53 protein-coding genes and 1 riboswitch (1 of these 54 running past the window's edge) are annotated in these 57671 nt (G+C 53.5%); of the genes, 23 read left to right on the top strand and 30 right to left on the bottom strand.

Annotated elements, in window-relative coordinates:
* The 9 genes from EDC52_RS16040 to envC form a co-directional block, all read right to left on the bottom strand.
* Positions 1-704 carry the 5' portion of a glycosyltransferase family 8 protein gene (locus EDC52_RS16040; protein WP_131866685.1) on the bottom strand. Its footprint begins 304 nt before the window's first position, so the window shows 704 of its 1008 coding nt (coding positions 1-704); it begins with the start codon at positions 702-704; its stop codon lies off the left edge, out of view.
* Complete coding sequence (locus EDC52_RS16035) at positions 697-1788, bottom strand: glycosyltransferase family 9 protein (RefSeq protein ID WP_131866683.1); 1092 nt, start codon at positions 1786-1788, stop codon at positions 697-699. Before EDC52_RS16035 ends, EDC52_RS16040 begins: the two co-directional genes overlap by 8 nt.
* Positions 1789-1808: 20 nt before the next feature.
* A complete protein-coding gene (gene rfaC, locus EDC52_RS16030) occupies positions 1809-2780 on the bottom strand; it encodes a lipopolysaccharide heptosyltransferase RfaC (protein WP_131866681.1) in 972 nt (323 codons plus the stop codon).
* Positions 2780-3829 (bottom strand): ADP-heptose--LPS heptosyltransferase RfaF, encoded by a 1050-nt coding sequence (rfaF, locus tag EDC52_RS16025; protein ID WP_131866809.1) that lies wholly within the window; start codon positions 3827-3829, stop codon positions 2780-2782. Before rfaF ends, rfaC begins: the two co-directional genes overlap by 1 nt.
* 27 nt (positions 3830-3856) lie before the next feature.
* Entirely contained in the window at positions 3857-4789 is a 933-nt protein-coding gene (gene rfaD, locus EDC52_RS16020; RefSeq protein WP_131866679.1) for an ADP-glyceromanno-heptose 6-epimerase, read from the bottom strand.
* A gap of 147 nt (positions 4790-4936) precedes the next feature.
* A complete protein-coding gene (locus tag EDC52_RS16015; RefSeq protein ID WP_131866677.1) occupies positions 4937-5854 on the bottom strand; it encodes a hypothetical protein in 918 nt (305 codons plus the stop codon).
* 8 nt (positions 5855-5862) lie between these two features.
* On the bottom strand, positions 5863-7080 hold the full coding sequence (locus EDC52_RS16010) for a glycosyltransferase (RefSeq protein ID WP_131866807.1): 1218 nt from the start codon (positions 7078-7080) through the stop codon (positions 5863-5865).
* A gap of 153 nt (positions 7081-7233) precedes the next feature.
* A complete protein-coding gene (locus tag EDC52_RS16005; RefSeq protein ID WP_131866675.1) occupies positions 7234-8181 on the bottom strand; it encodes a divergent polysaccharide deacetylase family protein in 948 nt (315 codons plus the stop codon).
* Between the two features lies 1 nt (position 8182).
* Positions 8183-9481 carry a murein hydrolase activator EnvC gene (envC, locus tag EDC52_RS16000; RefSeq protein WP_131866673.1) on the bottom strand — a complete coding sequence of 433 codons (1299 nt, stop codon included), beginning with the start codon at positions 9479-9481 and terminating at the stop codon, positions 8183-8185.
* Between the two features lie 351 nt (positions 9482-9832).
* Here envC and EDC52_RS15995 point away from each other — a divergent pair, with 351 nt between their 5' ends.
* The 5 genes from EDC52_RS15995 to cysE are packed head-to-tail and all read left to right on the top strand — an operon-like array spanning position 9833 to position 12948.
* Entirely contained in the window at positions 9833-10264 is a 432-nt protein-coding gene (locus EDC52_RS15995) for a rhodanese-like domain-containing protein (RefSeq protein ID WP_131866671.1), read from the top strand.
* Between the two features lie 26 nt (positions 10265-10290).
* Positions 10291-10542 (top strand): glutaredoxin 3, encoded by a 252-nt coding sequence (gene grxC, locus EDC52_RS15990; protein WP_131866669.1) that lies wholly within the window; start codon positions 10291-10293, stop codon positions 10540-10542.
* Between the two features lie 54 nt (positions 10543-10596).
* A complete protein-coding gene (gene secB / locus EDC52_RS15985; protein ID WP_131866667.1) occupies positions 10597-11067 on the top strand; it encodes a protein-export chaperone SecB in 471 nt (156 codons plus the stop codon).
* Positions 11068-11069: 2 nt separating this feature from the next.
* Entirely contained in the window at positions 11070-12086 is a 1017-nt protein-coding gene (gene gpsA, locus EDC52_RS15980) for an NAD(P)H-dependent glycerol-3-phosphate dehydrogenase (protein ID WP_407924224.1), read from the top strand.
* Between the two features lie 46 nt (positions 12087-12132).
* Entirely contained in the window at positions 12133-12948 is an 816-nt protein-coding gene (cysE, locus tag EDC52_RS15975) for a serine O-acetyltransferase (RefSeq protein ID WP_131866665.1), read from the top strand.
* Positions 12949-13015: 67 nt separating this feature from the next.
* Here the strand turns inward: cysE and trmL are convergent, their stop codons facing one another.
* From trmL to cpxR, 3 genes are all read right to left on the bottom strand, one after another.
* Positions 13016-13483, bottom strand: a complete 468-nt coding sequence (gene trmL / locus EDC52_RS15970) for a tRNA (uridine(34)/cytosine(34)/5-carboxymethylaminomethyluridine(34)-2'-O)-methyltransferase TrmL (RefSeq protein ID WP_131866663.1) — start codon at positions 13481-13483, stop codon at positions 13016-13018.
* A gap of 69 nt (positions 13484-13552) precedes the next feature.
* A complete protein-coding gene (cpxA, locus tag EDC52_RS15965; RefSeq protein WP_131866661.1) occupies positions 13553-14923 on the bottom strand; it encodes an envelope stress sensor histidine kinase CpxA in 1371 nt (456 codons plus the stop codon).
* Positions 14920-15618, bottom strand: a complete 699-nt coding sequence (gene cpxR, locus EDC52_RS15960; RefSeq protein WP_131866659.1) for an envelope stress response regulator transcription factor CpxR — start codon at positions 15616-15618, stop codon at positions 14920-14922. Before cpxR ends, cpxA begins: the two co-directional genes overlap by 4 nt.
* A gap of 151 nt (positions 15619-15769) precedes the next feature.
* Here cpxR and cpxP point away from each other — a divergent pair, with 151 nt between their 5' ends.
* From cpxP to EDC52_RS15940, 4 genes are all read left to right on the top strand, one after another.
* Positions 15770-16258 carry a cell-envelope stress modulator CpxP gene (cpxP, locus tag EDC52_RS15955; RefSeq protein WP_196237773.1) on the top strand — a complete coding sequence of 163 codons (489 nt, stop codon included), beginning with the start codon at positions 15770-15772 and terminating at the stop codon, positions 16256-16258.
* A gap of 148 nt (positions 16259-16406) precedes the next feature.
* Positions 16407-17309, top strand: coding sequence for a CDF family cation-efflux transporter FieF (gene fieF / locus EDC52_RS15950; protein WP_131866657.1), 903 nt, complete (start codon positions 16407-16409; stop codon positions 17307-17309).
* Between the two features lie 193 nt (positions 17310-17502).
* Positions 17503-18465, top strand: a complete 963-nt coding sequence (gene pfkA / locus EDC52_RS15945) for a 6-phosphofructokinase (RefSeq protein WP_131866655.1) — start codon at positions 17503-17505, stop codon at positions 18463-18465.
* Between the two features lie 171 nt (positions 18466-18636).
* Positions 18637-19626, top strand: coding sequence for a sulfate ABC transporter substrate-binding protein (locus EDC52_RS15940; protein WP_131866653.1), 990 nt, complete (start codon positions 18637-18639; stop codon positions 19624-19626).
* Positions 19627-19700: 74 nt separating this feature from the next.
* Here the strand turns inward: EDC52_RS15940 and tpiA are convergent, their stop codons facing one another.
* The 3 genes from tpiA to fpr form a co-directional block, all read right to left on the bottom strand.
* Complete coding sequence (gene tpiA / locus EDC52_RS15935) at positions 19701-20468, bottom strand: triose-phosphate isomerase (RefSeq protein WP_131866651.1); 768 nt, start codon at positions 20466-20468, stop codon at positions 19701-19703.
* A 128-nt stretch (positions 20469-20596) separates the two neighbouring features.
* Complete coding sequence (locus tag EDC52_RS15930; RefSeq protein WP_131866801.1) at positions 20597-21148, bottom strand: DUF1454 family protein; 552 nt, start codon at positions 21146-21148, stop codon at positions 20597-20599.
* Between the two features lie 83 nt (positions 21149-21231).
* A complete protein-coding gene (gene fpr, locus EDC52_RS15925; protein ID WP_131866649.1) occupies positions 21232-21978 on the bottom strand; it encodes a ferredoxin--NADP(+) reductase in 747 nt (248 codons plus the stop codon).
* A 390-nt stretch (positions 21979-22368) separates the two neighbouring features.
* Between fpr and emrD the strand changes: the two genes are divergently transcribed.
* A complete protein-coding gene (gene emrD, locus EDC52_RS15920; protein ID WP_131866647.1) occupies positions 22369-23562 on the top strand; it encodes a multidrug efflux MFS transporter EmrD in 1194 nt (397 codons plus the stop codon).
* A 54-nt stretch (positions 23563-23616) separates the two neighbouring features.
* On the opposite strand, the gene glpK is transcribed toward emrD, so the two are convergent.
* Both glpK and EDC52_RS15910 read right to left on the bottom strand, forming a co-directional pair.
* The gene (gene glpK, locus EDC52_RS15915; RefSeq protein ID WP_131866645.1) at positions 23617-25131 is read right to left on the bottom strand and encodes a glycerol kinase GlpK; all 1515 of its coding nucleotides are present in this window, start codon (positions 25129-25131) and stop codon (positions 23617-23619) included.
* Positions 25132-25170: 39 nt separating this feature from the next.
* Entirely contained in the window at positions 25171-26019 is an 849-nt protein-coding gene (locus tag EDC52_RS15910) for an MIP/aquaporin family protein (protein WP_131866643.1), read from the bottom strand.
* Positions 26020-26524: 505 nt separating this feature from the next.
* Between EDC52_RS15910 and zapB the strand changes: the two genes are divergently transcribed.
* Complete coding sequence (gene zapB / locus EDC52_RS15905; protein WP_131866641.1) at positions 26525-26764, top strand: cell division protein ZapB; 240 nt, start codon at positions 26525-26527, stop codon at positions 26762-26764.
* A 61-nt stretch (positions 26765-26825) separates the two neighbouring features.
* Here the strand turns inward: zapB and rraA are convergent, their stop codons facing one another.
* From rraA to priA, 7 genes are all read right to left on the bottom strand, one after another.
* Positions 26826-27311 carry a ribonuclease E activity regulator RraA gene (gene rraA, locus EDC52_RS15900; RefSeq protein ID WP_131866639.1) on the bottom strand — a complete coding sequence of 162 codons (486 nt, stop codon included), beginning with the start codon at positions 27309-27311 and terminating at the stop codon, positions 26826-26828.
* A 111-nt stretch (positions 27312-27422) separates the two neighbouring features.
* Positions 27423-28340, bottom strand: a complete 918-nt coding sequence (locus tag EDC52_RS15895; RefSeq protein ID WP_131866637.1) for a 1,4-dihydroxy-2-naphthoate polyprenyltransferase — start codon at positions 28338-28340, stop codon at positions 27423-27425.
* A 92-nt stretch (positions 28341-28432) separates the two neighbouring features.
* Entirely contained in the window at positions 28433-29764 is a 1332-nt protein-coding gene (gene hslU / locus EDC52_RS15890) for an HslU--HslV peptidase ATPase subunit (protein WP_131866635.1), read from the bottom strand.
* Between the two features lie 12 nt (positions 29765-29776).
* Entirely contained in the window at positions 29777-30307 is a 531-nt protein-coding gene (hslV, locus tag EDC52_RS15885) for an ATP-dependent protease subunit HslV (protein ID WP_131866633.1), read from the bottom strand.
* 86 nt (positions 30308-30393) lie between these two features.
* Entirely contained in the window at positions 30394-31425 is a 1032-nt protein-coding gene (gene ftsN, locus EDC52_RS15880; protein WP_131866631.1) for a cell division protein FtsN, read from the bottom strand.
* Positions 31426-31504: 79 nt separating this feature from the next.
* Positions 31505-32539 carry a DNA-binding transcriptional regulator CytR gene (gene cytR, locus EDC52_RS15875; RefSeq protein WP_407924223.1) on the bottom strand — a complete coding sequence of 345 codons (1035 nt, stop codon included), beginning with the start codon at positions 32537-32539 and terminating at the stop codon, positions 31505-31507.
* Between the two features lie 234 nt (positions 32540-32773).
* Positions 32774-34969, bottom strand: a complete 2196-nt coding sequence (priA, locus tag EDC52_RS15870; protein ID WP_131866629.1) for a primosomal protein N' — start codon at positions 34967-34969, stop codon at positions 32774-32776.
* Positions 34970-35171: 202 nt separating this feature from the next.
* Between priA and rpmE the strand changes: the two genes are divergently transcribed.
* Entirely contained in the window at positions 35172-35387 is a 216-nt protein-coding gene (gene rpmE, locus EDC52_RS15865; protein WP_131866627.1) for a 50S ribosomal protein L31, read from the top strand.
* A 130-nt stretch (positions 35388-35517) separates the two neighbouring features.
* Here the strand turns inward: rpmE and metJ are convergent, their stop codons facing one another.
* Positions 35518-35835: a met regulon transcriptional regulator MetJ gene (gene metJ, locus EDC52_RS15860; protein ID WP_131866625.1), complete on the bottom strand. Its 318-nt coding sequence runs from the start codon at positions 35833-35835 to the stop codon at positions 35518-35520.
* A gap of 322 nt (positions 35836-36157) precedes the next feature.
* Between metJ and metB the strand changes: the two genes are divergently transcribed.
* The 3 genes from metB to metF all read left to right on the top strand — a co-directional run bounded on the left by metB (position 36158) and on the right by metF (position 40969).
* Positions 36158-37318 (top strand): cystathionine gamma-synthase, encoded by a 1161-nt coding sequence (metB, locus tag EDC52_RS15855; RefSeq protein WP_131866623.1) that lies wholly within the window; start codon positions 36158-36160, stop codon positions 37316-37318.
* Between the two features lie 2 nt (positions 37319-37320).
* Complete coding sequence (locus tag EDC52_RS15850; protein WP_131866621.1) at positions 37321-39756, top strand: bifunctional aspartate kinase/homoserine dehydrogenase II; 2436 nt, start codon at positions 37321-37323, stop codon at positions 39754-39756.
* A gap of 286 nt (positions 39757-40042) precedes the next feature.
* Entirely contained in the window at positions 40043-40969 is a 927-nt protein-coding gene (gene metF / locus EDC52_RS15845) for a methylenetetrahydrofolate reductase (RefSeq protein WP_131866619.1), read from the top strand.
* 75 nt (positions 40970-41044) lie between these two features.
* On the opposite strand, the gene ppc is transcribed toward metF, so the two are convergent.
* On the bottom strand, positions 41045-43693 hold the full coding sequence (gene ppc, locus EDC52_RS15840; protein WP_131866617.1) for a phosphoenolpyruvate carboxylase: 2649 nt from the start codon (positions 43691-43693) through the stop codon (positions 41045-41047).
* A 270-nt stretch (positions 43694-43963) separates the two neighbouring features.
* Entirely contained in the window at positions 43964-45115 is a 1152-nt protein-coding gene (gene argE, locus EDC52_RS15835; protein WP_131866615.1) for an acetylornithine deacetylase, read from the bottom strand.
* 189 nt (positions 45116-45304) lie between these two features.
* On the opposite strand from argE, the gene argC reads away from it, so the two are divergent.
* The 3 genes from argC to argH all read left to right on the top strand — a co-directional run bounded on the left by argC (position 45305) and on the right by argH (position 48656).
* Entirely contained in the window at positions 45305-46309 is a 1005-nt protein-coding gene (gene argC, locus EDC52_RS15830; protein ID WP_131866613.1) for an N-acetyl-gamma-glutamyl-phosphate reductase, read from the top strand.
* Positions 46310-46332: 23 nt separating this feature from the next.
* Positions 46333-47112: an acetylglutamate kinase gene (gene argB / locus EDC52_RS15825; protein ID WP_196237774.1), complete on the top strand. Its 780-nt coding sequence runs from the start codon at positions 46333-46335 to the stop codon at positions 47110-47112.
* Positions 47113-47282: 170 nt separating this feature from the next.
* Positions 47283-48656, top strand: coding sequence for an argininosuccinate lyase (argH, locus tag EDC52_RS15820; RefSeq protein WP_131866609.1), 1374 nt, complete (start codon positions 47283-47285; stop codon positions 48654-48656).
* A gap of 119 nt (positions 48657-48775) precedes the next feature.
* Here the strand turns inward: argH and EDC52_RS15815 are convergent, their stop codons facing one another.
* Entirely contained in the window at positions 48776-49510 is a 735-nt protein-coding gene (locus tag EDC52_RS15815) for a glutathione peroxidase (protein WP_131866607.1), read from the bottom strand.
* 146 nt (positions 49511-49656) lie between these two features.
* Here EDC52_RS15815 and oxyR point away from each other — a divergent pair, with 146 nt between their 5' ends.
* Positions 49657-50574 carry a DNA-binding transcriptional regulator OxyR gene (oxyR, locus tag EDC52_RS15810; protein WP_131866605.1) on the top strand — a complete coding sequence of 306 codons (918 nt, stop codon included), beginning with the start codon at positions 49657-49659 and terminating at the stop codon, positions 50572-50574.
* Here the strand turns inward: oxyR and sthA are convergent.
* Entirely contained in the window at positions 50557-51957 is a 1401-nt protein-coding gene (gene sthA / locus EDC52_RS15805) for a Si-specific NAD(P)(+) transhydrogenase (RefSeq protein ID WP_131866603.1), read from the bottom strand. The genes oxyR and sthA overlap by 18 nt on opposite strands.
* 240 nt (positions 51958-52197) lie before the next feature.
* Between sthA and fabR the strand changes: the two genes are divergently transcribed.
* Positions 52198-52842, top strand: coding sequence for an HTH-type transcriptional repressor FabR (fabR, locus tag EDC52_RS15800; RefSeq protein ID WP_165911741.1), 645 nt, complete (start codon positions 52198-52200; stop codon positions 52840-52842).
* Positions 52843-52850: 8 nt separating this feature from the next.
* On the top strand, positions 52851-53225 hold the full coding sequence (locus EDC52_RS15795; RefSeq protein ID WP_131866601.1) for a YijD family membrane protein: 375 nt from the start codon (positions 52851-52853) through the stop codon (positions 53223-53225).
* Positions 53226-53321: 96 nt separating this feature from the next.
* Here EDC52_RS15795 and trmA read toward each other — a convergent pair whose 3' ends face one another.
* A complete protein-coding gene (trmA, locus tag EDC52_RS15790; protein WP_131866599.1) occupies positions 53322-54434 on the bottom strand; it encodes a tRNA (uridine(54)-C5)-methyltransferase TrmA in 1113 nt (370 codons plus the stop codon).
* 133 nt (positions 54435-54567) lie between these two features.
* Positions 54568-54760: riboswitch (cobalamin riboswitch) on the top strand.
* 70 nt (positions 54761-54830) lie between these two features.
* Here trmA and btuB point away from each other — a divergent pair.
* Both btuB and murI read left to right on the top strand, forming a co-directional pair.
* Complete coding sequence (gene btuB / locus EDC52_RS15785) at positions 54831-56705, top strand: TonB-dependent vitamin B12 receptor BtuB (protein ID WP_131866597.1); 1875 nt, start codon at positions 54831-54833, stop codon at positions 56703-56705.
* Positions 56650-57525, top strand: a complete 876-nt coding sequence (gene murI / locus EDC52_RS15780) for a glutamate racemase (RefSeq protein WP_131866595.1) — start codon at positions 56650-56652, stop codon at positions 57523-57525. Before btuB ends, murI begins: the two co-directional genes overlap by 56 nt.
* Positions 57526-57671 lie beyond the last annotated feature (146 nt).

Raw genomic sequence — 57671 nt, 5'->3', positions numbered from 1 at the left:
ATAAAGTTGTATTTTTTCGGCAGTAGTCTGACTTCATTTTCCAGCACCAGGTTCAGTACATCCTGATCCGGGAAACGGAAGCTGTCCCCTTTGGCTTCGAGGGTTGAGATCAATCGCTCAGTGGTGTTTCTTTCAAGCCATTGCGGGATATTGATATAGAGAAAGCCAGAATTAAAATAATTACCGCTGGCAAGGTTCAGCTCCGAGCAAAGACGATTTCTTGCATGCTTGTTATCGTTTACAGCGCAAATCGTTTTATCGTCAAATGCCAGGGCCAGTAGGGGTTCTATACTGCCGACACACAGAATATCTGCATCCAGATAAATAAACCGCGAAGTCATTTCCCTGAGCAGCAAGGGCATAAACAACCGATAATAGATCGTTTTAGCGTAGCGTCCGGTGCTGGGCATCCGATCAAAATAGCTGCTGTTATAAATGTGAAAACTCAGCGCGATGGAACGACGTGCGGTTAATGTGAGCAATTTTTTACGGTTGCTGTCATTAAGACCGGTGGTGAATAAATGGATATGGAACGAGATGCCGGGGTTATTTTCCAGTAGCGAGAATAGCGTAATACCCATGCCGCGTGCATAGGTGTTATCGATGCCGAATGCGATATGGCAAACATGTTCAGGTGCAACCTGTAACGTATCCACTACCGTTTCATGGCGCTCAATCATGTGGGTCAAATGCTTACTATCCATTGCTCACCGCCCTGTTACTAAGTTTAGTAACAAAATCGGAAATATTTTCGAAATCGTCAGTGGATAACGAAAAGAGTTCTTCAGGGGTGTGTTCGAATCGATACGGGGCTGAAAATACGAATGATGACGGTGCTATGCTTTGGGGGCGAATAATCAGCGCTTCGCCAAGCGGGCGTTGCTCTTCCATGCAGCAGGGGCCGGCAAAGCATACGACAGGGACCTGCTGGGCGTTGGCAATATAAATATTGCCGGAGTCCGATGCCATGTAGCAATCCATCCGCGAAATGGCATAGGGCACTTCTTCAAGTGCTAGCTTACCAATCAGGCTGGTGATTCTGTGGTTGTCTGCCATATGCTGCAACAGAGCGTCCAGGTAGGGTTGTTCGTTCTTGGGACCGAAGACGTAAAAAACGCATGGCAACGAGTCCAGCCGACTGATGATGTGCGCCCATATCGCCGCTGGCACTGTCTTGGCTTTATTACCGGCTGATATGCTGATGCCAATCTTGAGTTTATCCGATGCGGGGATCAATGCGTCTACTCGCTCAGCCTTCCACAACGGTGAAGTGGCGTGCTTAGGTTCACTGTCCCGGGTTAGCCGCCTGTCGGCCAGTTTGAGATAATCTTCAAGCGATAATGTGTCACGGCGATGATCGATGCGGCCTGAGGCGGTAAGATAAAAAATACCCTGGTACCATTTGCGGGTATAAACGCTGAGGAACTGCTTGTTTTCTGCATTACAGATCGCAGCAAAAAACAGGTTGGTGCTGTTTGGATGCAGCAGATAGACATTGCTGTAGCGGTTCAACAGTTTAAACGCCAGCCGAATTTTTTTCAGCAGCCCGGATTTATGCTGTTCAATGTAAAAAATATCATCGATGGTATCATCCCGGGTCGCCAGTGCTTTTAACGAAGCGCTTATCAACACATCCGATGTTTTCAGGTGTCTCAATAGCGGCGTGATATTGATAAAATCGCCGATCTTGGCCGTTTGTATCACCAGATTCCTGCCGGTGGGTTTATGAAAACACTTCATCAACCCTTTTAGCGGCAGTAAAAAAATAAACAAAATCACATAGCTCATCAGAAGGAAAGTCCGATCGCTCAGCGCGACAACAGGGGGCCAAGTTCTTGGTAAACACGTGATGCCGACAGGTTATCCATCTTTTTATTGTCCGCCTGCACAACATGCTGGTTCCGGCCATAACCGCCGATTAAGCCGGGGTCAGTGGGGCCATACAGCGTGACATTGGGTCGGTCCAGTGCAGCCGTCAGATGACTGAGGCCGGTATCCACCGAAACCACTGCTTGTGCCCCGGCCAGCACTGATGCCACTTCACTTAGCTTAAGCCTGGGCAGTACCTCGGCAAAAGGGTAATTTTCTGAAATTCGGCAGGCGCGCTGATACTCATGCGGGGAACCCCAGAGAAGCTTGACCCCTAAGCCGGTAGCAGCCAGTAATCCTAGCAGTTCTTGCCAGTGTGTTTCAGGCCAGTGCTTCTCGTCGCGGGTGGTCGAGTGCAGCAATACCAGATAAGGTGGCTCAGTGTCCACAGCGGCCTGGCCGGTAAAGTGCTGGGCAATCGCATAGTCGCCTTTGGACGGCGGCAGCGAATAGCCAAGGCTTTGCGCAAACAATTGACGGATGCGTTCAACGGCATGCTGCTGCTTGCCGATTTCATGGCGTTGATTATAGAACCAACTGGCAAAAGGTTCCCGGGCGCTTTTACAATCGAGGCCGTGTTTGGTGCCTTTAGCAGCCCGGGTTACCAGCGCGGCACTTTTAATCAGCCCCTGGGCATCGATAACGGCATCATAGCGGCGTAGCTGCAGGTCACGCTTGAAGTCGCAACGTTCTTGACGGACCGTGCTGCCAAACCAGTTTTTACGCCAGCGGCGAATCGCGACCGGTATGACTCTGTCGACCGCGCGGTGCCAGGAAGGTATCTCAGCGAAATTTTCTTCTACCACCCAATCAAAAAGAACACCCGGCAGCGCATGCATAGCATCCGTCAACGCCGGCAGCGTATGCAGGACATCCCCCATCGACGATGTTTTGACGATTAAAACCTGCATCAGTTATCCTTTAATCCGGCTAGCATGCTATCCAGTTCGTTGATGACTTGCGCAGGCTGAATATCTATCAGGCTCTGGTGATATCCTTGGGCCGCATCCCCTTTACGGATCTTGTGATAGCCGGTAATCAATCTGATGACTTTGGCCTGATGGGATAGCGGTGGGGTGAAATCGGGGCTGCTGGGCCCATAAAGCGCCACTAACGGTCGCCCAAGGGCGGCGGCGATATGCATCAGGCCCGAGTCATTGCTGACCACGGCGGCACAGGCGGCTAACAGTACGACAGCCTGTTCGAGCGCGGTCTGGCCTGCGAGGTTATGGCAGAACTGTTTTTCGTCGGACGTTAACTGTGACTGGATCTCCTCACCGGTAGGATGATCCTTGGCCGATCCGAACAATAACACCTGATAACCACGATCAATCAGCATTTTAGCCAGGTCGGCATAGTGATAATGCGGCCAGCGTTTGGCCGGGCCGAATTCCGCGCCCGGACAAAACCCGATAAGCGGCCGCTGGGGCTGCAGATTGAACGCCTGCTGGGTGGCGGGGATTTCATCGGCTGACACTTCAAGCCTTGGCCACGGCAGCGGCTCAGGCAGGTCGGCGGCAGATTTTATCGCCGTGCCGGGATAGGCAAGAGCGGCATAACGCTGCACCATCAGCGGAAAAGCCGCTTTATCCAGAACCCGCAGATCGTTAAGCAGCCCATAACGCATTTCACCACGCCAGCCGGTACGCAGAGGGATACCGGCAAAAAAGGGAATGAGTGCTGATTTGAAGGAATTGGGCAGCACCAGCGCCTGCTGGTAGCCAGTATCCTTAAGCGACTGACCGAGGCTGCGCCGCTGGCCCAGCGCCAGTGCGCCGTGGCCTAACGGCATTGACAGTGGCCGATTGACCTCGGGCATCCGATTCAGCAGTGGTCGGCACCAGGCAGGGGCCATAACATCGATTTGCGCATTGGGGTGCCTTTGCTTGACGGCGCGATACAGGCTTTGCGACATCATCATATCGCCTACCCACGATGGCCCTATCACCAGTATTTTCATGCCGCCGAGTCCTTTCATCACCCAGCCTTAACGCGGGGTGTTAAGCCAGGTCAGGTAGGCAGATACGCCTTCCGCTACCGTTTTAAACGGCTTGTCATAACCGGCGGCGCGCAGTTGAGTCATATCCGCCTGGGTATAAGCCTGGTAGCGACCCTTCAGCTTCTCTGGGAATTCGATATATTCCACCTGGCCTTTTTTGTGGTAATCCAGCACCGCGTCAGCGACAGCCTGGAAAGATTCCGCCCGGCCGGTTCCGCAGTTGAAAATGCCGGAAACGTTGTTTTTCCAGAACCACACGTTTACATCGGCGACATCTTCCACGTACACGAAGTCTCTTTTAAAGCCTTCGCTGCCGGAAAACAGCTTGGGATTCTCACCTTGATTGATCTGGTTATTCAAATGAAAGGCAACGCTCGCCATGCTGCCTTTATGTCCTTCACGGGGACCATAGACATTGAAGTAGCGAAAGCCGCAGATTTGTGACTCGGCCTGGGGCAGCAGGGTACGTACGTAATGATCGAACAGGAATTTCGAATAGCCATATACGTTAAGCGGCTGCTCGTATTGACGGTCTTCGATAAAATTCTCTGTACGTCCGCCATAGGTTGCGGCTGAAGATGCGTACAGGAAAGGAATTGAACGCTCAAGGCAAAAATGCAGCAATTCCTTTGAATACTGATAGTTGTTATCCATCATGTATTTCCCGTCCCACTCGGTGGTAGAGGAGCAGGCACCTTCATGGAATACTGCGTCGATATCGCCGAAGTCATCGCCAGCGACAACGCTGGCGATAAAATCCTCTTTATCCATATAGTCTGCGATATTCAAATCCACCAGATTGGCATATTTGGTGCCATCCTTCAGATTGTCTACCACCAAAATATCACGGTACCCTATATTATTCAGAGATTTGACGATATTACTGCCGATAAAACCGGCGCCACCGGTGACCACTATCATGGGCTGCCCTTAAGATCGTGATGAAGCTGGCACTGCGCCGGCCCCTCTATGGCTCTATCATAGCATTTACTCTGTAGCCTTAGTATCCATGGGATGAATATCCGCAGCAGGGAAATGAGAAAAAAAACAGTGACCGAGTATAAAATGTCACTGTGAAAGCTTTTCTTTATCAGTTAGATACCGTACCTTGCGCGTATAGTCCTGCGCTTTGAATAGCAGGGGCGCGCGGGGCGACGCGAGATATTTTTGCCATTCTGATAACGGGAAGCCGCCATGAGCGCCGACTACCTGTGAGGGAATGACCGCCGGATGACCGCCGATTTTTTTTGAAACCGGCCAGTTCATCCAGTCACCCAGATTAACGGTCCTGATATCCAGGGTATCAAGCATGGCACCGAGCGGTAATTGATCCGTGGGCGGCTGATCGTCGGCCATCTGCGACCAGGTATCGATAAAAAATGCAATCCATACCGGACACATGAGTTGCCAAGTCTTGCGGGTCGCCGCCAGGAATGCGCCATTGACGTGATCAACCAACTGAGGCCTGACAGCGTCCCGATAATAGGCTGGGATACGACTTTTTGGCACGCCATCCAGTTTATTGATCATTTTACCCTGCCTGAAACTGGCGTAAATGTGATTATCCCGCAGACATATTTCCGGCATCTGCAGCAAATTCAAATCTGAATCTATCATCAGTATACCGTCGGTAAGCGCCTGAAGCGGGGCCTGCATCTTGATAAGCCGGCTGCGGTATATCTGTTTGTATTGATAAGGTTCTTCCCGCGTATCTACCCGTAGTGTCACCACGCGGGTTTTCGGCGGCAGGGAGGGGAATTTATTCGGCCCTTGATCGGTAACGATGACGATTTCCTGGATCGCGGGCGCAAACCGTGCGGCAAAAGTTGCACTGAGCAGTGCTTCTTCACAGTAGTCCTCGCCGGTACAGGGTATAACTACCGATGTCACTGCATTACCGCCGTCCGTAATGGCGTGCTGATGGTGATAAGGAATATTATGTCGGGAAGTAATATAACGATATTTGGAACTCAGGAATTCAAACATGGGAGCCTCTATGCGCGCTTTATGCTGCCGAGCACGGCTTCGACACCTGCGACATATTTATCAATGGTGAAATGCGTCCTGACCATCTCATTGGCGTTGCGTGCCAAGACCAGGCGATAGTTTTTGTCGAGGTAAAGCCGCTCAAAATGTCTGAACAGCAGTTGCGTATCGCCATAGGGAAACAACAAGCCGGTCTCTTCGTGATGGATAAGCTCAGCAGTGCCAATGACATTGGAACCTATTACCGGCGTGTTGAGCAGCATGGCCTCAAGTACCACTCGCGGCAAGCCTTCACTGCTGGAAGCCAGAATGAATGCATCAAAGGCGGCAAGGTATTCCATGGCATTGCTTTTAAATCCGGTAAATATGACGTTATCCAGAATTCGATAATTTGCCGCCATTTTTACCAGCGCCTGATGTTCCGGTCCGGCACCGACCATCACCATCTTCCAGCGGGCCGCAGGATACGCATAATTAAACAAATGCAGCGCCTGCAGAATGTGATGATGGGATTTACGAAGAATAAGCGAACCGATGCTGCCAAATACAAAGGTGTCTTCATCCGCGGTGAATGACTGCCGCAACTGGCGGCCATCGGGCAACGGTTGATGGACATCTATTCCATTGAATACCGTATGGCAAATCCTTGGATTAACCCCATGCTGAACCAGCTTTTTCTGCACGCCGTCAGACACTGAGATTATCGCGTGGCATAAATCATTAACCATAGAAACGATCTGGTCATTCATCAATGGTTCGATGCGGCAATGCTGAATTACGGTAGTTGGCAGGCCTACGGTAGAATAATAACCCTCAAAATTGGAGCTGGGTTGATTATTCATGTACAGGATGTCATATTGCCCCATTTCTAGCAGGGAATTAATTTTCTGAATATTAGGATTGATGCGCCAGATCTTATCGATGGCAAAGATGCATTTTAAGCGGATTTTTTTGTTGAAGAATAATAGGGTACGCAGGGCTTCTTTGGCTAACTTTGCCCACGCTGGCTGACGAGCCTGAGGAATAAAGAATATAGGGATATCAAGTGCAGCTAATGCCTCACTGATAGACTCATTCTTATCTCTTACATAATTATTGTAGAAACAGCAGCTGATATCAAACGTATTGCGATCTATCCGCTTGAGGAGTTCCAACATACTGTTGGTACCGCCGCCCCATTCCTTGCCACTGTCTAACAGAAGTATTTTCAACCGGCTTTGTGGCATCGTCATCCGTTCCAGACTTTGTATTGTCGATATCATTTTAATTTATATTAGCATGAATGAATTACCTACACTATTTAGTTGATATGTGAACAAACCGCCCCCGCCTGAAGGCCGGGAACGGGCTGATTAGAATTGCATCCGAGCTCTCTCACCCTATTTTGGCGTAGCCGGTTCCTGTTGCGGCAGTGTGCGGCGGCTTGAAAGGATATCTGACATTGATGCCACTATGCTGGTCGAAAGCACTTTGAACATGGCGTCTGCATAGACTGGCGATGGACGGTGTCGGAAAGCGCACAGGCCGATGCCATGGAACGGATTACGTGGTTTGACCGGGGCAGGTGCGGGCACCGATGGCCGTGGATGGGATCCTGAGGAAACCGGTTCATCAAGCAGCATGCTTGGGCGCACCAGCTCAATATCGGCTGGCAAGGCCGGCAACATCTGTTGCAGAACCCGGACGGTCGCCGGGTGTGGGTGGCCTATGGCGATAGCGTGGCCTTTCCGGCGTGCCAATTCAACCGCGCGGGTAAACTGTTTGCGTATCTCCGCTTCATTCTGGCTATCATCCAGGAAGACGTTACGTTTGATAACCTTGACGCCGGTGCCGGCTGCTGCCGCCTGAGACTGGCTGCCGGCAATGGTCATGCTATCAAGGAAATAGAACTGATAATGACTGAGGACCTGCATGACGTTCTGCATACCGCTCAAGCTTGATGTCATCGCGCTGCCCATGTGATTGTTGAGGCCTGACGCATAAGGCACCTTGCCAACCGCTTCAGCGACGATGCGCGAGACTTCCTCTCGGCTCATGGCGGGGTGGAGAGTGTTACGCTCAAGAGGTTGTTTGCTCAGGGGGGCCATCGGCAGATGTATCAGCACTTCCCGCCCCTGCTGATGGGCGGCGACCGCCATTTCCCGGGCATGGGGCGCATCAGGCAGCACGGCAATCGAAATATTCTTCGGCATCGCCAGGATCTTTTTCTCGTTAGCCGGGCGATAGCCAAAATCGTCGATGACGATGGACAATTTGCCGGCCTGGGCAGCGCCACAGGCCAAGGTCAGCGCTGAAAAAACGATGATCAACCGTTTGAATCTTGACAAACTATCTTCCTAACCATGGTAATGGATTTACCGCCTGACCCTGGCGCCGGATTTCAAAATAGAGCGAAGGGGTGCCCTGGCCGCCGCTGGTGCCTATCAGCGCCACCGGTTGGCCGGCCTTAACTTGCGCTCCCACGCTTACCAGTGCGCTCTGGTTATAGCCATAAAGGCTCATATCGCCTTTACCGTGCTCTATGACTACCACCAGCCCATATCCCTGCAGCCAATCGGCCATTAACACCCGACCATCTGCGATGGCCCGGACTTCACTGCCTTCTGACGCGCCGATGACCACGCCTTTCCAACGTAGCTCGCCCTGCAGCGTCTCACCGAAGCGGTGCAGGGTACGGCCCCTGGCGGGCCAGGTATATTGCCCTGCCGGCCTGCCAAGGCCGCCGGTGCGTGAGATAAGCGCTCGTTCGCTTTCTGTGGGCTTGTAGCTGCTGCCTTTGCGCTTGGCCTGCTGCTCGCGTTCACGGACCCGCCTGGCTTCGCGCTCCTCACGTTCCGCCCGGGCTTTGGCCTCGCGCTCCGCCCGGGCGATATTATCGCGCAAACGGCTTTCGTTGGCGCGTAACTCGCTGAGGCTTTGCTGATTTTGCTCGATAGAGGATTCCAGGCTGGTCAGTGTTTTCTGGCGGGCGATGCGCGCATTTTCCAATTCTTTCTGCTGGGTGCGCTGCTGAGCAAGCAATGTCGTTTGCTGCTGTTGCTTGCTTTGCTGCTGCTGTTTTTGCGTTTCGAGCGTCTGACGGGTTTGGCGCAGTGCCTCAATGGATTTTTCCCGGGCTGCATTCAGATAGCTGTAATAAGACAGAATGCGCTCGCTCCGCTGGCTCTCTTCACCGCTGAGGATCAACTGTACGCCTGAATGGCGCCCCTGGCGGAAGGCGCTGTCTAGCTGGCCCGCCAGCAGTTTCTGCTGGGCAGCCGATTGCTGTTCAAGCCGTTTTATTGACCCTGTGAGCCGTTCTATATCTTGGGCTAACGTCTGAAGAGTGCCCTGGGTTTCATGCAGGCTGCGGCTGGCCTGGGATATCGACTGCTCTTGCTGTTTAAGCTGTGCAAGCAACGATCCACGTTGCTTCTTTTGTTGCTGCACGTTTTTTTCTTTATCGGCAATGCTTTGCTGCAGCGTTTTCAACTGTTCCTTGTTGTCCGCCGCGTAGCTGCAACCAGGCGCCAGCATGACGCCAGCACAAAGAACGCTGATCACAATGGCGTGCTTCAGCGCGACGGGCCACATCGGGTTGCCGTCTCGGCGCTGGTTCGCTATGCGTAATGCTGCTTTTTCCCTCATGAGCAGGATTATTTCACGTTGAACAGCGGCTTACCAGTCATCTCTTGCAAGACGTCCTCAGCCGGTCCCCGATGCTGATACTGCAGAATAATACGCTATGAGGCGATGGAGCTCGGTAAAAGGGGTTTTTGCCGGCCGAAGTGATGCGGCCGACGCCCTCGGAGCTGAAAACCCATGCAGCTTTGCCGATCAAACTCCTGTTTTTTTTAGCGACATGGCCCTCATTGCCGTGAGTTTCTTATTGCCGGGTATGTATATTGGCTGAATTTGCTGTAATGCAAGGGTATACTTAAATGCTTCAATGCATGGCTTATAACTGCGGCATATCACTAACGGGAGTCTTTTTACCCAATGCAAGACATTATGAAATTCGTCAGCGATCACCCCATGCTGAGCCTGGCGTGGGTGGCTTTACTGATCGCCGTCATCTTTATGACATTCAAGAGCCGTTTTTCAAAGGTAGGGGAAGTGACCCGCGGGGAAGCTATCCGACTGATTAACAAGGAAGACGCAGTAATCGTTGATCTGCGTGGCCGGGATGATTACCGTAAAGGCCATATCGCCAATTCCCATAATATGCTGTCTGCGGATATCAAAAACGGGAATATTGGCGAGCTCGACAAATCCAAGACGAAGCCGGTCATTGTCGCCTGTTCGACGGGGACCACTTCACGCGACGCCGCCGAAAACCTTTTCAAAGCAGGTTTCGAGCGTGTTTATGTCCTGAAAGACGGCATAAGCGGCTGGAGCGGCGAGAATCTTCCGCTGGTACGCGGCAAATAATCGATTACCTTCTTCGAGGGGGAACCATGGCAAATATAGAAGTCTACACCAAAGCAACCTGCCCATATTGCCACCGAGCCAAAGCGCTGCTCGCCCGCAAGAACGTCCGTTACCAGGAATTACCTATTGACGGGGATGCGGATAAACGGGAAGAAATGATCATTCGCAGCGGCCGGAATACGGTTCCACAAATTTTTATCGACGGGCAGCACGTTGGCGGCTGCGATGACCTACACGCCCTTGATGCACGCGGTGGACTTGACCCCCTGCTCAAGTAGGCCGGGTCCTCCATTGCCAGATCATGGGCAGTACATTAACCAAAGGGTTTTTCAATGTCAGAACAAAACAGTACCGAGATGGCTTTCCAAATTCAGCGTATTTATACCAAAGACGTTTCCTTTGAAGCACCTAACGCTCCTAAAGTGTTTCAGCAGGAATGGCAGCCTGAAATCAAGCTGGATCTGGACACCGCTTCCAGCCAGCTGGCGGAAGACATTTATGAAGTCGTGCTTCGCGTAACCGTAACGGCGACTCTGGGCGAAGAAACGGCTTTCCTGTGTGAAGTGCAGCAGGCAGGTATCTTCACCATCTCCGGTATCGACGGCACACAAATGGCGCATTGCCTTGGCGCATACTGCCCTAATATCCTGTTCCCTTACGCTCGTGAATGCATCACCAGTCAGGTCTCTCGCGGTACTTTCCCGCAGTTGAACCTGGCGCCGGTCAACTTCGATGCGCTGTTTATGAACTATCTGCAGCAACAGTCCGATGGCGAAGGAAGCCAACCGACCCAGGACGCCTGATAATGAAAACAAATACCTCTATGACAGTCATCGGAGCCGGTTCGTATGGTACGGCTCTGGCCATAACCCTGGCCCGAAACGGTCATGAGGTGTTGTTGTGGGGGCATGAGCCGGGGCATATACGGGCCCTTGAAGCGGCGAGGTGCAATCAGGCATTTTTGCCTGATGTGCCTTTCCCGCCTTCTCTGCGACTGGAAACCGAACTTACGGTAGCGCTGGCCGCCTGCCGCGATGTATTGATTGTGGTGCCGAGCCATGTATTCGGCACGGTGCTCAAACAAATCAAGCCATTGCTGCGTCCGGATGCGCGAATTGTCTGGGCGACCAAGGGACTTGAAGCCGATACCGGCAGACTGCTGCAGGATGTCGCTCGCGAAATTCTGGGCAATCACATCCCTCTGGCGGTGATTTCCGGGCCGACTTTCGCAAAAGAGCTGGCCGCCGGGTTACCTACCGCCATCGCGCTGGCTTCAACGGATACGCTTTTCTCGACCGATTTACAGCACCTGCTGCATTGCGGCAAGAGCTTCCGGGTGTACAGCAATCCTGACTTTATCGGCGTTCAATTAGGCGGCGCGGTAAAAAATGTTATTGCTATCGGCGCGGGTATTTCCGATGGCATCGGTTTCGGCGCCAATGCGCGAACAGCGCTGATTACCCGTGGCCTGGCGGAAATGTCCAGGCTGGGCGCGGCTCTCGGCGCACAAGCCAATACCTTCATGGGCATGGCCGGCCTTGGCGACCTGGTGCTGACCTGTACGGATAACCAATCCCGCAACCGGCGGTTTGGCATGCTTTTAGGGCAGGGGGTTGACGTACAATCAGCGCAGGATACTATCGGACAGGTAGTCGAAGGTTATCGGAATACCCGTGAGGTCCTGGCACTGGCCGGCCGCTATGGGGTTGAGATGCCGATTACCGAGCAAATCTATCAGGTGCTTTACCAGGACAAAAATGCCAGGGAAGCAGCGCTGAGCCTGCTCGGCCGCGCGCAGAAGGAAGAAAATGCCAGCGGCTGAACTTCGGGCTTGGCATGCATTTGTCAATCCGTTAGAGGTAAGCCGTATGTCGACAGAAGAATTGGAACTGGTGTGGGATAACATTAAAGCTGAAGCGCGTGCTTTAGCCGATTGTGAGCCCATGCTGGCCAGTTTTTTCCACGCCACCCTGCTCAAGCATGAAAACCTGGGCAGCGCGTTAAGCTATATGCTGGCGAATAAGCTGGGCAATCCCATCATGCCGGCCATTGCGATCCGTGAAATAGTCGAAGAGGCTTACAGTGCCGATCGGCACATGATTCTTTCTGCTGCCCGCGATATACACGCCGTTCGGCAACGCGATCCGGCGGTCGATAAATACTCGACCCCTTTGCTGTATCTGAAAGGGTTTCATGCCCTGCAGGCTTACAGGATCGGTCACTGGCTGTGGTCCCAGGATCGCCGGGCGCTGGCGGTATATTTCCAGAATCAGATATCGGTTTCGTTTGGCGTCGATATACATCCAGCAGCCACGATTGGCTGCGGTATCATGCTAGACCACGCGACCGGCATCGTGATCGGCGAAACCGCCATTGTCGAAAACGATGTATCAATACTGCAGTCGGTAACACTGGGCGGGACCGGTAAAACCAGCGGTGACCGCCATCCCAAGATCCGAGAAGGCGTAATGATTGGCGCCGGCGCGACGATTCTGGGCAATATTGAAGTCGGACAGGGCGCAAAAATCGGTGCCGGTTCGGTAGTGCTCCACTCGATCCCACCGCATACTACCGCCGCAGGCGTCCCGGCGCGTATTGTCGGCAGGCCCGATACCGATAAGCCCTCCATGGATATGGATCAGTCTTTCAGCAGCCTGGGCTTTGAGTACGGCGACGGCATTTAGCACGGTAGGCTGCCTGTCGGGGTTGAGTCTGATGCTGCCGTTCGGTGCTGTTTTAGCGCGACGAAGGCTATTGCCGTGCGCCGCTGTAGCCCAGCTGCCTCCAGGCTTCATAGACCACCACCGATACGGCATTGGAAAGATTCATGCTGCGGCTGTCGCTTTGCATCGGGATGCGGATTTTATGCTCGGCAGCCAGGCTGTCCAGCACCGTTGAGGGTAAGCCACGGGTTTCGGGACCAAACAGCAGGTAATCCCCTGCCTGGTAGCTGACGGCGCTGTGGGCCGGCGTGCCTTTGGTTGTCAGTGCGAACAGCCGTTCGGGTTTCTCCTCGCTCAGGAATGCACTGTAGTCATGATGATGCTTTATCCGGGCGAATTCGTGATAGTCCAGACCGGCCCGGCGCAGCCGCTTGTCATCCCAGGTAAAACCCAGCGGTTCGATAAGATGCAGGTAAAAGCCGGTATTGGCGCATAAGCGAATGATATTGCCGGTATTGGGTGGGATTTCCGGTTCGAAGAGTACAACGTTAAGCATAAGGCCCCCTGTTCAGGAGGCGAAGAATAGCAAAAATCACCGGTTTAAGCTGCACTTGTGCGGCGGATATCATCGTTGCTGCAGCGGTAGCCAGATGATCAATCTCAGTCCGCCCAGCGGGCTGTCTTCCGCCTTGACCCAGCCGCGATGCTGCTCAACGGCGGTTTCAACAATCGCCAGGCCGAGGCCGGTCCCGCCTGACTCACGATCGCGCGCTTCGTCGGTGCGATAGAATGGCCTGAATATCTGTTCGCGATCTTCAGCGCTGACCCCGGGTCCATCGTCATCAACGGTAATGGTGACACCCTGGTTGTCGGCGGTAAATGCGACCGAAATCTTGTGATGGGAATAGCGGAGCGCATTTCTTACGATATTCTCCAACGCGCTGTCGAGAGCCGAAGGATTGCCCAGCAGCGTCCAGTTGCCGGGGCGGGCGGTTATCTCCAGGGTTTTACCCATTTGCTCCGCTTCAAATGCGGCGTCATCAAGCACATCGGTCCACAGGTCATTGGCTTTAATCAATTCCCGCGCCAGCTCGTTCTTATGCTGATTGCGTGAAAGCACCAACAAATCGTTAATCATGGAGTCCAGCCGCTGCGCCTCGGTTTCAATCCGGGCCAGTTCATTGGCTTCGCCATGCCGGCGCCGCATTAACGCGGTTGCCAGCTGCAGCCGGGTAAGCGGGGTACGCAGCTCATGTGAGATGTCGGAAAGCAGTCGCTGCTGAGCGGTAACCATTCGCTCCAGGGCACTGACCATCTGGTTGAAACTGACGCCGGTTGCCAGGAACTCCTGGGGACCGGCTTCCAGCTCCGGATGCTGGCGTAGATTCCCCCGGGCAACTTCATCCGCGGCATGCTTGAGTTTGCGCGCTGGTTTGGCCAGGCTCCACGCCAGCCACAACAACAGCGGAATGCTGATGAGCATGGTGACTATCAGCAACATGAAAGGTCGGTCAAACATCAGGTTGATAAAATCGGACTGCGAGCTGACGGCCGGCCTAATCTGGTACAGCTGATAGTTATCTTCACCGTCACGAATGGCGAAAGGCCCTACCAGCTCCACGCGGCCATATTTTTTCTTCTGTGGATGATCCGAGTTATCTGATTGGCCGATAAAGTTACGGATAATCTGCATTTCATTGCGCTGCGCGCCAATAACCCGTCCTTCGCTGGTGACCATGATAAGCCGCTGGCCGGGAGGCGCCCATTTGTCGATGGATCGGAACAGCCGACGCCACCACATCAGGTCATTGGCAGGATCCGATGCCAGCTCCGCTTCGACATGCTGCTGCAGCATAATGCCCTGTCGTTGCTCACTGTCCAGCAGTGCGGTCAACTGCCGTGAGTCGAGCTTCGGCACCATCAACACCAGCATCAAAACCAGCGCCAGAGTCAGCCAGAAAATAGCGAAGATCCGCGCAGTCAAGCTATTGATCATGCAGCGGAAACCATTAGATAACCTCTGCCTCGCAACGTTTTGAACCACGGATGTCCATCCCGTCTGTCCGGCAGTTTGCGCCGCAGGTTGGAGATGTGCATATCGATGGCGCGGTCAAACGGCGTCAGGCGCTTACCCAGCACTTCCTGGCTCAGATGCTCCCGGGAAACCACTTGACCAAGATGCTGCGCCAGTAGGTAGAGCAGGGTAAATTCGGTCCCGGTCAGCTCCAGGGCGATGCCATCGAATGTCGCTTCCTGGCGGCCTGGATTGAGGCGCAGGTGGTCGACTTCCAGCGATGGTGTGCCGTTATCGCCCACCTGCTGCTGCTCAGTCCAGTGAGAACGACGCAATATAGCGCGTATACGTGCCACCAGTTCACGATCGTTAAAAGGTTTGGGCAGGTAATCATCTGCCCCCAGTTCCAGCCCCAGGACGCGATCCAGTTCGCTGCCGCGGGCTGTCAGCATAATAACCGGCGTCTGATAGCGCTGACGCAGTTCTTTAAGGGTATCGATACCGTTTTTACGCGGCATCATTACGTCCAGCAATAATAAATCAAAGGAGTTATCCAAAGCGCTGAGGGCCTGCTCACCATCGTAAGCCACCACCACGTTGAAGCCTTCCATTTCCAACAGTTCTTTCAATAATGCAGTAAGTTCACGGTCGTCATCGACTAAAAGGATTTTATTCATTTTTTTACCTCCAGACGCAAAATACGACATCAATAACAGCCAATCCATGACTTTACGAAGCTTTACATGCCCTGACGCATGTTTGCAGCCTCATTAGTAGACTGAATTCATCGTTTAGCGACATATAGTTTCATAAGCCAAGGGGTCTGGGTTGCGCAAACTTCACGTATTGTTCATCACCGCCATAATGGTTTCGGTTAATGCGCTTGCTGACGAAAACAATATCACTAAAAGCTGGCATTACGATGATGTTGCGCTCCGCGCCAGCGATGGGCAATACGGCATGTTTGAAGGCGTTAAGCTGTCTGAGCGCCAGAGACAGCAGATGCGTGACCTGATGAGCCAGGCGCGTCATGAGATGCCTCTTGTTAATGTTAGCGAAATTGAGCAATTACACACGCTGATCACTGCAGAAACTTTTGATGAAGCGGCAGTACGATCGCAAACAGAAAAAATGGCCCAGCAACAGGTAGCACGCCAGGTCGAAATGGCCCGGGTGCGGAACCAAATGTACAACCTGCTGACGCCCGAGCAAAGACAAATTTTGAATCAACGCCATGCGCAGCGTATCGACGAAATGAAGCTGCAATTGTCTGAGATGAGCCCAGCTTCTGCCCAGAAGCCAATAGTAAACGAGTAAAGAGTTCTTTTTTCCTTGCCATAGACACCATCCCTGTCTCCCCCACCGAAAGGTGGGGTTTTTTTTGTCCTCCTCGCAGTAGCGCAGTAGCCGCATTTTTTACCTGCATCACGTATACTCTTAGAAATACTCAGTTTTGGAGCCGGCCATGAACCCCCAGTATGCCCGTCTGGTCAAGTCCGCCGCCCTGGCAGCTACCGTGACGGCCAGCCTGTTATTGCTGATTAAAGCCATTGCCTGGGGTTATACCGGCTCGGTGAGCATCTTGGCGTCATTGGTTGATTCACTGGTCGATCTTGCCGCCTCAGTCACCAATCTTTGGGTCGTGCGCTACGCGGTCCAGCCGGCCGATAACGAACATACTTTCGGCCATGGCAAGGCGGAGTCGCTCGGCGCGCTGGCGCAAAGCATGTTTATCGCCGGATCGGCGCTTTTCCTTATCCTCACCGGCCTGCAGCATCTGCTGTCGACATCGGCTCTTCGCGCGCCCACCATCGGCATCGTGGTGACGGTAATCGCGCTGATGACGACTCTCATTCTGGTCACTTTCCAGCGTTGGGTGGTGCGCAGAACGCAAAGCCAGGTCATTCGGGCCGATATGCTGCACTACCAGTCCGATCTGATGATGAATGGCGCCATACTCATTTCGCTGGGGTTAAGCTGGTACGGCATTCTTTGGGCTGATGCAGTGTTTGCCATCGGCATCGGACTGTATATTTTAAAGAATGCGCTGAGCATGGGATTTGAGGCGGTGCAATCATTGCTCGACCGTGCTCTGCCTGATGAGGAACGACAGGCAATCATTGACATAGTGTCATCCTGGCCTGGTATAAAAGGGGCGCACGAGTTGCGCACCCGTCAGTCCGGGCCGACGCGTTTTATCCAGATACATCTGGAGATGGAAGACGCATTGCCGCTCATGGAGGCACACCGGCTGGCTGAGCAGGTTGAAAGGTCTATCCTTGGCCGGTTTCCTGATGCGGATATCATTATCCACCAGGATCCGTGCTCGGCAGTACCCGCAGAAAAGCAGGGGCAATGGGAAATATAATGTTTTAGTATATTGTTCGATAAAGGATTGACTGATAGCGATCAAGAGTCGGAATTGTCTGACCTGAATCAATTCAGCCCACTGGATTTGTTATACTATTTTTATCATAAGCCGGGGGTTCCGATACAGTGGGACCAAAAATCAATCAGGCATAGTGTATTCTACAGAATGTGTCTTAAGTTCAGAGGTAGTCATGATTAAAAAAATCGGTGTACTGACAAGCGGCGGCGACTCACCAGGCATGAATGCAGCCATTCGGGGTGTCGTTCGCGCCGGCCTTTCCGAAGGCCTCGAAGTCTATGGTATCTATGATGGCTATCTCGGCTTATTCCAGGATCGAATGAGTAAACTCGATCGCTACAGTGTGTCGGATATGATTAACCGTGGCGGCACTTTCCTTGGCTCTGCCCGCTTCCCGGAATTCAGGGAAGAAGGCACGCGCACCATCGCGATTGAAAATATGAAAAAACGCGGTCTGGACGCGCTGGTGGTTATCGGCGGGGATGGCTCCTACATGGGTGCAAAACGACTGACCGAGATGGGGTTTCCCTGTATTGGCCTGCCGGGCACGATAGATAATGATGTCGCCGGCACGGATTACACCATTGGCTATTTCACCGCTCTGGAAACAGTAGTCGAAGCCATTGACCGCTTGCGCGATACTTCTTCATCACATCAGCGCATCTCCATTGTGGAAGTCATGGGGCGCTATTGTGGTGATTTGACCATGTCAGCGGCTATCGCCGGTGGCTGCGAATTTATCGTCTTGCCTGAGGTAGAGTTTAAACCGGAAGACTTGGTCTACGAAATCAAAGCAGGTATCGCCAAGGGTAAAAAGCACGCTATCGTAGCCATTACGGAGCATATCTGCAATGTGGCCGAATTAGCGGAATATATTGAGAAAGAAACCGGTCGCGAAACCCGCGCTACGGTTTTGGGTCATATACAGCGTGGCGGCAGCCCGGTAGCTTATGATCGCATCCTGGCATCACGAATGGGTGCGTTTTCCATTGAATTGTTGCTGCAGGGTTATGGTGGCCGCTGCGTCGGTGTACAGAATGAGAAACTGGTTCATCACGACATCGTCGACGCCATCGAAAATATGAAGCGCCCGTTTAAAATCGATTTGCTGGAAACAGCCAAAAAACTGTATTGATGCCAGAAGCGACATCCATGCCAATACCCTCCGGTGGGAGGGTTTTTTTTACCATGAAATATACCCTTTGGTTATATTAATTAATTTTTTATTCTTTAATGGATAATGTTATTTCTGCCACTCTAGCCTGGAGCGAAAGCGTAAAATAACTGTTATCTGGGAGAATAATTGATGTCTAAATGGCGGGCTGGACTGTTGTTGATGCTTCTTTCCGGAGGCGTGGCGGCAAAAGATATACAACTGCTGAATGTATCCTATGATCCGACTCGAGAGTTATATCAGGAATACAATAAGGCATTCAGCAAATACTGGCAGGGTAAGACCGGCGATACCGTTACCGTGCGCCAGTCTCATGGCGGCTCTGGCAAACAGGCCACCTCGGTTATCAACGGCATTGAGGCGGACGTCGTGACGTTGGCATTAGCCTATGATGTTGATGCGATAGCTGAACGCGGTCGCATCGACAAGAACTGGATTACGCGGCTGCCGGACAATTCCGCTCCTTATACTTCAACCATTGTTTTCCTGGTACGAAAAGGCAACCCTAAGCAAATTCATGACTGGCCCGATCTTATCAAGCCCGGCGTGTCGATAATTACCCCCAACCCTAAAACATCCGGTGGCGCCCGGTGGAACTACCTGGCTGCATGGGGATATGCGCTGCATCAGAATAACAATGACCAGGCCAAGGCGCAGGATTTCGTCAAGGCGCTGTTTAAAAATGTTGAAGTACTGGACTCCGGGGCGCGTGGGGCAACCAACACCTTTGTAGAACGTGGCATCGGCGATGTGTTGATCGCATGGGAAAATGAAGCGCTGCTGGCGATCAATGAACTGGGTAAGGACCAATTTGAGGTGGTCACCCCCAGCGAATCAATTTTGGCGGAGCCTACCGTATCGGTTGTCGATAAAGTGGTCGACAAGCGCGGTACGCGTGAGATCGCCAATGAATATCTGAAGTATCTTTACACGCCGGAAGGGCAGCGTATCGCCGCCGAAAATTACTATCGTCCGCGAGATAAAGCTGTGGCTCAGGAATTTGCGCAAAAATTCCCGCAGCTCAAACTCTTTACCCTGGATGAGACTTTTGGCAACTGGCAAAAAGCACAAAAGGATCATTTCTCGAACGGCGGTTCATTCGATATCATCAATCAGCGCTGATCAGGCCGAAATACCGCGCATAAAAAAAGCCGTAAACTCAGTTTCCGGCTTTTTGCATGTAATAAACGGAGCAATCAGGCTTTCTTGGCTTCGGCGGCAGCCTTGACGATCACGGCAAAAGCATCCGCTTTGAGAGAGGCCCCACCAACCAATGCGCCATCAATGTCCGGCTGGGTGAACAGTTCAGCCGCATTGGCCGCATTCACCGAGCCACCGTACTGAATGATGACCTGCTTGGCGACTTCTGCATCCTGTTTGGCGATATGCTCACGGATAAATTTGTGTACTGCCTGTGCCTGCGCCGGCGTAGCTGACTTACCGGTACCGATAGCCCAGATGGGCTCGTAAGCGATAACGGCATTTTCAAAGGCGGCTGCACCCAGGGTGTTTAACACAGCATCGAGCTGACGAGCGCAGACTGATTTTGTCTCTCCAGCTTCGTTTTCGGCTTCACTTTCACCAATACACAACACCGGGATAAGACCCGCGTCTTTCAGCACTGAGAATTTCTTGGCAATGAATTCGTCGCTTTCACTGTGATAGGTGCGGCGTTCGGAATGACCGATAATGATGTATTTCGCGCCAACGTCTTTCAGCATGTCGGCAGAGGCTTCGCCAGTGAAAGCACCGGACAGGTTGACGTCGACGTTTTGCGCACCCAGATCGATACGGCTGCCGGCCAGGGCATGTTTTGCCTGGTCAAGATAAATAGCCGGGGGAGCAATGGCAACGCCGCAGCCGGTGACGCCGCTCAGCTCTTTACGCAGAGCGAGGATCAGTTCGTTGACCATCAGAGTGCTGCCATTCAATTTCCAGTTTCCCATCACTAACGGATGTCGCATGGTTGTTTCTCCAGTCAAAGTGCGCAAAATACATAAATTATATCTGCCAGCAGGGCAGATTTACCTGTCCCCAGTATAGAGATCAAAAGCCTCAGTGGCTTTGTTTTTCGTCATTAATGCTAACCTCATCATGGCTCAGATAGCGACAGCTTAACCGGTTCAACCGCGAAAGTTAGTCCTTTCTCCCCGTTATCTGCCACTACATAACGCAATGCACCGACGGTCTGCTGGGAGAATCTCGAACCCTGTCCTGCAGCCAACAGTTCAGATACTCGGGCAATGCTTTGTTCGACAGTCAATGTGGGCTCGAATTCCCGCAATAGTGCAGCCATATAGCTGATGGCAGTGGCGCGCGAGGCTTTTTCAGCCGCCCCTTCGACCGGCAGGTAAGTCAACTGCAACGTTTTGATTTTACCACTGCCTTTCTCCAGAGCGGTCGAAGCATAGAGCGTTTCATTGATCTTGCTGGCGGCACGGGTAAGCACCAGAGGTTCGTTACGGCTGCCTATCGAGCGGAACTCGCCGATAGGCTGAGCTGGATTGTGGGCATTATAGCTTTCGCGGAATTGTACTACCGTCATGTCGAAAGTTGGCGCGCCCGCCAGTAGATAGGGGGCGGTGGGAGAGGCTTCGGCATGCGGCTCGGCCAGCGCCGGGCTTGACACGATGCCGAACAGCATCCAGCAAAGGATGAGACAACACAGTATTCCAACAGGCAGCGGCTGGGTCGATGAACGATGCGCCAGAACAATAGTCATGGGTATTACCAGTAATGCTCACTGGTCATATGACCAGGTTTACGGCGTAAATGCTTGCGCATATCGCGGCTGTCTTTAAGCAGCTGCTGCGTATCGCGCACCATCTGCGGGTTGCCGCAAAGCATGACGTGCCCAGTCTCGGCATCAAGCCTGAGCCCCACCGCCGCTTCCAGCGAGCCATCGGCAATAAGGGCCGGCACGCGTCCGGTCAGTGAGCCCGGCACCTCTTCACGGCTTACCACCGTTTGAACCTGCAGTTTGCCGTTATAGTGCTGCTGTAATTCAAGCATTTGCGGCAGATAGCTGAGATCCCGGGCAAAGCGTACCGCATGGACCAGGACGATATGTTTGAACCTCCCCAGTCCCTCTCCTTGCTGAAGAATGGATATATAGGGACCCAATGCGGTACCGGTGGCCAGCATCCACAGCGTCTCGCACTCGGGAATTTCATCGAGGACAAAGAAGCCGGCCGCGTCTTTGGTAATCATCAGATTATCTCCAGCCTGCAGATTATGCAGCGGCGGGCTGAGTTTACCTTCCGGCACGGTAACCAGATAGAACTCCAGATTCTCGTTACGCGGCGCATTAACATAGGAATAGGCACGCTGGATGCGTTCCCCCTCAATTTCCAGGCCCAGCTTGGCATACTGACCGGCAGTAAACGGACTGACAGGCGCATGTACGATTAAACTGAACAGACTCTCAGTCCAGTGTTCCACATGTACCACTTCCCCGGTAACCCATTCAGCCATGACATCTACTCCTTCTTAAATTCTACGATGTTGGTCATTAATGTCGTTGCCTTGCCCGGCAATAAGCGGAGAAGGATACCTTATTTTTGCCATCGTTTATCCCGGATAAATGTGTGGATTTACCGGCTTCCAAACCGCTCAGCTCGGCATTATCGGCTAATTTACGCGTTACATCCAGTTTCGTTCCGGTCAGCCATTGCCAGTGAAGCGCGTAACTTTTTTTTTACGCCGGCGGTAACCCTGGCTTCCACCCCTGGGCATTATTTTTTTCAGTGTTAATAACTATACTAATGCCATAAATGTGGTATTTTTTGCTGTCTTTTTTTCAGATACCTGTACATGAGCCTGTATTGGTTCTGTAGAGCAAATTATTATCTTGGCATTAATATAATGAACAACTCACGTTCCCTCCATCTGCTGCTGCTATTGATGGCGTTGATTTCCGTTGGCCAGATGGCCCAGACTATTTATGTGCCCGGCATGCCTGCCATGGCGCTCGATCTGGGGGTAAAAAAAGGGGCGCTGCAACAACTGATGGCGGCTTACCTGCTGGTCTATGGCGTCTCACAGTTGGTCTATGGGCCGTTATCGGACCGGGTCGGTCGCAGGCCGGTCATCCTGGCAGGCATGGGGATATTTTGGTTCGGTGCCCTGGTGGCCTGTTTCAGTTCCAGCCTGGCGATGTTGACACTCGCCTGTGGTATCCAGGGCGCCGGTACCGGTGTGGGTGGCGTGATGGCACGTACCCTGCCGCGAGATCTGTATGAAGGTATGGCCCTACGTCAGGCTAACAGCTTGCTTAATATGGGGATCCTGATCAGTCCTTTGATTGCGCCGTTGATTGGCGGTGTGCTGGCCGACCTGGTGAGCTGGAAAGCCTGCTTTGCTTTCCTGCTGGTGCTGAGCACGGCGGTGACGCTCATCGTCTGGTTCAAGTTACCCGAGACCCGACCTGCCGGAGTGCGTCCGGCCAGATGGGGCTTGATTGCGCTGCTGCGTGAGCGCCAGTTCAATTGCTACCTGGTGATGCTGGTGGGTGCGCTGGCGGGTATTGCCGCTTTTGAGGCCTGCAGCGGCGTGCTGCTGGGCCAACTGGGCCTCAGCCCGGGCCAGGTGAGCCTGCTGTTTATCATGCCGGTGCCGGCCGCATTTCTCGGGGCATGGTATGCCGGCCGGTCGGACAGCCCGTTCGGTGAATTGATGTGGAAAGGCGTGCTGAGCTGTCTGGCATCGGGGCTGCTGATGTGGTTGCCGGGCTGGTTTGGCATGATGTCTGTCTGGACCTTGCTTATCCCGGCCAGCCTGTTTTTCTTCGGCGCCGGCATGTTGTTCCCACTGGCGACCACAGGCGCAATGTCACCTTATCCTTATTTGGCGGGTACCGCGGGTGCTCTGGTGGGGGGAATACAGAATATCGGCGCGGGGTTAGTGGCGGGCGTCTCTTCGCTGTTGCCGCAAACCGGGCAATTCAGCATCGGTATGCTGCTGACGGCCATGGCCATCCTGATGCTCGGTTGCTGGCTGCTGCTATCGCAGCGGCTGACTGCCGCTGCTGTCACCTCGCCGACCTCTCCCCAATCCTGATGCCAGGCCGGTCAACAGACCGGGAGCGCTTCATGCGCTCGCCGTCGCACATCCTTAGTCCTCGCTGTGCTCTTCCCATGCACGGGCGCGAGCGACCGCTTTCTGCCAGCCGCTGTAGCGATAATTCCGCTCCACGGTTTCAATCCCCGGACGGAATTCCCGTTCGATGGTTGCCTTGCTCTTTACTTCATCCAGGTCGCTCCAGAAACCGACCGCCAGACCTGCGAGAAACGCAGCACCCAGAGCGGTAACTTCACTGATTTCAGGGCGTTCTACCCGCGTTCCCAGAATATCAGACTGAAACTGCATCAGGAAGTTGTTGGATACTGCTCCGCCATCCACGCGAAGCGCCTTGAGACGTTCGCCTGAATCAGCCTGCATGGCATCCAGCAAGTCACGTGTCTGGAAGGCAATGGACTCAAGGGTGGCACGGATGATGTGGTTCGCATTGACCCCACGGGTTAAGCCGAAGATGGCACCGCGGGCATAGGGATCCCAATACGGAGCACCCAAACCGGTAAATGCCGGCACTACGTACACCCCGTTAGTATCTTTGACCTTACTGGCGAAATATTCGGAGTCAGCGGCGTCGCTGATTAATTTCATTTCGTCACGTAGCCACTGTATCGCTGCACCGGCGACGAATACCGCCCCTTCCAGCGCATAGTTGACTTCACCGTGCGGGCCGCAGGCGATGGTGGTCAGCAGCCCATGTTTCGACTGCACCGCTTCAGTACCGGTATTCATTAACAGGAAGCAGCCGGTGCCATACGTATTTTTAGCCATGCCTGGTTGCACACACAGCTGGCCGTAAAGGGCCGCCTGCTGGTCGCCGGCAATCCCGGCGATAGGAATACGGGTGCCGCCTTTGCCGCCGATATTGGTCTGACCGTAGACCTCGGAAGACGGACGGACTTCAGGCATCATTTCACGAGGTATATCGAGGATCTCCAGCAGGCGATCGTCCCATACCAGGTCGTGGATATTGAACAGCATGGTGCGTGACGCATTGGTATAGTCCGTCACATGCACCCGTCCCTGGGTCATTTTCCAGATAAGCCAGGTATCAATGGTGCCGAACAGCAGTTCTCCGCGTTTGGCTCTTTCGCGCGAGCCCTCTACATGATCGAGGATCCATTTCACCTTGGTGCCAGAGAAATAAGGGTCTATGACCAGGCCGGTGGTTTTGCGCACATATTCTTCCAGCCCGTCACGCTTCATGATTTCGCAGATTTCGGCAGTACGGCGGCACTGCCAGACGATAGCGTTGTGAATCGGCTTGCCGGTTTCTTTGTCCCAGACCACAGCGGTTTCGCGCTGATTGGTGATACCGATGGCCGCAATCTGATCGGAACGGATATCCGCCTTGGCCAGCACCTCTACCAGGGTCGAGCTTTGGGAAGCCCATATTTCCATGGGGTCATGTTCTACCCAGCCCGGCTTGGGATAGATTTGGGTAAACTCACGCTGCGAAACGCTGACGATATTGGCATCGTGATCAAGCACGATTGCTCGAGAACTGGTGGTCCCCTGGTCGAGGGCGACAATGTATTTTTTTTCTGAAGGCATACTATATTCCTGTCTGAAAAGATCGCTGAAATCGTAAGGCTAGGCTTTGCGCTCGGCCGCAGCAGAGCTGGCGTTTGGCTCGTCCGTGACCGGCAAGGCGTTCGGGATATGCCGTGCAATCAGCGTCCGATAGCCAAATGCGCCGACGCAGGCCCCTACTACCGGAGCAATAAGCGGTACCAGAAAATAGGGAATATCACGACCACCGGTAAAGGCGATGTTTCCCCAGCCAGCCAGATAGGCGAAAAACTTAGGCCCCAGGTCGCGCGCCGGATTCAGCGCAAAACCGGTAAGGGGGCCCATTGAGGCACCGATGACGGCAATCAGGATGCCAACAAGCAGCGGTGCCAAAGGACCGCGCGGGATTCCATTACCATCGTCGTTTAATGCCATGATAAGGCACAACAGAATGGCAGTAATGACCGCTTCAACCGCAAAGGCCTGCACGACAGTGATGTGCGGGTTAGGGTAGGTAGAAAATATACCGGCCAAATCCAGGCTCTCTACACTGCCGCGAACCATTTGATGGGTTTGTTCAAAATCAAAGAACAGATTGTAGTACAGGCCATAGACCAGCGCTGCGCCGCAGAAAGCGCCACAAAACTGTGCACCGATATAGGGAAGGACCTTACGGCGTTCGACACTGCCGAACAGCCACAGGGCAATCGTGACGGCAGGACTTAAATGGGCCCCTGAAACCGCTGCGGTCAGATATATCGCAAGGGCGACGCCCAGGCCCCAGATGATGCTGATTTCCCATTGGCCAAAGCTGGCCCCGGCGAGTTTAAGCGCCGCCACGCAGCCCACCCCGAAGAATATCAACAATCCCGTTCCGAGAAATTCCGCTATGCATTGGCCTTTTAAAGTATGACGTGTTGTGTGACTCATAAGGATTTCCTGTCAGCGAAATAGCTACATTAACCTCTGTTACCTGCTTTCTTTTCCAAACGAAGCTAAAAAGGTAACGTAAAGTGTGCTCCATGTAAATTTATCGTTAACGAGCATAAACGAGAAATATCGAAATCAAATTATGTGGATTAGTTCAAATAAATGAGCGAATTCGCTTACATTATGGCTCATTAAATCCGCCAGGGAGCATAGCAACGCGTCTTTTTTTTAACAATTCATGTTAATAGGATGAGAATGGCCGCCAAAAAGCTGAAAAGAAGGGTTTGGGGCAGGGTCGCATAGCGTACACTAGGGCTTAAAGCCCGTTGATTCGGATTAATGTGGTGGACATAGGCAATACGGCTACTTAAAATCCTTATCCAAGCTAGCTGCATCACCGGCATTGTGATCTGAGCCAATGACAGCATGGAGAATTAAAAGAGGTTACACACAGGTTGTGTAGCTGCAACTCACGATTACGCCTTGTGTGCATAAGGGGACTGAAATGGCATTTGAAGTTTTTGAAAAATTAGAAGCAAAGGTTCAGCAAGCGATTGATACGATTACGCTTCTGCAAATGGAAATTGAAGAGCTGAAAGAAAAGAACAATAGCCTGTCTCAGGAAATCCAGCAAGCAGCTGGCAGCCGCGAATCACTGGTCAGCGAGAATGAGCAGTTAAAGCAAGAGCAAGGTGTTTGGCAAGAGCGGTTACGCGCATTACTGAGCAAGATGGATGAAGTCTAATCATTTATCCTAACGAAAAGGGCGATATTATATCGCCCTTTCCTGCCCAGAAGGCGAAAGCTTATTCCAGGTCCAGCGGTTCTTCAGACAGGATAATTCCGGTGTTGTCAGCGTAAAGATGGTCGCCGGAGAAAAAAGTGACACCGCCGAAGTTGACCCGGATATCGCTTTGACCGATACCTTCGCTTGCTGCCCCTGCCGGCGTAGCAGCCATTGCCTGAATACCCAAGTCCAGTTCTTCGAGCTCATCAACCTGGCGTACGGCACCGTAAATGACAATGCCTTCCCATTCGTTCTGCACTGCCAGGCTGCCGACTTCCGCATCGACCAGAGCGCGGCGGACTGAACCGCCGCCGTCGACCACAAGAACGCGCCCACGTCCGTTTTCCTCTAACGTATCATACAGCAGGCCATTATCTTCGAAGCATTTCACGGTGACAATCTGACCGCCAAATGATGATCTTCCACCAAAGTTGGTGAAAAGAGGATCAACAACGTTCACTTCTTCGTGATAAATGTCGCATAGCTCGGATGTATCGTATTTCATAGGATTTACGTCGGGTTGCCGCTGGATTGGCAAGTATATCGCTTTATCGTCCCAGTTGCCAAAATCATCAGATGCTAACTTGATACGTATCAGAAAAACAACGGCCGTTGCTTAACTGATCAACAACCCTGCTGCAAACAGCACATTGATAAGCAGGGTGCATTTCACCGTTTTTTCCAGCATAGGGCGCATGCCGGATGGGGTGGTGTCATGCAGGACGTAGCGAGCCTGCATGTATAGCGCTGGTACGGCCAGCATAAACAGCCAGCCGGCCAGAGTATGCGTTTTAAGCAGGCTGAACAGCGCCAGACATGCCACTGCCCCTGACAGCAATGCCACATGATAATAGCGAGCACGTTTGGGCCCAAGCCTAACGGCCAGGGTATTTTTACCGTTGAGGCGATCGGTATCGATATCACGCAAGTTGTTGATGTTCAATACGGCTGCAGCCAATAGTCCGCAGGCGGTGGCGGGCAGCATGACAATGGTATGGAAGGCGTTGGTCTGCAGATAGTAGCTTCCGGCAACGCTCAGCCAGCCGAAGAATATCAGCACCGACAAATCACCCAAGCCCATGTAACCATAGGGGCGGGTGCCGACGGTATAGGTAATGGCGGCGATGATGGACAGGACACCCAGCAGCAGAAAACCCAATATATCCGCCGGTTGTTTGCAGGCCACGGCGATCAATATCCCGCCAAACAGCAGTGAAAGCGTGATGGCGATGATCAATGCAACCTTCATCTGCTCGCGGGAAATTATCCCTAGCTGCATGCCGCGCATTGGACCGATACGCCCCTTTTCATCACTGCCTTTGACCGCATCGCCATAATCATTGGCCAGATTAGACAGTATCTGCAGCATGGCGGCGGTAACCAACGCCAGCAAAGCCACTACTGGCCTGAAATGGCCCTGCCAGCCAGCGATGGCCGAACCAGTAACGATAGAGGCTAGCGCCAGTGGTAATGTGCGCAGACGCAGGCTGACCATCCAGGCTCTCGCCGGACTGATAGTAATAGTATCGCTCATAATTGACGCATCTTCTGATTATCAACCCGTAAGGCAGAAAAACGGGAGGCATGAGCCTCCCGTGCCGGATGTCGCCTATCGCCGTAAAAGGGCTACAGGATAAAGCGGCTCAAATCTTCATCAGATATTAACTCATCCAGATGGCCGCGAACATAATCTGCGTCAATAGATATAATTTTACCGTCCCATTCACTGGCGTCATAGGAAATATCTTCCATCAGCCGTTCCAATACGGTATGTAGCCGACGGGCACCGATATTCTCGGTACGCTCATTCACCTGCCAGGCCGCTTCAGCGATACGACGAATGCCGTCGGCGGTAAACTCGATTTCCACGCCTTCGGTCGCCAGCAGTGCTTTATACTGAGTCGTCAGTGAAGCGCTCGGTTCAGTCAGAATGCGCTCAAAATCATCAGTCGTCAGGGCTTCGAGTTCAACGCGAATCGGTAAACGGCCCTGGAGTTCCGGAATCAGGTCTGCCGGGCTGGCTACCTGGAAGGCGCCGGAAGCGATAAACAAAATATGGTCGGTTTTCACCATGCCGTGTTTAGTCGAAACGGTGCAGCCTTCTACCAGCGGCAGCAAATCGCGCTGCACGCCTTCGCGGGAGACGTCAGGACCCGACATTTCGCCACGCTTACAGATCTTGTCGATTTCATCGATAAACACGATACCGTGCTGTTCGACGGCTTCGATGGCCTGTTCCTTCAGTTCTTCAGGGTTGACCAGTTTGGCGGCTTCCTCTTCGATCAACAGCTTCATGGCTTCTTTGATCTTTATTTTCCGCGCCTTTTGTTTTTGTCCCGCCAGGTTTTTGAACATCGACTGGAGCTGATTGGTCATTTCTTCCATGCCGGGAGGAGCCATGATTTCAACCCCCATCGGCGATGCCGCCAGGTTTATTTCGATTTCTTTTTCATCCAGCTGGCCTTCACGCAATTTTTTGCGGAAATTCTGACGGGCGGATGAGGGTTCTGCATTATCTTCTGGCTGGCCCCAGTTGTCTTTTGCCGGCGGGATCAGCACATCGAGGATACGTTCTTCGGCCAGCTCTTCCGCCCGGAAACGGTTTTTATCGATCGACTGAAGCCGCACCATTTTTACCGCCGCATCGGTGAGATCGCGAATAATGGAATCCACTTCCTTGCCAACATAGCCGACTTCGGTAAATTTGGTGGCTTCTACTTTAATAAAGGGCGCGTTGGCAAGCTTTGCCAGGCGGCGGGCAATTTCCGTTTTACCTACGCCAGTAGGACCGATCATCAGGATATTTTTAGGGGTCACTTCATGGCGCAATGCTTCATCCAGTTGCATGCGACGCCAGCGATTACGCAGGGCGATGGCAACGGCACGTTTTGCGTTATGCTGGCCGATGATAAAGCCATCAAGCTCGCTGACTATTTCGCGTGGGGTCATTTCAGACATGTTTGAGGATCCTTACGCTTTGGACGTTAATTCTTCGATGGTGTGGAAATGATTGGTGTAGATGCAGATATCACCTGCAATACCCAATGATTTCTCAACGATATCTCTCGCTTCAAGCTCGGTATTTTCAAGCAAAGCCCGTGCGGCAGATTGCGCATAGGGGCCGCCTGAACCGATGGCGATCAGATCATTTTCAGGCTGAATGACATCGCCGTTTCCGGTAATAATCAGGGAGGCGTTTTCATCGGCAACCGCCAGCAAGGCTTCCAGCCGACGCAGCATGCGGTCGGTCCGCCAGTCTTTAGCCAGTTCAACCGCTGCCTTGACCAGGTGGCCCTGGTGCATCTCGAGCTTGCGCTCAAACAGCTCAAACAGTGTAAAGGCATCGGCTGTGCCGCCGGCAAAACCTGCGATAACCTGATCATGATAAAGACGCCGTACCTTGCGTACATTGCCTTTCATCACGGTGTTACCCAGTGTTGCCTGGCCATCGCCGCCAATCACAACGTGGCCATTGCGGCGTACGCTTACGATAGTTGTCACGTGCAACCCCTCGCTATAGATGAATAAAGAGCCCCACAATTATGTGGGGCATATTAAAACTATAGATGGGGCAGGATAGTTTTTTTTCAACCCCCGGTGGCGATAGGGATGCAATTCGCCGCGCCGGCGCTACGCAGATTCTGCAGCGATTTATCCGCGCCGGCGCGGTTACTGTAAGGCCCGAGCATGATGCGGTTCCAGCCGCCATTGCTGGTTATCCGACTTTCAATCCCTGCGAACGCCAACTGGGCACGCACAGATTCCGCCTGATCCATGGTCTTGAATGAGCCGCACTGGATGAGCCAACGCTGAGCGGTTTCTTTCTTCTCGGTTTCGGATTTGGCGACCGGTTTAGGCTCATTCCTGGTCGGGGCCGTCTGAGGCTGTGCCTGGGTCATCGAGGCCGGCTGCCGAGGCTGCTGCGCTGCAGGCTGTTGAATCTGCTGGCGAGGTTGCTGCACCTGATTTACCGGCTGCTGCGCCGGCTGACGTGGCTGCGTCGCCTGGTTTAACGGCTGCTGCGCCGGCTGACGTGGCTGCGTCGCCTGATTTAACGGCTGCTGCGCCGGATTCAGCGATTGTTGACGCGGCTGGGGAACCGGTTGCTGAGCTGGCTGGCGAGATTCTGGCACTTGAGTGACCTGTGAGCGCTGCGTTGTCCCAATAGGCGCTTTGATTTTGTCATTATAGGGCACTTCGTTCAGGTGGGTCGGCTGCTGGCGCATATCCGCCTGCATCTGTTCCAGCAGTTGACGCTGCTCGTCGGTCAGTTGCGAGGGTGACTGGACCTCCCCTCCGGCCGAAGGCTCAGTCGGCGTCTGGACGCCAATCTGGCGATTCTCCAGTTCCTTGATATAGCGCCAGCGCTCCTCGGGCTTTGGCGGCAAGCCATTGCCGGTGTGCTTGCCATGGTTAGGCAAGATCACCGCTTCTTCCGTTTTATTATGTGCAATAAAATAGAGACCGCCGACAAAGGTAATCAATACGGCAGCCGCCAAGGCTATCATCAGTTTCGATGTACCCGAAGCGCTACTTTTTTTTCTACTTTTGGTTTTTTTACGCCGCGTACCTGTATTACCCGAACGTCCACCACGGCCTACATAGTCTCTTTGTGCCACTATCGTTTCGCTAATATTGAGGAGATAACCAGCCCGTCATGTTACTGAAGGCAATAATATTTGACCAGCGTCAGCAATCCTAAAACCTGCTGTGCCTGACGCCCGGCATAGCGGTACTCCTGCGGATGATTAATTTACTTTCCAACAACAATGATGAATTAATTAATGCATGTTGCCTGACTTGTCGTAAAAGTAACAGCATCGCGTCACAGCCGATCTGATAACGCGGCTGCGCAACGGTGGTCAGCGGCGGATCGCAGAACTGCGCCAGGGTGATATCGTCAAAACCAATCAGCGACAAGTCGCCCGGCACATTAAGCCCATTGCTCTTTGCCTGCGACAGCGCGCCGAAGGCGATAATGTCGCTATGGCAAAATATCGCAGTGGGCGGATTGGGTCTTGATATCAAGGTATTAAGGCCATTTGCCCCGGTGCGAAAGTTGATATCGCCGCGAAAAATGCCCTGTTCGGCGGGGGGAATGCTGTGGCGACGCATGGCCTGAATAAAGCCCTGGACGCGATATTCGAACAGCGGCGTGCCTTCCGGTCCGGAAATGCAGGCGATTCTCTGATGGCCGAGTTTAAAAAGATACTCCACCGCTTCATAGGCGGCCGTCAGGTTATCTATATGCACCGTGGGCAGTTCGAGCTCAGGGACGAATTCATTAACCATAACCATCGGCGGCAGGTTTTGCTGCTCGGCTTTACCGATGCTGAACGGCAGATTGGCCCCGAGCAGCAGCATACCGTCTACCTGCCGGGTGATAAGCAGGTCTGTAAAGTTTTTTTTATGCTGGTGGGCACAATCGACAACCAGGACCAGGTATCCCTCATCCGAGGCGGTTTCTTCAATCCCGCGCAGGATTTCGGAGAAAAAACCATCGCAAATGTCAGGCACTACCGCCAGGATGGTGCGGGTTTCGCTGCGTTTTGCCTGGCGGGTCAGCGGTTGCGGTTCGTACCCCACCGCGGTTACCGCAAGCTGTACTTTACGCCGGGTCTGCGTCGAGACTTTTTCAGGATTCATCAGCGCTCTGGATACGGTAGCCGTCGAAACCCCGGCTTTGATCGCCACATCCTTCATGGTTATCATACCCGTTTTATTTTGTTCCACTTATTTTTCCAGCCTCCGTTCAGCATGTGATATCCCGCAGCGAGTTAACGAGCCCGCCGGCAGTGTTGTTCTTTTTTGGCTTCCGGGCCCGGGATGTGAGAACGGTCGGTTTAAAGCCGCTATGTCCGTTTTATCAGATCACCTGCGCCAAGGCTTATCTAAATTACGCTCTCCGCCTACTCTTTAATTTTTTTTGGAAGGCCGTCGCAATCTCAAAGAGGTCGTCCACCATAGCTATACATCCATTGGGTCAACATCCAGTGACCATTTAACCTTCCTGGCCAGAGTCAGCGAGTTAACCAAAGGCAGGCTGGCGGCAACCAGTCGCTGGAGTTGCACCCTCGAAGGATGCTGCAACAGCAGTTGCCAGCGGAAACGGCCGCTGCGCTTGGGCAGTAATGCCGGTACCGGCCCCATTTGCCACAGGGCATCGTCCCGTAGCGGGCTGGCATCGAATAAATGACGCAGTTGCTCCAGAAATAACGCCGCTTGGCGATTGTCATGATCTTCCGCCCTGAACAGAATATGGCTGGTAAAGGGCGGCAAGGCTACCATGCGCCGCTCTTCCAGCGTCTTGCCAGCGAACGCCATGTAGCCTTCATTCATAATGGTCTGCAGCAGCGGGTGATCCGGGTGATGTGTCTGCAGAAACACTTCACCTGCTTTACCGGCGCGCCCGGCCCGGCCGGCGACCTGGGTATAAAGCTGGGCAAAGCGTTCCGCTGAGCGGAAATCGGCTGAAAACAGTGCCCCATCCACATCCAGCAGCGATACCAGGGTCACATCGGGGAAATGATGGCCCTTGGCCAGCATCTGGGTCCCTATCAATATCCTGGATCCCCCTTTATGCACTAAAGACAGATGTTGCTCAAGTGCACCTTTCCTGGCGGTGGTATCCCGGTCAATGCGGGTAATCGGTACATCAGGAAACAAGGAGGTCAGCGCCTCTTCGAGTTGCTCGGTCCCCTGTCCGACCGGCACCAGTTGGGTCGATCCGCATTGAGGGCACTGATGGGGCAGGGGACGCTGGCTGTCGCAATGATGGCAGCGCATCAGTCGCTGCTGCTGGTGCAGCGTGTAGTAATGGTCACAGCGCTGGCATTCGGCAATCCAGCCGCATTCATGGCAAAGCAGAGCCGGCGCAAAGCCACGGCGATTCAGGAAAAGCATCACCTGGTTACCGGCATCCAGATGCGTGTGCATCTTTTTCAGCAGCGGCTGGGAAAGGCCATGAGTCAGCGCCAGGCCTTTGATATCCTGTAATGACTGCGCTGCGGTACGGGCATTGCCGGCGCGCTTGCCCAGCGTCAACTGGCGGTATTTGTTCTGCTGCACGTTGTAAAGCGTTTCCAGTGCCGGGGTGGCCGAGCCGAGAACAATCGGGATATCCTCTTGGCGGGCGCGGAAAACCGCCAAATCGCGGGCATGGTATCGCCAGCCTTCGTGTTGTTTGTAGGAGCTGTCATGTTCTTCGTCGATGACGATGATGCCCAAGCGGGCAAACGGGGTGAACAAGGCCGAACGGGTGCCGATAACGATAGCTGTTTCACCGCGTCGGGCCTTCAGCCAGACCGCCAGGCGTTCACTGTCATTAAGGCCGGAATGCAGAATGTCGATCGGCGCATGGAAACGCGCCTTGAAACGGGCGATGGTCTGAGGCGTGAGGCCTATCTCCGGCACCAGAATCAGCGCCTGTTTACCCTGAGCCAGGATATTCTCCAGTACCGTCAGGTAAACTTCAGTTTTGCCTGATCCGGTAATCCCCGCCAGCAACCATGCACTGTAATGCTGGTCTTCGCTGTGAATGGCCCCGACGGCGGTAGCCTGTTCGGTATTCAGGCGTAATCGTTCGCCGGTGACCCGAAAATCATGGCGCCAGTCGCCCTTTACCGGCTGGTGGCTGCGCAGATCGGTCAATCCTTTGGTTCTCAGGGCCTGCAGGGCCCCTTCTGTCAGACCCTGGCCGGCAATGTCGTGCCGATATACCGGCCCCTGTAACAGCGCCGCCAGCGCCTGCTGCTGTTTTGGCGCACGCTTGAGACTGTCCAGAGCAACACTTCTACCCTGCTCGGTGGCGAACCACTGCCATAACGGCGCGGTTTCAGCGTTTTTGCCTTGCCGAAGCAAGACCGGTAGGGCATGAAACAGCACTTCTCCAAGGGGATAATGGTAGTAACCCGCTCCCCAGTTGAGTATGTGCCAGAGGCTTTCAGGGTACAGCGAACCGCTATCAATGATTTCACTGACGTGTTTAAGCTTGTCCGCAGCCAGTTCACTCTGTTCGCTGACACCAATGACAATGCCGATAGCCCGGCGATTGCCGAAAGGAACACGAACCCGGCCGCCGACAACCGGGTGCGCCCCCTGAGGCAGCAAATAATCAAATGTACGTGCCAGCGGCACCTGGAGCGCTACGTGAACAACGGCCATCAAACCATCCCGGGTGAAAAAAAAGCGAAGGTAGTGTACACTGTGTATCTATCAATGTACGGATGTGTTTGCAAAGGCTCTCGGCATTCTGTATGATTCGCCGCCTTTGGTGTCATCCGGCATTGAAGAAACTATACTCAATTCGCGTGGTGTCCGGCAAAAGTGGATCGGATAGCGACGCGGCCTTACGAAGAGGTTTTCCATGCAAAAAGATATCCATCCTAAATACTCCGAAATTACTGCAACCTGCTCATGCGGTAACGTCATCAAGACCCATTCTACTCTGGGCCACGACCTGAACCTGGACGTGTGCGGCGCTTGCCACCCGTTCTATACCGGTAAGCAGCGTGTTGCTGACACCGGCGGCCGTGTTGATCGCTTCAACAAGCGTTTCAGCATCCCGGTTGGCAAAAAATAAGACCGTTATACTGAAGAAAGAAAAAGGCGCCTCAGGCGCCTTTTTTTTGTCCCGGGATAAATCACCAGCCCGTGGTTAACCGCGCCGAGGTCCCAGCCCAGCAGGGGAGGGACCATTGGCTGCACTGGCGTTAATAGTCCCAGGTATCGGGGTCGATGCCCATCTCGCGCATCATTTCCTTAGCGACCTCAGGTATTTCATCGCTGCGCTCTTTACGCAGATCATTATCGTCCGGCAGCGGCTGGCCGGTAAACGCATGCAGAAATGCTTCACACAGCAACTCACTGTTGGTTGCATGACGCAAATTATTGATCTGCCTCCTGGTTCTTTCATCGGTAAGGATTTTCAGAACCTTGAGCGGAATGGATACCGTGATCTTTTTCACCTGCTCGCTTTTTTTGCCATGCTCAGCATAAGGGCTGACATACTCGCCTTTCCATTCCGCCATGGGGTACCTTGATTTCTCTTCATTAGTATTAATTTGCCAAAACCGGCTGATTATGCCGGATTCATTTGATGCTCACTACTTAATGCTAGCTTATTTTGCGCTTAATTAACTTTATCTATTACAACAACCTCGACCATACTGACCGCCGCAGGTAAAACTGTGTTGGGTGTCAAATTGATAATTCCCGCATAATTTTAACTGTTATTGATTCGTTGCTCAATCTATACGCAAAGAAGTTTAGATGTCCAGATGTATTGACGTCTATCCATTCGCGGTTTACTCTTTCACCCTCAGTTACCCCTATTCTGCCAGGATGCCCCCAATGACCCACAAGCAGGCTACCATCGCGGTTCGCAGCGGATTAAATAACGACGAGCAATTCGGCTGCGTCGTTCCTCCTATCACCCTGTCGAGCACCTATAATTTCACCGATTTCAATCAGCCCCGCGCCCATGACTACTCGCGACGCGGCAATCCGACTCGGGATATGGTGCAGCGTGCGCTGGCTGAGCTTGAGGGCGGCGCGGGCGCGGTGATGACCAGTAGCGGCATGTCGGCAATCCATTTGGTGTGTACGGTATTCCTGCAGCCCGGTGATCTGCTGCTGGCTCCTCATGATTGTTATGGCGGCAGTTATCGCTTGTTCGACAGTCTGAGCAAACGCGGAGCTTATCGGGTCAAATTCATTGATCAGGGCGATGAACAGGCGTTGCAGGCGGCGCTGGCCGAGAAACCGAAGCTTGTGTTGATTGAAACCCCGAGTAATCCATTGCTCAGGGTAGTGGACATCGCCGCCATCTGCCAGGCTGCGCATCAGGCCGGCGCTCTTTGCGTGGTCGATAACACCTTTATGAGCCCGGCCCTGCAGCAGCCGCTGTTGCTTGGCGCAGATCTGGTGGTGCATTCATGTACAAAATACCTGAATGGTCATTCAGATGTTGTCGCCGGTACCGTTATTTCCAAAGACGCCGAGACGGCGACAGAACTGGCATGGTGGGCCAACAATATTGGCGTCACCGGCGCGGCATTCGACAGTTACCTGCTGCTGCGCGGCATCAGGACCCTCAACCCGCGTATCCGGCAGCAGCAGAGCAATGCTGAGGCCATCGTGGCGTATTTACAGCAACAACCGCTGGTGAAAAAGTTGTATTATCCTGGTCTACCCGAAAACCAGGGCCACGAGATAGCCTGTCGCCAGCAAAAAGGGTTTGGCGCCATGCTGAGTTTTGAACTGGATGGCGACGAAGCCACATTGCGGCGTTTTCTGTCCAATCTGGACCTCTTCACCCTGGCCGAGTCCCTGGGCGGGGTTGAGAGCCTGATATCCCATGCCGCCACCATGACCCACGCGGGTATGGCTGCTGAGGCGCGCGCGGCGGCAGGTATTTCCGAAACCTTGTTACGGATTTCGGTCGGCATCGAAGACAGTGAAGATTTAATCGCATCCCTGGAACACGCGTTCCAGTCCGCGGCAAAGAGGTAAGCATGAGTTTAGTTGGGAGATCCGAGCACCTGGCCGGCCGGCAGTTGCATAAATTTGGCGGCAGCAGTCTGGCCGATGTGAAGTGCTATCAGCGGGTGGCGGGTATCATGGCTGAGTACAGCCATGCCGGCGACCTTATGGTGGTTTCGGCGGCAGGCAGTACCACCAATCAGCTCATCAGCTGGTTGAGGCTGAGCCAAAGCGATCGCATTTCCGCACACCAGGTCCAGCAGAATCTCCGGCGATACCAGTGCGAGCTTATCAGTGGACTGCTGCCGCCTGAAACGGCAGACGCAATGATCGCCGCCTTTATACATGACCTGGAGTCGCTGGCGGTACTGCTCGATGGCACCATCACCGAGGCCGTTTATGCTGAGGTGGTGGGACACGGCGAGATCTGGTCCGCCCGTTTGATGTCCGCCCTGTTGAATAAACAGCAAATCGAGGCTCAATGGCTCGATGCGCGTGATTTTCTGCGTGCCGAATACGCTGCCCAGCCCCAGGTGGATGAAGGCAAATCCTGGCCGCTGTTGCAGCAGTTACTGGCTCAATACCCGAACCAGCGCCTGGTGGTGACCGGCTTTATCTGCCGTAATCAGGCCGGCGAGACGGTACTGCTGGGCCGTAACGGCAGTGACTACTCTGCTACGCAAATCGGTGCGCTGGCTGGCGTGTCCCGTGTCACCATCTGGAGCGACGTGGCGGGCGTCTACAGCGCTGACCCGCGAAAAGTCAAGGATGCCTGCCTGCTGCCGCTGCTGCGTCTGGATGAAGCCAGCGAGCTGGCTCGGCTGGCTGCTCCGGTCCTGCATACTCGGACTTTGCAGCCGGTATCGGGCAGCGACATCGATTTACTGCTGCGTTGCAGCTATCAGCCCGAACAGGGGTCGACCCGTATCGAACGCGTGCTGGCATCGGGCACCGGCGCCAAGATTGTCACCAGTCACGATGATGTCTGTCTTATTGAACTTACCGTGCCGGCGAAGCACGATTTTGCGCTGGCACGCCAGGAAGTGGATCTGGTGCTCAAACGCGCGCAGATAAAACCGCTGGCGGTCGGAGTGCATCGCGATCGACGACTGCTGCAACTCTGCTATACCTCTGAAATAGTTAACAGTGTCTTCCAAATTCTCGCACAGGCTGAGCTGCCGGGATCCCTGCAGCTGCGTCATGGTGTAGCGCTGGTGGCACTGGTCGGCGCCGGGGTGGCCAAAAACCCGCTGCATTGCCATCGGTTTTATCAACAGCTCAAATATCAGCCGATTGAATTTTTCTGGCAGGCTGATGACGGTATCAGTCTGGTGGCAGTGCTGCGCGTCGGCCCTACCGAAAATATCGTCCAGGGTCTGCACACCTCTTTGTTCCGGGCAGAGAAGCGCATCGGCCTGGTGCTGTTCGGCAAAGGCAATATCGGCTCACGCTGGCTTGAATTGTTTGCCCGCGAACAGGAGTCTTTATCGGCGCGAACCGGTTTCGAGTTTGTGCTGAGCGGGGTAGTGGACAGCCAGCGCAGCCTGCTCGAATATGGAGGTCTGGATGCCAGTCGGGCGCTGGCGTTCTTTGGCGACGAGGCGGTCCAGCAGGATGCAGAGGATTTGTTCTTGTGGATGCGCGCCCACCCCTATGATGATCTGGTGGTGCTGGATGTGACCGCCAGTGAAACCCTGGCTGATCACTATCTGGACTTTGCCAGCTATGGTTTTCACGTTATCAGCGCCAATAAGATGGCCGGCGCATCCAATGGCGACAACTATCGACAAATCCGCGATGCTTTCGCCAAAACCGGCCGTCACTGGCTTTATAACGCTACCGTCGGTGCCGGCCTGCCGGTGAACCATACCGTCAGGGATCTGCGCGACAGCGGCGACAGCATATTGTCGATCAGCGGTATTTTCTCCGGCACGTTATCTTGGCTGTTTTTACAATTCGACGGCACCGTCCCCTTTACCGAACTGGTCGAGCAAGCCTGGCAGCAGGGACTGACCGAGCCTGATCCGCGGGTGGATTTATCCGGACAGGACGTCATGCGCAAGCTGGTGATTCTGGCCCGAGAGGCGGGTTATGAAATTGAACCGAGCCAGGTACGGGTAGAGTCCCTGGTATCGGCGGCCAGCGGAAGCGGAACAGTGGATCAGTTTTTCGAAGAGGGTGATGCGCTCAACGAACAAATGGTTCAGCGTTTTGAAGCAGCCAGTGAAATGGGGCTGGTGCTGCGTTACATTGCCCGCTTCGATGCTCATGGCAAGGCTCGGGTGGGTGTAGAAGCCGTCAGGCCGGAGCATCCGATGGCATCGTTATTGCCTTGCGACAATGTATTCGCCATTGAGAGCCGCTGGTATCGGGATAATCCGCTGGTGATCCGCGGACCGGGGGCGGGCCGCGATGTTACCGCCGGTGCTATCCAGTCCGATTTGAATCGACTGGCACAATTGCTCTGAGGCCCACAGGCAGGGCTACCGGTCAGTAGCCCTGTGCCCAGGCCATATTCCTCCCTTGCGGGCCGGTGTAATATCGGCCCGTTGATTATCTGGCTACCCCCTTTTGCTGTCCTTCCAACGCGATGGTGAAACATTCTCACGTTGCTTGAATAATAGTCGCCATGATTAAGCATCATTTGATTGACGGGGACAGAGATTTCCGTCATTTTCTATTTAGACGTCTAAACGTATAGACGCATAAAACTTATCATGGCGATCACAGTCTAGCGTTACGAGGTAAAAGGGCATGAGCTTTTTTCACGTGCATCAGCGGGAAGCATTAAATCAGAATCTGGCCGAGCTGCAGGCACGGATTAATGTTTCATTTGAATTTTTTCCGCCTCGCACCAGCGAAATGGAACAGACGCTATGGCAATCGATCGACCGCCTAAGCGAGCTCAAGCCGACCTTTGTTTCCGTAACCTACGGCGCCAACTCGGGTGAGCGCGAACGTACTCATAGCATTATCAAGGATATCAAAGAGCGTACCGGACTGGACTCGGCGCCGCATCTGACCTGTGTGGATGCCACTCCCCAGGAACTCGAAGCGATTGCCCGGGATTACTGGCAGAGCGGTATACGTCATATCGTGGCGCTGCGCGGTGATTTACCGCCAGGCAGCGGCAAACCCAGCATGTTCGCCAGTGATCTGGTGGCGCTGTTGAAGAAAGTGGGAGATTTTGATATCTCGGTCGCGGCTTATCCAGAAGTCCATCCGGAAGCGAAAAGCGCTCAGTCGGATTTGATCAACTTGAAAAAGAAAGTCGATGCCGGAGCCAATCGAGCGATTACTCAATTTTTCTTTGATGTCGAAAGCTACCTGCGTTTTCGCGACCGCTGCGTTGCAACCGGCATTGATACCGAAATCGTGCCGGGTATTTTACCGGTATCCAATTTCAAGCAACTGCAGCGCTTTGCCACCATGACCAATGTCAAAGTGCCTAACTGGATGACGCAGATGTTTGACGGGCTGGATAACGATGCAGAAACCCGCAAGATGGTGGGAGCCTCTATTGCCATGGATATGGTGAAAATACTGAGCAGGGAAGGGGTCAAGGATTTTCATTTCTATACGCTGAACCGGGCTGAACTCAGCTATGCGATCTGCCATACCCTGGGCGTCAGGCCGGAAGCAGCACTTCCAGGACAGTCGCTGGTAAGAGCATCAGCCTGAATCGCGCACCAAATGACGTGAGAAAAAACCGGGCCAGTCGGCCCGGTTTTCGCTTATCCGGCGATAAGGTGTCCACTAACCCGTATTGCGCATGCCTGCCGCTACGCCGGCTATCGTTACCATCAGTGCCTGCTCGACCCGGGCATCGGGCTCTTCATCCTGTTCCTGCTGGCGGGAGCGATGCAGAAGCTCAGCCTGCAACACGTTCAACGGGTCGGTATAAACGTTGCGCAATGCAATGGACTCTGCAATCCAGGGCAAATCAGCCATTAAATGATCATCATTGGCGATAGTCAGCACCACATTGATGTCGGCGGCCAGTTGCTGGCGCAACTGGTTACCCAGCGGCCAGAGCGATTTATCCACTAGACGCTGGTCATAGTATTCCGCCAGCCAAAGGTCGGCTTTGGCAAAAACCATCTCCAGCATGCCGATCCGGGTCGAAAAGAAGGGCCAGTCGTGGCACATCGATTCCAGTTGTCCCTGCTTGCCCTCATCAATGACTTTTTGCAGCGCTGCACCAGCCCCCAGCCAGGCCGGCAGCATCAGCCGGTTCTGGGTCCAGGCAAATATCCATGGAATGGCGCGCAGGCTTTCCACGCCGCCGCTGGGCCGGCGTTTCGACGGACGCGATCCCAGCGGCAGCTTGCCCAGTTCCTGCTCAGGGGTGGCCGAACGGAAATAAGGCACGAAGTCAGGATTTTCACGCACATAACCTCGATACATTTCACAGGAAATGGTGGAAAGATCATCCATCAGTTCCCGCCACTCCTGTTTTGGCTCCGGCGGCGGCAGCAAGTTTGCTTCAAGGATGGCGCCAGTGTAGAGCGCCAGGCTGCTGATGGCCACTTCCGGCAGACCAAATTTGAACCGGATCATTTCACCCTGTTCGGTGACCCGCAAACCGCTTTTCAGGCTTCCCGGCGGCTGTGATAACAGCGCAGCATGGGCTGGAGCGCCGCCGCGGCCGATTGAACCGCCGCGTCCATGAAACAGGGTCAGTGCGATACCGGCTTTTTCACAGGTCTTTATCAGTGCATCCTGGGCTCGATACTGCGCCCAGGATGCGGCCATCACGCCGGCATCTTTGGCAGAGTCGGAATAGCCGATCATCACCATCTGTTTGCCCTGGATTATTCCTCGATACCAGTCGATATTCAGCAGTTGGCCCATCACCTCATCGGCGTTGTTCAGATCGTCCAGGGTTTCAAACAGCGGTGCTACCGGCAGGTTATGTCCACAGCCTGCTTCTTTCAGTAATAAGTGTACCGCCAGCACGTCGGAGGGCATCTTCGCCATGGATATGACATAAGCCGCAATGGAACCGGCGGGGGCGTCGGCAATCACTCGGCAGGTTTCCAGCACTTCGCTTGTTTCTTCGCTCAATTCATAAAGGCGCGGCAGCAATGGCCGGCGAGAATTAAGTTCCCGGACCAGAAAGGCTTGTTTATCCGCTTCTGACCAGCTTTCATAATCGCCTAGTCCCAAATAGCGGGTGATTTCACTCAACGCTTCAGTATGGCGGGTGCTTTCCTGACGGACGTCGATGCGCACCAGCTGAATGCCGAAGCATTTGATGCGGCGTAAGGTATCAAGCAACTGGCCGCTGGCGATAATGCCCATACCGCAGGCTTTGAGCGACTCATAACAGGCGTATAACGGCTGCCACAGCTGATCGTTACTGTCGATAAGGTCATTGGTTGGCATGGGATGCTCGCCTCGCAGCTTCGCTCCCAGCCAGTTCTGGGTGGTGATAAGCTGAACGCGCAGGCGCTTCATCAATAAGCGGTATGGCTCCTGTTCGCTGTCATTGCCGACCCGTTCACGCAGCGCCGGTGTGCACTCGGTCATCGACAGTTCGGATACCAGCACTTGAATATCGCGTAAAAACAGGTCAATGGCTTTCCAGCGGCTGAGCAGCAATACCCGGCGGGTGACATCCGCCGTGACGTTGGGATTACCGTCCCGATCGCCGCCCATCCACGAGGTAAACCTGACCGGCACATTCTCGACCGGCAGTTTATAGCCGAAAACGTCTTCCAACTGTTCGTTGAGTTCGCGCAGGTACTGAGGCACCCCTTCCCATAGGCTGTTCTCAACGACGGCGAAGCCCCATTTGGCTTCATCCACCGGTGAAGGGCGATTTTTCCTGATTTCATCGGTATGCCAGTACTGGGCAATAAGCTGGCGCAGGCGACGCATGATTTGACGGTGTTCGTATTCGGCCAGATCGCCATGATCGAGCTGCTTGAGGCAGCTATTGACTTCAACCAGCTTGTGAATAAGCGTACGGCGGGCGATTTCGGTTGGGTGTGCGGTCAGCACCAACTCTATTGATAGCGACTCAACGGCCGCCCGGATATCTTTTTCATCCAGGTCAGGGTGTTCTTTCAGGCGGGTAAAGACTTTCCCGATGCCTTCGGGGTTATTGGCCGCTTCCCCATGGGGTGAAACGGAATGGAATTGTTCTGCGGTATTGGCCAGATTGAGAAATTGACTGAATGCCCGAGCGACCGGCAGCAGTTCATCATTGGAAAGAGTCTGTAATGTGGACAAGAGCTCCTGGCGATGTGCCTCGTTTCCCGCTCTGGAAGATTTGGACAACTTGCGGATGGTTTCTACTCTGTCGAGTATGTTTTCGCCCATCGCTTCTTTGATCGTATCGCCCAGAATTTTCCCGAGCATACTAACGTTGCTTCGCATTGCCGAATATTGTTCGTTCATAAGGACCCTGATCCAACTTGCCTGAAAGTGTGTTTCACCCGAATGGCTTTAATCACCTACCATTATCTAGCCACGGTTCTTTACATTCGTCAATTAACATCATTTCACCGCATAAATCCTTCATTTCGTGGAAATTCGCGAAACTTTATTACGTCTAGAAATTATAAGAGTTACTTATCACTGACAGCGTGCCATGCATTACTGTCGCACGCTATCGCACCCGGTGACACGAGGTTATTTACCGAGGGCATGGCTCGGCTGAAAACAGCATTAATGATGGCAGAAATGATGTATCACTTCCGAAATCAGCGCTCTGGTCGGCTTGATGAATGCTGTGTCGATATATTCGTCAGGCTGGTGGGCTTGATTGATTGATCCGGGACCGAGCACCAATGTAGGACATAACTGCTGGATAAACGGCGCTTCTGTGCAGTAATTAACCACCTCGGTGCGGGTTTTAAGCAATTTCTCTACGACTTCCACTAACCGATGATCGGCCGGACATTCATAGCCGGGAATCGGCGGATGTAGCGTCGACAGCGTCAAGCGGCCAGGCCAGCGTTCGCTTACCGGTGCCAGCGCCTCGGCCAAAAGGCTGTCCAGATCACTTAGGGTCAGGCCCGGCAGGGGACGGATATCCATGTGCAGATCACAGCAGCCGCAGATGCGGTTGGCCGCATCACCGCCGTGAATATGGCCGAAATTCATCGTCGGGTAAGGAATATTAAACGCCGGATGGTGATAGCGTTCGGAAAGCGTGTTGCGCAGCACCATTAAATGGGAAATTGCCTCATGCATGACTTCAATGGCATTCACCCCTCTGGCCGGATCGCTGGAGTGGCCAGACTGTCCCATCACTCGAATGGCATTGGATATATGCCCTTTATGCGCCCGTACCGGCTGCAGTGAGGTTGGCTCGCCGATAATGGCGCAGTCGGGTCGTATTTCGCTTGATTGTGCGAAATAGCTGGCACCGGCCATGGTGGTTTCCTCATCTGCGGTGGCGAGAATATACAGCGGCTTCGCCAGTTTGCTGACGTCCACATCCCGCAGGCAATCAAGGATAAAGGCAAAGAAACCTTTCATGTCCGCAGTACCCAGACCATATAATTTGTTGTCGTGTTCAGTCAGGGTAAACGGATCCCGGGTCCAGCGTCCTTCGTCAAAAGGGACGGTATCGGTATGGCCCGAAAGCAATAATCCCCCGGCGCCGCTGCCGGTGCGCGCCAGCATATTGAATTTATTACGGGTTCCAGGTACCGGCTGGACTTCCACTTCGAAGCCGATATCACTGAACCAGCCTGCCAGTAGCGCAATCAGTGCCTGGTTGCTCTGATCCAGCGCGGCATCGGTGGCGCTAATGGAAGGTGTGGCGATCAGGGCTCGATAGATTTCGATAAACGGGGGTAAATTGTTTCTCACTGTTGACAGCCTTAAGTTTGGATAGTATCAATATTCATGCAATAATAGTGAATAAAAATACACTAGCGTTGGGCGTTAAGTAAACGAATTAATACCAGACTACTACGCTTGGCCTCGCGGGTGAACAGTGAATAAAGGCTGGATGCCCATAACACAATGATGATGAAAAACAGAAGGCGAACAAACTCCATGCTGAATACGCTGATTGTAGGTGCCAGCGGCTATGCCGGAGCTGAGCTCACGGCGTACGTCAACCGCCACCCCCAGATGAATCTCACCGCTTTAGGGGTCTCGGCCCAGAGCAATGATGCCGGAAAATTACTCTCCGATCTTCATCCTCAATATAAAGGGGTGCTGGATATCCCGCTGCAGCCGCTGAACGACATCAGTGAGCTGGCGAAAACGGTGGATCTGGTGTTCCTGGCGACGGCACATGAAGTCAGTCATGATATGGCACCGGTATTCCTCGATGCTGGCTGCGTGGTATGTGATCTTTCCGGCGCCTTCCGGGTTAACCAGGCAGAGTTTTACACGCGCTATTATGGCTTTGAGCATCAGCATCAGGATTGGCTGGATCGTGCCGTCTATGGCCTGGCCGAGTGGCAGCATGAGGCGATAAAACAGGCGCAGCTGGTGGCGGTGCCGGGTTGTTATCCGACAGCGGCGCAGCTGGCGCTCAAGCCTCTGGTCGATGGCGGACTGCTTAACCTGGACCAGTGGCCGGTAATCAACGCCGTCAGCGGCGTCAGCGGCGCGGGCCGTAAAGCGTCTCTCGGCAACAGTTTTTGCGAGGTCAGCTTCCAGCCCTATGGCATATTCAATCACCGCCATCAGCCGGAAATTTCCGCCCATCTGGGGGTGCCGGTGATATTTACCCCGCATCTGGGGAATTTTGCCCGCGGCATCGTAGAAACGATTACCTGCCGCCTGCAGCCAGGCGTCAGCGCCGCAGACATTGCCAGTACTTACCAGCAGGCCTACCACGATAAACCGCTGGTTCGTCTTTATGATAAGGGGGTACCGGCGCTAAAAGCCGTGGTCGGTCTTCCTTATTGCGACATTGGTTTTTCAGTTCAGGATGAACATTTGATCGTGGTTGCCGCAGAAGATAACTTATTGAAAGGGGCGGCTGCACAGGCAGTGCAGTGCGCAAATATCCGTTTTGGTTTTGAACCGACGCAGGCTCTGATTTAACCGCTGTCATGAGGCACAATAACATTATGAATCCGTTGATCATTAAATTGGGTGGTGTGTTACTTGATAGTGAAGAGGCGCTGGAGCGCCTGTTTGAAGCTCTTGACAGCTACCGCGCACAGCATCAGCGCCCATTAATCATCGTTCATGGCGGCGGTTGTCTGGTCGATGAGCTAATGAAAAAGCTGGCCTTGCCGGTAGTAAAGAAAAACGGGTTGCGGGTCACACCAGCGGATCAGATTGATATCATCACCGGTGCCCTGGCCGGCACCGCCAATAAAACACTGCTGTCCTGGGCCAGGAAACATGCCATCCAGGCGGTTGGTCTGTGTCTGGGCGATGGCGACAGCGTCAAAGTGACGCCACTGGCGGCTGAATTAGGCCATGTCGGCAAAGCCGAACCCGGTTCACCGCTGCTTATATCAACGCTTCTGGCGGCCAATTACCTGCCGATTATCAGCTCCATCGGCATTACCGCCGAGGGTCAACTGATGAACGTCAATGCCGATCAGGCGGCGACCGCATTGGCGGCTACCTTGGGGGCTGATTTGATTCTGCTCTCCGACGTCAGCGGTATTCTGGACGGTAAAGGGCAGCGGATCGCCGAAATGACCACCCAAAAGGCGGAACAGCTGATTGCCCAGGGCATCATCACCGACGGGATGATAGTCAAAGTTAATGCGGCTCTGGATGCGGCCAGAACCCTTGGGCGCCCGGTGGATATCGCCAGCTGGCGCCATGCTGAGCAACTGCCGGCATTATTTAACGGCCTACCGATCGGTACCCGTATTCTGGCATCCTGACAAGTCCGTGGCGGCTACCAAGGACTCTGCCGGCATCCGCTGAGGGTTCAGCCTATTTTGTTTGCCGCGCGTTGATTTCACTATTACATCGCGGGAGTCCGGTTCCCGCATTCTATCTTTGCGGCGTGTCATCACACGCCCGGTATGACATTCAGTCAGGAGACACAGTTATGGCACTTTGGGGCGGACGGTTCAGCCAGGCGGCGGATCAGCGGTTTAAGCTTTTTAACGATTCGCTGCGGTTCGATTACCGGCTGGCCGAGCATGATATTATCGGCTCGGTTGCCTGGTCCCGATCGCTGGTCACGGTCGGCGTGCTGACTAAAGACGAGCAGTCCCGTCTGGAAGACGCCCTGAATATGTTGCTCGAAGAAGTCCGCGCCAATCCTGAGGCAATCCTTGCCAGCGAAGCTGAGGATATCCACAGTTGGGTTGAGCAGCAGTTGATTGAAAAAGTCGGCAACCTGGGTAAAAAACTTCATACCGGCCGCAGCCGGAATGATCAGGTGGCTACCGATCTGAAATTGTGGTGCAAGGCGCAACTCACTGAGTTGGTTGACGGCGTACGTCAGCTTCAGCATGCCCTGGTAGCGACTGCCGAGGCTAATCAGGATGCAGTGATGCCCGGTTATACTCATTTGCAACGAGCTCAGCCGGTGACCTTTGCCCACTGGTGCCTGGCCTACAGCGAGATGCTGGCGCGCGATGAAAGTCGCCTGCAGGATACGCTGAAACGACTGGATGTAAGCCCGCTCGGCGCCGGTGCTCTGGCGGGTACCGCTTATCCGATCGATCGCGAGCAACTGGCCGGCTGGCTAGGCTTTGCCAGTGCGACCCGTAACAGCCTGGACAGTGTGTCTGACCGTGATCATGTGCTGGAACTGCTGTCTGATGCCTCGATCGGTATGGTACATCTATCGCGCTTTGCCGAAGACCTGATTTTCTTTAATACCGGGGAAGCGGCGTTTGTCGAGTTGTCCGACCGCGTTACCTCCGGCTCATCACTGATGCCGCAGAAAAAAAACCCCGACGCTCTGGAGCTTATCCGCGGCAAATGCGGCCGGGTACAGGGTGCGCTGACCGGTATGCTGATGACGCTTAAAGGCCTGCCGCTGGCCTATAACAAGGATATGCAAGAAGACAAGGAAGGGCTGTTCGATGCGCTGGATACCTGGCTGGACTGCCTGCATATGGCCGCGCTGGTATTGACCGACATCCAGGTTAAACGTCCGCGCTGCCGGGAAGCGGCGGAGCAGGGGTATGCTAACGCGACGGAACTGGCCGATTACCTGGTCGCCAAGGGCGTGCCCTTCCGTGAAGCCCATCATATCGTCGGCGAAACGGTAGTAGAGGCTATCCGTCAGGGCGTTGCGCTTGAAGCCATGCCGCTGACAGCGCTGCAGGCCTTCAGCCCGGCGATCGGCGAAGATGTCTATCCGGCGCTGTCGCTGGCGTCCTGCCTTGAGAAACGTGCGGCCAAAGGCGGCGTTGCACCTGAACAGGTGGCGCAGGCCATCGCCGATGCCCGAGCCCGTCTGGCATAGTCAAAAAAGGGGGGAGCTTTCGGCTCCCCCATGTTGCTGACAAGCAAAATTAGGTCATAGCCAGGCATGCAGGATACCTGAAAAACGACGGCTAAATTCCACTGACGGCGCCATTAATGTTAGGCGGTCTGCAGATAGGCTTCCAAATCCTCGCTGCCGCCGATATGACGGCCGCCGATATAAACTTGCGGCACCGTGGCCCGGCCGGTCACCGCGCGAAGGCTGACGGTGGTGGCGTCTTTGCCCAGCAGAATTTCCTCATACTGGATACCGCGCTCGGTAAGCATGCTTTTGGCCCGGGCGCAAAACGGGCAGCCAGGTTTGGTAAACAGCGAAACAGATTCCTGCACTTTGCATTCCGGCGCCAGATAGCAAAGCATGGTATCAGCATCAGATACTTCGAACGGGTCGCCAGGTTTATTGGGCTCAATAAACATTTTTTCTACCACCCCGTTGCGCACCAGCATCGAATAACGCCATGAACGTGGGCCGAAACCCAAATCGGCTTTCTCGACCAGCATATCCATGCCGCGGGTGAATTCACCATTGCCATCCGGAATGAAGGTGATATTTTCGGCTTTCTGATCCGCCTGCCAGGCATTCATGACAAAGGTGTCATTGACTGAGACGCAGATAATGCTGTCGACACCTTGCTGGCGAAAGACGTTGGCCAGTTCGTTATACCGTGGGAGGTGGCTTGAAGAGCAGGTTGGGGTAAAGGCGCCAGGGAGTGAAAAAACGATGACCGTCTGGTTATCAAATAATTCTTCAGAAGTCAGATCGACCCAGTTATCGCCCTGGCGGGTGTGAAACGTCACCTGAGGAACTTTCTTACCTTCTTGAGCCACGGCCATAGTAAATCCTCTAAATATAATGAAAAAAAATGATGCTTACCGTTCGTTTGTCTAGGGCGCTATTATTGTTATTTGCTATTGATAGGGCTAATCGTTGATTGCTATTCTATCTATCGACGCGGTCTATCATCTATGAGAGGGTGTTAATGAATATTCGCGACCTGGAATATCTGGTTTCATTAGCTGAGCACCGCCATTTCCGGCGTGCGGCCGATGCCTGCCATGTCAGCCAACCCACTCTGAGCGGCCAGATACGCAAGCTGGAGGATGAACTGGGCATCATGCTGCTGGAGCGAACCAGTCGAAAGGTGCTGTTTACCCAGACCGGGCTGTTGCTGGTTGATCAAGCGCTGACCGTTCTGCGTGAAGTGAAAGTGCTGCGCGAAATGGCCAGTCAGCAAGGTGAGTCGATGTCCGGACCGCTGCATATTGGCTTGATACCGACCGTCGGGCCTTATCTGCTGCCGCATATCATCCCAACGTTACATCAAACCTATCCCAACCTTGAGATGTATCTTCACGAAGCCCAGACCACCACCCTGTTGCAGCAACTCGACAGTGGCAAACTGGACTGTGCAATACTGGCACTGGTAAAAGAATCTGAGGCATTTATTGAAGTACCGCTGTTTGATGAGCCGATGCAACTGGCGATTTATGCCGATCATCCCTGGGCAGACCGCGACCGGGTATCGATGTCTGAGCTGGCCGGAGAAAAACTGCTGATGCTGGAAGATGGACACTGTCTGCGAGATCAGGCGTTGGGATTCTGCTTCCAGGCCGGGGCTGATGAAGATACGCATTTTCGCGCTACCAGTCTGGAAACGCTGCGCAATATGGTGGCTGCAGGCAGCGGTATTACCCTGCTGCCTTCACTGGCCGTCCCTCATGAGCGCAAACGCGACGGCATCTGCTATCTCCAATGCTATAAGCCGGAACCGAAGCGCACCGTTGCGCTGGTATATCGGCCCGGTTCACCGCTACGCGCCCGTTATGAGCAGCTGGCTGAGTCCATACGCGATCATATGCAGACCTATATGGGCACAGACTTAAAACAGGCGGTTTAATCCGTTAAGCGCAGCCACACGAAACGCCTCGGCCATGGTCGGATAGTTAAAGGTGGTGTTAACGAAATATTCGATGGTATTCGCTTCGCCCTTCTGTTCCATGATCGCCTGCCCGATATGGATGATCTCCGAGGCCCGCTCGCCGAAGCAGTGGATGCCAAGAATCTGTCGGGTATCGCGATGAAACAGGATCTTCAGGCTGCCAACATTCATGCCGACAATCTGGGCCCTGGCCAAATGCTTGAATTGTGCCCTGCCAACTTCATAGGGCACCTTTAGCGCCGTCAGTTCCTGTTCGGTTTTACCTACCGAGCTAATTTCGGGAATGGTATAAATGCCGGTCGGGATATTCTCAATCAACTGCACATTGGCCTGTCCTTTGATGATCACCTGGGCCGCGATTCTGCCCTGATCATAGGCTGCGGATGCCAGGCTGGGGTAACCAATGACATCGCCGACCGCATAGATATGCTTCTGAGCGGTCTGGTACATGCTGTTGACTTTAATCAGGCCGCGGCCATCGGCTTTTAGACCGATATTCTCCAGCTTCAGCGAATCGGTGTTGCCGGTCCGGCCATTGGCATACAGCAGGCAATCCGCTTTCATGCGCTTGCCGGAACGGAAACGGACTTCAACCCCGTCATCCATTCCTTCTATTTTTTCAAATTCTTCATTATGGCGAATGACGACGCCATTGTTCCAGAAGTGATAGGAGAGCGCGTCCGACATTTCCTGATCCAGAAACGCCAGCAGTCGGTCACGAGTATTGATAAGGTCGACCTTGACGTTGAGGCCCCGGAATATCGAAGCATATTCGCATCCGATGACCCCTGCGCCATAAATAATGACATGCTTGGGATCATGGGTCAGTTCCAGTATGGAGTCGCTGTCATAGATGCGCGGATGAGTAAAATCAACGTTTTGCGGATGATAAGGCCGTGAGCCGCAGGCAATGATGATATGCGCCGCGCTGAGCGTTTCGGTGGTGTTGTCCGGATATTTGATGCTTAGTCGGTGTTCGTCGATAAAGCTGGCATCACCGGTAAAAATCTGACACTGGTTACGTTCGTAAAATCCCTGCCGCATCCGGGTCTGCTGTTTGATCACCGAATCGGCATGGCGAAGGATATCGGCAAATGTGGTACGCGGCAGGCGGGGGGTGTTCTGGAACAGCGGGTTCAGATTGAACTCAATGATCCTGCTTACTGCCTGACGCAGAGCTTTTGAGGGGATGGTTCCCCAATGGGTGCAGCCGCCGCCGACATTATTATAGCGTTCGATGACCGCGACGCGGGCGCCCTGCTTTGTTAATCCCATAGCGGCGCCTTCACCGCCGGGACCTGAGCCAATGATGATGGCATCGTAATCATAATGTGGTTGCATAGGGGACAGACCTGTTTTTTATACAAAATTACAACGTAATTGTAACATCGGCAGGGGGATATCCCAATCCTGATAATGCTTATTTATGATCCCGGCCTCTGTCATTCATTCGACGCTCGATAAGGGCTTTATGCAAGCGGAAAGGGCAATGAAGTTAAATTTCACAGTTTGTATCAACGCTGTTGCAACAAATTTTGGTATAGTGGATTTTTAATGGGTAAAGAAAGGCTGGGCAGAAATATGGGCGTCAGAGCGCAACAAAAAGAGCGAACCCGGCGTTCCCTGATCGAAGCGGCCTTCAGCCAGTTGAGCGCCGAGCGCAGTTTTGCCAGCTTGAGTTTGCGCGAGGTTGCCCGCGAAGCCGGTATCGCCCCTACCTCTTTTTACCGTCACTTCCGCGATGTGGATGAACTTGGCCTCACCATGGTGGATGAAAGCGGCCTTATGTTGCGCCAGTTGATGCGCCAGGCCCGGCAGCGCATTGCCAAGGGCGGCAGCGTGATACGCACCTCTGTTGCAACATTTATGGAATTTATCGGCAATAACCCTAACGCTTTCCGTTTACTGCTCCGTGAACGTTCCGGCACCTCGGCGGCGTTCCGTGCCGCCGTCGCCCGCGAAATCCAGCATTTTATTGCCGAGCTGGCCGATTATCTGGAATTGGAAAACCACATGCCGCGCAGTTTTACCGAGGCGCAGGCTGAAGCCATGGTTATCATTGTTTTCAACGCCGGCGCCGAAGCGCTGGATGTGGATATCAATCAGCGCCGTCAGCTTGAAGAGCGGCTGGTGCTGCAGCTAAGGATGATTTCTAAGGGTGCCTTTTACTGGTATCGTCGGGAGCAGGAAAAGGTGACAGCTATTTCTCACTTTGACAGCAGGTAAAAATAACGATGAATAATAATGTAGGTGAAAAAGGCACATTATTGCTGGCATTGGTTGCCGGATTGTCCATAAATGGTGCCTTTACTGCACTGTTCAGCAGTGTGGTGCCATTCTCTATTTTTCCTCTTATCGCTTTAGTCCTGTCAGTGTATTGCCTGCATCAGCGTTATCTCAATCGGGCCATGCCCCAGGGCTTCCCCTCAGTTGCAGCTGGCTGTTTTCTATTAGGCATGCTTATTTACAGCGCCATTGTCAGGGCGGAATACCCGGTTATCGGTTCCAATTTCCTGCCGTCGATTCTCTCCCTGGTATTGATTTTCTGGATCATCCGTCGCTTATCCCTGCTGAAAAAAGAACATACTGAAGTGGGTGAAGATTACTGATTCGACTCACGATAGCTCGCTTAACCACGGCGGAGTACCATGACAGCGGCCGGGCCTTTCAGCCCGGCTGCTTAAATCAATGCGGGGATGTTCTTGTCAGTGCGGGGATGTTCTGGCCGTTAGCAAAACGCCGCATTCCATATGCCGCGTATAAGGAAATTGATCAAACAGCGCCAGACGAGTGATCTCGTGGGTCTGGCTCAGGGTGTTCAGGTTGTCGCAAAGCGTCTGGGGATTACAAGAAATGTAAAGTATCCGCGGATACCCCTGGACCAGGCGGACTGTCGCTTCATCTAGCCCGCTGCGCGGCGGGTCGACAAAAATAGTTTCGCAGTCATAATCCGTCAAATCGACATCCTTTAGGCGGGTAAACTGCCTGACGCCATTCATCGCCTGGGTAAATTCCTCTGCCGACATGCGGATAATCTCCACATTTTCGATATGGTTTACGGCAATATTGTATTGGGCAGCCTCCACTGAAGGTTTGGCTATTTCAGTGGCCAGCACTTTGTCGAAATTACGCGCCAGGGCCAGCGAGAAATTGCCGTTGCCGCAATACAGCTCCAGCAAATCACCGGTTGAGCCGGCGGTAGCTGACAGCGCCCATTCCAGCATCTGGATATTGACCTTGGCATTAGGCTGGGTGAAGCTGTTTTCAATTTGGCGATAGGTCAGCTCTCTACCCAGCACCGGCAGGCGCTCATCCACATAATCCCGATCGAGGCAGATTTTGGTTTTGGTGGCGCGGCCGATCAGATCAACTTTAAAGCCCTGTTCTCGCAGCTGGTCGCGCAGCAAAACGGCGTGTTGCTGCCACTCATCGTCAAGTGGACGATGATAGATAAGGGTAATAACCGCCTCGCCACTTAGCGTGGACAGATAATCCAGCTGGAACAGCTTTCCTCTCAATACCGGCGACGGGCGCAGCGCGTCCATCACCGCGCACATCAATTGATTTATCAGCTTACTGCCGGCGGCAAACTGATCCACCCGGATCCGTTCTTTGGTCTGCTGATCAAACATGATGTGATAAAGGTCATCACCTTGGTGCCAGACACGGAATTCCGCACGCATCCGGTAATGTATCGGCTGAGAGCGGAAAACCTCCATCGCCGGTACATCGAACGCCCCCATCAGGCTTTTAAGCCGCTCGGTCTTTTCCGTCAGCTGATTTTCATAATTGTCGATAGGTAACGTTTCAGGAGTCATGTTGTCTTCTCGTCATTATTCGCGATATATGCCATTTTGCCGGAGGATTGTAGGATATAACCCGGTCAAGTCCAGTGTTGTTGTGCCTAATTATTATGTTGGATGCACACATGTAGACATACTTGTGCTCATGATTGTACGATTAGCTTCCGGTCTCCTATGAGTTAACAGGGAATCCAGTGAAAATCTGGAACTGACGCGCAGCGGTAAGGGGAAAGCAGGGCGATAGCGAAAGCAGACACTGTCTTCATGACGGGAAGTCGTCGTCTGGTGTGGCAATGCTACAAATCCCAAGTCCGAATACCTGCCGGTATCTCGTCGCAATATCCCTCTTTATCGCGATTCAATAAATAGGCGATCCGCGACATGCTGACTTTTTGTATGGATGCGACAAGCATGTTGATTAAAAAAACGCTGCTGCTGACGTTATTGGTCCCGGCATTTTCCGGTTGGGCGCACGCTGAAGACCTTCAAAATGGCATGAACAGTCATATAGTGGTGTCCGCTAACCGTTTTCCTCAACCGGTGGCTTCGGTGCTCGCCCCGGCTTCAGTCGTTACCCGGGAAGATATTGATCGCGGCCAGATAAAATCAGTGGCTGAAGCCCTAAGCCGCCTACCGGGCGTCGATATCGGCCAGAACGGCGGTCTGGGACAGCAAAGCTCGCTATTTATTCGCGGCACCGAATCTAGGCATGCGTTAATTCTTATTGATGGCATTCGCCTTAATCAGGCCGGTATTTCCGGCTCATCGGACTTGAGCCAGATTCCTATATCGCTGGTGCAGCGGATCGAATATATCCGCGGTCCACGGTCGGCGGTATATGGATCCGATGCCATCGGCGGTGTGGTCAATATTATTACTACCCGCGAAAAAAAAGGTACGACTCTCAGCGCTGGCATTGGGTCTCGCGGCTATCAGCAATACGATGGCGCTACCCAGCAACAGTTGGGTGATAACACCGTCGCCACCGTCGCGGGCAACTATACCTATACCCGCGGATTTGATGTCAATGCCAATCTGCCCAGTCCCTATGGCCCTGCCCAGGAAGATCGGGATGGCTTTATGAGCAAGACGCTGTTCGCGTCGCTGGATCATACCTTTAATGATAACGTTGGCGGCTATGCCCGGGTTTACGGCTTTGACAACCGGACTGGCTACGATGGCACCCTCAGTTACAGTGATCCGGAACACGCTGATGCGCTGCCCGATACGCGTAAGTTATACAGTCGTACTTACGATACCGGCCTGCGCTTTATCGCAGGCGATTATGCCTCACAGCTCATGTTTAGCTACAACCACACCAAAGATTACAATTACGATCCCAAATACGGACCTTATTCGGCTTCCGGCACCCTTGACGATTCTAAGCAATATAATGTCCAGTGGGGCAACACCCTACACATCGCCCATGGTACCGCCAGCGCCGGGGTAGATTGGCAAAAGCAGACCACCGAACCGGGCACCAATTACCTGGCGGACGGTTATGAAATGCGCAATACCGGTGTCTATGCCACGCTGCAACAGCTTTATGGCCCGGTTACCCTGGAAGGCAGCGTTCGCGGGGATGACAATTCCCAGTTTGGCCGTCACGGCACCTGGCAAAGCAGCCTGGCGTGGGAATTTTATGAAGGTTATCGCCTGATAGGATCCTACGGAACCGCTTATAAAGCGCCGAATCTGGGCCAGCTTTATAGCGGATTCGGCGGCAATAAACAGCTGGATCCTGAAGAAAGCAAGCAGTGGGAAGGGGGCATAGAAGGCCTGACCGGCCCGCTGTCATGGCGATTTTCGGCTTATCGTAACGAAATCGATAACCTGATTGACTATGATAATGCGTCTTCTCGCTATTTCAACGTCGGCGAAGCGCTAATCAAAGGCGTTGAATGGACCGGTTCGGTCACCACCGGTCCGCTGGTGCATCAACTGACGCTCGAGTATCTGGACCCGCGTAACCGCAAGACCAATCAGGTGCTGGCTCGCCGCGCCAAGCAACAGGTTAAATATCAACTCGACTGGCGCATCGCCGATATTGACTGGTCATTGAACTACCGTTATCTGGGTAAACGCTACGATACCAATTTCAATACCAATGAAGCGGTCGCCATGGGAGGCGTCAGCCTGTGGGATCTGGCGGCGTCTTATCCGCTGACCCCACATCTTACGGTTCGTGGTAGAATCGCCAACATGTTCGACAAAGAGTATGAGACCGCATATGGCTACCACACCGCAGGGCAGGAATATTACCTCAGCGGAATCTATTCCTTCTGACGGCTGCCAGGCAAAACGCCCCACTGTTCTGGTATTTGATTCAGGGGTCGGTGGGTTGTCTATTTATGATGAGGTCCGGCAATTGCTGCCGGACCTGCATTACATCTATGTATTCGACAATGAGGCTTTCCCTTATGGTGAAAAACCTGAGGCGTTCATTGTCAACCGGGTACTGGAGATCGTGACTGCAGTAAACCAGCTACATCCCCTGCATCTGGTAATAGTAGCCTGTAATACCGCCAGTACTATTTCTCTTCCTTCCCTGCGACAGGCCTTTAGTTTCCCAGTGGTGGGCGTAGTGCCGGCCATCAAGCCGGCGGCAAAGCTGACCCGTAACGGTATCGTTGGTTTATTGGCGACGCGGGCGACGGTGCACCGTAGTTATACCCACGAGCTTATCACCCGCTATGCAGCGGATTGCCATATTATCCCGCTGGGCTCCGCTGAGCTGGTAGAACTGGCTGAGGCGAAGCTTCACGGTGAACCGGTTGATTTGGATATTCTGCGCAAGATTTTGCGGCCGTGGCTGAAGCTTCGTGAACCACCCGACACTATCGTCCTCGGCTGTACGCATTTTCCGTTGCTGATGGATGAACTCAAGTCGGTATTGCCTGATGGCACCCGCCTGGTAGACTCGGGCTCAGCCATTGCCAGGCGCACCGCCTGGCTGGTGGAGCACGAGGTGGGTGATACTTGCTCCACTGAGGAGAATCAGGCGTTATGCCTTGATCTGAACGGACAAGCTGCCAGCCTGTTGCCGGTGCTGCAGCGCTATGGATTCTTTTCCCTAGAGAAATTGGCTATTCCCAAAGCAGATTGAGTAATAAAGCGACGCTTGGAAAAAAAAGTGAAATAAGCGCTTGTCACCACTCAGGAAGTCCCTATAATGCGCCTCCACTGACCGGGAATAAGCGCTTCGACGCACCGGGTCGGGAAGGGAAAAGCGCTTCGGTGAAGCAAATAAAA

The organism is Biostraticola tofi, assembly GCF_004343195.1.
In the GTDB taxonomy this organism is placed as follows: Bacteria; Pseudomonadota; Gammaproteobacteria; order Enterobacterales; family Enterobacteriaceae; genus Biostraticola; species Biostraticola tofi.
The sequence above is the reverse complement of the archived record's forward strand: the minus strand, read 5'-3'. Positions and strand labels throughout refer to the sequence as shown.

Coding starts and splice junctions, on each gene's coding strand:
- rfaD (WP_131866679.1), bottom strand. CDS start 4,789: ATGATAGTGGTCACCGGTGGCGCCGGTTTTATCGGCAGTAATATCGTC.
- EDC52_RS15895 (WP_131866637.1), bottom strand. CDS start 28,340: ATGAGCGATACTATTACTATCAGTCCGGCGAGAGCCTGGATGGTCAGC.
- sthA (WP_131866603.1), bottom strand. CDS start 51,957: ATGCAACCACATTATGATTACGATGCCATCATCATTGGCTCAGGTCCC.
- fabR (WP_165911741.1), top strand. CDS start 52,198: ATGGGCGTCAGAGCGCAACAAAAAGAGCGAACCCGGCGTTCCCTGATC.
- rfaC (WP_131866681.1), bottom strand. CDS start 2,780: ATGCAGGTTTTAATCGTCAAAACATCGTCGATGGGGGATGTCCTGCAT.
- envC (WP_131866673.1), bottom strand. CDS start 9,481: ATGAGGGAAAAAGCAGCATTACGCATAGCGAACCAGCGCCGAGACGGC.
- grxC (WP_131866669.1), top strand. CDS start 10,291: ATGGCAAATATAGAAGTCTACACCAAAGCAACCTGCCCATATTGCCAC.
- argC (WP_131866613.1), top strand. CDS start 45,305: ATGCTGAATACGCTGATTGTAGGTGCCAGCGGCTATGCCGGAGCTGAG.
- metB (WP_131866623.1), top strand. CDS start 36,158: ATGACCCACAAGCAGGCTACCATCGCGGTTCGCAGCGGATTAAATAAC.
- fpr (WP_131866649.1), bottom strand. CDS start 21,978: ATGGCTGAATGGGTTACCGGGGAAGTGGTACATGTGGAACACTGGACT.
- glpK (WP_131866645.1), bottom strand. CDS start 25,131: ATGCCTTCAGAAAAAAAATACATTGTCGCCCTCGACCAGGGGACCACC.
- trmA (WP_131866599.1), bottom strand. CDS start 54,434: ATGACTCCTGAAACGTTACCTATCGACAATTATGAAAATCAGCTGACG.
- secB (WP_131866667.1), top strand. CDS start 10,597: ATGTCAGAACAAAACAGTACCGAGATGGCTTTCCAAATTCAGCGTATT.
- argH (WP_131866609.1), top strand. CDS start 47,283: ATGGCACTTTGGGGCGGACGGTTCAGCCAGGCGGCGGATCAGCGGTTT.
- cysE (WP_131866665.1), top strand. CDS start 12,133: ATGTCGACAGAAGAATTGGAACTGGTGTGGGATAACATTAAAGCTGAA.
- EDC52_RS15850 (WP_131866621.1), top strand. CDS start 37,321: ATGAGTTTAGTTGGGAGATCCGAGCACCTGGCCGGCCGGCAGTTGCAT.
- ppc (WP_131866617.1), bottom strand. CDS start 43,693: ATGAACGAACAATATTCGGCAATGCGAAGCAACGTTAGTATGCTCGGG.
- EDC52_RS16015 (WP_131866677.1), bottom strand. CDS start 5,854: ATGTTTGAATTCCTGAGTTCCAAATATCGTTATATTACTTCCCGACAT.
- trmL (WP_131866663.1), bottom strand. CDS start 13,483: ATGCTTAACGTTGTACTCTTCGAACCGGAAATCCCACCCAATACCGGC.
- priA (WP_131866629.1), bottom strand. CDS start 34,969: ATGGCCGTTGTTCACGTAGCGCTCCAGGTGCCGCTGGCACGTACATTT.
- EDC52_RS15930 (WP_131866801.1), bottom strand. CDS start 21,148: ATGCTGTTCGGCATCGTGTCAAGCCCGGCGCTGGCCGAGCCGCATGCC.
- EDC52_RS15795 (WP_131866601.1), top strand. CDS start 52,851: ATGAATAATAATGTAGGTGAAAAAGGCACATTATTGCTGGCATTGGTT.
- cpxA (WP_131866661.1), bottom strand. CDS start 14,923: ATGATCAATAGCTTGACTGCGCGGATCTTCGCTATTTTCTGGCTGACT.
- EDC52_RS16035 (WP_131866683.1), bottom strand. CDS start 1,788: ATGAGCTATGTGATTTTGTTTATTTTTTTACTGCCGCTAAAAGGGTTG.
- rpmE (WP_131866627.1), top strand. CDS start 35,172: ATGCAAAAAGATATCCATCCTAAATACTCCGAAATTACTGCAACCTGC.
- metF (WP_131866619.1), top strand. CDS start 40,043: ATGAGCTTTTTTCACGTGCATCAGCGGGAAGCATTAAATCAGAATCTG.
- EDC52_RS15940 (WP_131866653.1), top strand. CDS start 18,637: ATGTCTAAATGGCGGGCTGGACTGTTGTTGATGCTTCTTTCCGGAGGC.
- emrD (WP_131866647.1), top strand. CDS start 22,369: ATGAACAACTCACGTTCCCTCCATCTGCTGCTGCTATTGATGGCGTTG.
- tpiA (WP_131866651.1), bottom strand. CDS start 20,468: ATGCGACATCCGTTAGTGATGGGAAACTGGAAATTGAATGGCAGCACT.
- hslU (WP_131866635.1), bottom strand. CDS start 29,764: ATGTCTGAAATGACCCCACGCGAAATAGTCAGCGAGCTTGATGGCTTT.
- rraA (WP_131866639.1), bottom strand. CDS start 27,311: ATGAAATACGATACATCCGAGCTATGCGACATTTATCACGAAGAAGTG.
- oxyR (WP_131866605.1), top strand. CDS start 49,657: ATGAATATTCGCGACCTGGAATATCTGGTTTCATTAGCTGAGCACCGC.
- EDC52_RS16010 (WP_131866807.1), bottom strand. CDS start 7,080: ATGCCACAAAGCCGGTTGAAAATACTTCTGTTAGACAGTGGCAAGGAA.
- zapB (WP_131866641.1), top strand. CDS start 26,525: ATGGCATTTGAAGTTTTTGAAAAATTAGAAGCAAAGGTTCAGCAAGCG.
- pfkA (WP_131866655.1), top strand. CDS start 17,503: ATGATTAAAAAAATCGGTGTACTGACAAGCGGCGGCGACTCACCAGGC.
- rfaF (WP_131866809.1), bottom strand. CDS start 3,829: ATGAAAATACTGGTGATAGGGCCATCGTGGGTAGGCGATATGATGATG.
- btuB (WP_131866597.1), top strand. CDS start 54,831: ATGTTGATTAAAAAAACGCTGCTGCTGACGTTATTGGTCCCGGCATTT.
- fieF (WP_131866657.1), top strand. CDS start 16,407: ATGAACCCCCAGTATGCCCGTCTGGTCAAGTCCGCCGCCCTGGCAGCT.
- gpsA (WP_407924224.1), top strand. CDS start 11,070: ATGAAAACAAATACCTCTATGACAGTCATCGGAGCCGGTTCGTATGGT.
- EDC52_RS15815 (WP_131866607.1), bottom strand. CDS start 49,510: ATGGCCGTGGCTCAAGAAGGTAAGAAAGTTCCTCAGGTGACGTTTCAC.
- cpxR (WP_131866659.1), bottom strand. CDS start 15,618: ATGAATAAAATCCTTTTAGTCGATGACGACCGTGAACTTACTGCATTA.
- EDC52_RS15910 (WP_131866643.1), bottom strand. CDS start 26,019: ATGAGTCACACAACACGTCATACTTTAAAAGGCCAATGCATAGCGGAA.
- metJ (WP_131866625.1), bottom strand. CDS start 35,835: ATGGCGGAATGGAAAGGCGAGTATGTCAGCCCTTATGCTGAGCATGGC.
- EDC52_RS15995 (WP_131866671.1), top strand. CDS start 9,833: ATGCAAGACATTATGAAATTCGTCAGCGATCACCCCATGCTGAGCCTG.
- murI (WP_131866595.1), top strand. CDS start 56,650: ATGGCTACCACACCGCAGGGCAGGAATATTACCTCAGCGGAATCTATT.